Source organism: Aquibium oceanicum (assembly GCF_001889605.1).
In the GTDB taxonomy this organism is placed as follows: Bacteria; Pseudomonadota; Alphaproteobacteria; order Rhizobiales; family Rhizobiaceae; genus Aquibium; species Aquibium oceanicum.
Genome location: NZ_CP018171.1, coordinates 667,749 through 723,850 on the forward strand (window position 1 = coordinate 667,749; position 56,102 = coordinate 723,850).

Genomic DNA, 56,102 nt, shown 5'->3' on the forward strand with positions numbered 1-56,102 from the left:
GTCCGGGTCCGCTCGCGGGCATATCGGCGATCTTCTTCACCGACACGGGCACCTTCGGAAAGCTCTATTCCGAGACGCTCGAAAACATCGACGACAAGCAGCGCGAGGGCGTCCGCTCGGTCGGGGCCGCACCGGCGGTGGTGCAGCGCTACGGCGTCCTGCCGCAGGTGCTTCCGGTGTTTCTCAGCCAGTCCCTGTACTTCTGGGAATCGAACACACGGTCCGCCACCATCATCGGCGCCGTCGGCGCCGGCGGCATCGGCCTGAAGCTGTGGGAGGCGATGCGCACGAACCAAGACTGGGAAAACGTCGCCTACATGGTCGTGTTGATCCTGATCGTGGTCTTCGTCTTCGACAACATCTCGAACTTTTTCCGCCAGCGCCTGATGGAAGGCTCCTCCCGCCATTGATGACTTTTCCGGACCGATTTGCTATCTCGCCGTAGCCGTCGGCGGCTTCGTCATTCTGTCACGAAAATCGCCTATCCCGTCGCCCTCGGCGAGGACAGTTCCCCATGCGCTATGCCATCTATTTCACGCCGCCTCATGACGATCCGCTGACGCGCGCCGCGGCGCGCTGGCTGGCCCGCGATCCCTTCACGGGCACGTCGGTGCCGGCGCCTTCGGTGCCCGGCCTCTCGGCGGAGGAACTCGCCTATCACACGGCGTCGGCGCGGCGCTACGGCTTCCACGCCACGCTCAAGGCGCCGTTCGCGCTCGCGCCCGCCAAGACCGAAGCCTCTCTGCTCGCCGCCTTCGACACGTTTGCGGCAAGCGTCGATCCGGTCTACCTGCCGGCCATGAAGCTGAGGCGGATCAGCGGCTTCTTCGCGCTGACGCCGGCCGAGCGCAGCCCGGCGCTGGACCGGCTGGCGAGCGACATCGTCGTGGCGTTCGATCGCTTCCGCGCGCCCATGACCGACGCCGACATCGCCCGGCGCAATCCCGAATCGCTGCGGCCGGCCGAACTGAAGCACCTCCACCAGTGGGGCTACCCGTACGTCTTCGAATCCTTCTTCTTCCACATGACGCTTTCCGGGCGTATTGCCGAAGCCGATACCCCGCGCTTCACCCAGGCCGTGGAAGCCTTCTTCGGCCCTCTGCTGGGCGAGCCGCTCGACATCGCATCGCTTGCCCTCTTCGTGGAGAGGGAACCCGGGGCGCCCTTCACCGTGCTGGCGCACCGCCCGCTGGGGCAGATGCAGCAACGAAAGTCCGCCTGAATGACCACCGAAACCGTATTGTCCAATGCCAGGATCGTTCTCGCCGACGAGATCGTCGACGGGTCGGTCGTCATCCGCGACGGACTTATCGCGGACGTCTCGCCGGGCAATGCGGCGTCTGGCGAGGATTTTGGTGGCGACTACCTGATCCCCGGGCTGGTCGAACTCCACACCGACCACCTCGAAGGTCATTACGCGCCGCGCCCCAAGGTCCGCTGGAACCCGCTCGCCGCAGTGCTGGCGCATGATGCGCAGGTTGCGACCTCTGGCATCACGACGGTGTTCGACGCCTTGCGCGTCGGTCTCGACGAGGATTCCGACATCACCGCCGGCGACATGCGCCACCTGGCCGATGCGATCGAGGATGGGGTGCGGAAGGACCGCCTGCGCGCCGACCATTTCCTTCACCTGCGCTGCGAGGTTTCTGCCGACGACTGCCTGGAAGGATTCGCGCTGTTCGACGGCGACGAGCGCGTCAGGCTCGTCTCTCTGATGGACCATGCACCGGGCCAGCGCCAGTTCGTGAATCTGGAAAACTATGCGTCCTACTATCAGGGCAAGCTGAAGCTCTCCGACGAGGCGTTCAACAGGTTTTGTGAAAAGCGGATGGGGGAGTCGGCGCGAAACTCCTCGCGCCACCGGGTCGCGCTCTCGCAGGCGTGCCGGTCGCGCGGCATCGTGCTGGCGAGCCACGACGATGCCACGACGGAGCATGTCGACGAGGCGATCGAGCAGGGCATCGTCGTCGCCGAGTTCCCGACGACCCTCGAGGCGGCGAGCGCGTCCAAGCGCGCCGGCATGGGCGTGCTGATGGGCGCGCCCAACGTCGTACGCGGCGGATCGCATTCCGGCAACGTGTCGGCCCGCGAACTCGCCGAGCGCGGCTGTCTGGACATTCTTTCATCGGACTACATTCCCTTCAGCCTGATCCAGTCTGCATTCTTCCTCGGCGAGGTGGTGGACCAGATCTCGCTGCCGCAGGCCGTCGCGATGGTTTCGAAAAACCCCGCCGCGGCGACGGGACTGGACGATCGGGGCGAGATCGCCATCGGCAAGCGGGCCGACCTCGTGCGCGTGCGCGTCGACGAACACATTCCCGTCGTGCGCTCGGTCTGGCGGGAAGGCCGCCGCGTCGCTTGATGGAAGGATCGGTTTCACGCGGCCGGAACGGTCCCGACGCGCGCGAGCGTCAGGGCGCATTCGTCGCCGTGGTCGGACCCAGCGGCGCCGGCAAGGACACGCTGATCGCCTATGCCAAGGTCCGGCTTTCGGAGAAGGGTCTGGACCGGTTTCATTTCGTGCGGCGCGTCATCACCCGGACGGCGGACGGATCGACCGAAGACCACGACACGCTGTCGCCGCTGGCATTCGAACGGGCGGAAGCCGACGGCGCCTTCGCGCTGTCCTGGGAGGCGCACGGCCTGCGCTACGGCCTGCCCGCGGGCGTCGACCGGCACATCTCCGCCGGCGATACGGTGGTTGCCAACCTGTCGCGCAAGGCGATCCCGGCGCTGCGGACGCGCTACCGCAACGTCTCCGTCGTGGCCGTCGTCGCCAGCAAGGCGACGCTTTCCGCCCGCCTGATTGCGCGGGGCCGCGAAAGCGCGGAGGAGGTGGCTGCGCGGCTTTCTCGCAGCACGGAGACGGACCTAGGTATCTCCGGCGCATTCGCCACGATCGCCAATGATGGGACGATCGCGGAGGCGGGCGAGGCGCTGATTTCCGCCATCGAGGCCGCCGCCGAACTCTCGATGGCGCCGCTGGATCTCTGAGATACTTCGGCGCGTCAGCCAATCCGCAGGATGTGGTTGTCCCAGACGTATTCCGGCAGCGTCCGGTCGTCGTCCGACGCGGGGCAGACGACGCGGCCTTCGCCGGTCGTTGCGAGGTAATCAGCGCCGTCCGGCGCAAGTCCGCAGACTTCCGTCATGTCGCGCCGAGCGACGATCTTCCTCGTCGAGGTTTCGATGACGGCCATCTGGTTGCCTTGCGGGGAGGAGACCGCGACGGTGCCACTGTCGCCATTGGCCGCGACCGAACCGATATAGTTGCGGAAGCCGGCGAGCACGTCCGGAGGCATATCGACGAGGTTGAGTTCCTCGCCGGGACGCGCGGTTCCGACCAGCGGCGGCTGGTCGAGCGCCGGCCCCTCGTACTGGCAGCCGAACCAGACCGATCCCGCATTGTCGATCGCCATGTGCCGGATCGACAGCTTGTGCAGGGCGGACGGAAGCTTGTGCTTTTCGAAGAGATCGCCCGTCTCGCGGTCGATGAAGACGAGCGAAGGCTGCATCGTGGCGATTTTCAGCTTGGCGCGGCCGAAATCCGGATGCGTCTCGATGCCGCCATTGGCGATCGCCAGCGTCTTCCCGTCCGGCATGAGAAGCAGTTCGTGGGGGTCCATGCCGTGCGTGGGAAACTCGCCGATGCGGCTGAAGCCGTCGGTCGCGTCGTAGATGCCGATCATTCCTGCCGCGGCGTCGAAATCGTTTTCCGTCGCGTAGAGCAGCCGCCCGTCGGGCGAGAAGACGCCGTGGCCGAAGAAGTGCCTGCCGGCGGCGCTGGCGATCGTCACCGGCTCGCCGCGGCCGGTATGGTCGAACACGACCGCGAAGGTGCCCGGCCTTCGCGCGAAGGCGACGGAGCGGCGGGTGACGGGATCAAAGGTGACGTCGTGCCCGCGGTTCGGAAGGTCTAGGCGGTGCAGTATTTCGCCACGCTCCGAGAGAACCGCGATGCCGTAGCGCTCGTCGCGATCGACGAAGGCGGTGGCGAAGACCGCGTCGGCGGAAAGCGCCGCCATCGCTGCTTCAGGAGCGAGGCTCGCGAGGAACCCGGCACCGGCCGCCTTGAGGAAGAAGCGGCGGTTGATCAGTCCCTGCTTCGGCGCCCGCACGATCAGTCTCCGTCGAGTGAGGAAAAGCCCGCTGTCAGTCCGTATTCGCCGCTCAGCTGGCGGCCCACGAGGTCCGACAGCCCGGAGGTGACGATACGCACGTAGTCGAGCTTCGCCCGCCGGTCCGGGTCGGCGAGGATGTCGGCGATGGGGTCGTCATCGAGCGCGGCAAGCGCGCGGTCGGCATTGGCGAGTTCGAACCGGATGGAGTCAGGGATCCAGCGCTTGTCTTCGGCAAGATGTTCCTCAAGCCCGGCCGCGTCCAGAAGTCCGCCGACGGAGCGGAGGTTCGATCGGATGGCGGGGATCGTCTGCCGGGAGCGCCAGAACAGCGCCTGCTTCGGCTGGTCGTCGCCCGGCACCTCGGCGAGGAAACCGTTGATGCGCACGTCGCGAACCAACTCGAGGCCGTGGATGGCGATGTCGATCAGGTCCGACAGGGACTCCTCGCCGCTGCGGTAGAGCGGATTGTCCGCGCCGGGCTCAGTCCATAGCCGGGAGATACCGTCGTCGTCGGTCCAGCCGGCGCTGAGCTGACTCGCGGTCTCGTCCAGATTGGCGGTCACCGTCCGTGCATAGTCGCAACGGAAGCCGGCCTGATCCGCCAGGTCGTCGCTGCCGGTCCCGAACAGCGAAAACTCCAGCGCGCCGAAACCCTGCACGGCGACGCTCTTCTGCACCAGCGTGTCGAGGCTGGTGGCGGACGCGTCCTCGGTGGCGAGGATGCCCTGCACTTGCTTGAGGCCGATGCTGCGGCGGTCCGGCCAGTAGAAGATCCGTTCGAGCCGGTTGTCCTGCGTCACCGGTCCGAAGCGGACGAGTTCGATACCGGCCCAGGCCTGCACGGCCTCGTCGAAACCGGCGCGGGCCGCTTCTAGCGTTTCCGCGGACGGCTCCTGGCAGAGGGTTTCGACCCGCTCGTGCAACGCGTCCGCCGCTGTCGCGAAGGCCCGGTAGGCGGGCTGGATGTAGCCGTGGAGAGCGCCGGCCACCATTTCAACGGCGCCGTCCGGGGATTGCGCGTACGCGGGCACGGAGAAGACCGGCCCGAAACAGGCCAAGGCAACCAGGAAACGCAGACGCATCAGAGAGACTCCAGAAACCGGATCAATGCCTCGCGGTCCTGTTTCGACAGGGCCTTGAAGCCGTCGCGTGCCGCTTCCGCTTCGCCGCCGTGCCACAGGATGGCCTCGGTGAGGTTTCGTGCCCGCCCGTCGTGCAGGAAGAAGGTGTGGCCGTTCACGGTCTCGGTGAGGCCGATGCCCCAGAGCGGCGGTGTGCGCCATTCGCTGCCGCGCGCGTCTCCCACCGGCTGCCAGTCGGCGAGGCCGACGCCCATGTCGTGCAGCAGGAAGTCGGAATAGGGCCAGATGAGCTGGAACGCCTGCGCCTTGTTCGGGGCGTCGCGCCTGGTGACGAATTTCGGCGTGTGGCAGCCGCCGCAGCCGAGCGAATAGAAGACGTCCTTGCCGTGCAGGACCTGCGGATCGTCGACGTCGCGGCGCGCCGGCACCGCCAGGTTCTGCGAATAGAAGGTCACCAGATCGAGCACCGGATCGGGCGCCTCGGTGTCGCCCAGACGCTCCTGCACGCCGCTCGCCGCTGCGAGGCAATCGGTCTGGGATTCGGTGCATTCACCCCAGGAGTTTGGCACGTCGGGGGTCGAGATGCCGATGTCGCCGGCGAAGGCGTTCGCCGCCTGCTGCCGGATCGAGGCGGTCTGCGCCTTCCAGCCAAAGCGGCCGAGCGTCAGCTGTCCAGCCGCATCGCGTACCACGTTCGGCCGTCCGGAGATGCCGTCGCCGTCGGCATCGTCGGGGTCGGCCAGCGCCAGGATGTCGGCCGGGTGGATCTGCTCGACGAGGCCGAGCCCGATCATCGGCGGCGTGACGCGCGGCGACAGCGTCGTGCTGACGTTCATCGGGCCGTAGGCGAGGTCGGTGACCGAGTATTCCGGCCGCCGCAGCGAAACCACCGTGCCGTCGCCGAGGGTCACCGGAACCTCTTCGTAGGTGACCGCGACCTTGCCTTCCGACTTGAGACCTGGGACCGCCAGGTCCTGCAACTGGCCGCCATAGACCGGGTCCGGCAGGTTGAGGATCTGCTTGTCCCTGAGGAGAGCCTGCTCTTCGGCCGTCCTTGGCGCCCGCGACAGGCGAAGGAACATGGACGACGCGTCGCCCTCGGTCGGCGGATGGCCGCGGCCGTCCTTGAGATGGCAGCTTTGGCAGGCGCGCGCGTTGAACAGCGGCCCCAGCCCGTCGGAGGCCTGGGTCGAGGAGGGCGAGGAGACCCACAGCTTGCGGAACAGGGCGTTGCCGAGCTTGAACGTCTCTTCTTCGGCGAAGGTGAGGTTGGCCGAGAAGTTCGAGAAGGCGTCGGCGTTGACGAGCTTGCGCGAGGTCGCCGCGCCGCCCTGCATGTTCTCGAACTTTTCCGGTGCGGAGAAGTCGTCAGTCGGGCGCGTCACCCTCTCGACGCGGGCGATGTCCTCGGCGGAAAGATCGTCGCGCGTCGAAGGGATCGCGGCGATCTCGGCGGCGAAGGCGCTCGCCGCGACCGCGAAGGCGGTAGCGGCCAGGGTCAGGCCGGTTGCTGCGGGAGAAACCCCGATGCGGCGCGATAAGGAAGGGCGCATGCGGCGCGCGAATGATCTCAGGGGCCGCATGCGCTCACGTCCTAGTCCTCTTCGCCGGCGTTCCCGGCGTTCAGGAGGCCGTACTTTTCCTCGCCGAGCGACTTCATCAGGTCGAGTTGCGTCTCGAGGAAGTCGATGTGGCCTTCCTCGTCCGTCAGCAGTTCCTCGAACAGTTTCATGGTGACGTAGTCGCCGAGTTCCTGGCAGATCTCGCGTGACTTCTTGTAGGACGTGCGGGCGTCGTATTCGCCGGCGAGGTCCGATTCCAGCACTTCCCTGACGTTCTCGCCGATCCTGAGCGGCCCGACCGACTGGAGGTTCGGATGGCCTTCGAGAAAGATGATGCGCGCGACCAGCTTATCGGCGTGATGCATCTCCTCGATCGATTCCTCGCGCTCCTTCTTGGCGAGCTTGATGTAACCCCAGTCTTCCAGCAGACGATAGTGAAGCCAGTATTGGTTGACGGCACCGAGTTCCAGAAACAGGGCCTCGTTAAGCCGCTCTATGATTTGTGGTTCGCCCTTCATGACGCCTGCTCCCGTATTGACCGCGCAATCCGCGTACGCGGTCTAGGTGTGAAACGATTTCCACGGCGTTCGCCTCCGAACGCGTGTGGTAGTCCTCGGTGACCCGGATGATCGTTTCCACCACATTTGGGAAACAGCCGCAACAGCGTCCGCGCTTGGAAAGCGCGTGGTATACCTTCGCAGGCACGATCAGCTGCCACGGATCGGCGTCGAGCAGGCCGACGATGGTCCGTTCGATCTCCTTCTCGGTGATCATGTTGCAGTGACAGACGAGCATGGTGTTCCTATTTGCGGCTCGTGAACTCGAAACTCTTCGTCAACCTCAGTCCGATGATGTCGTAGTCCAGATCGGCCTCGCGCACGTGCGCATAGCCGGCGCTGATGTCGATCCCGTTCTCGAACCCGTAGCCGGCGGAGACCTGGACGAGATGATCTCTCGTCGATCCGGCACCGGCGAAGTCGAGCCTGCGAACGGTTCCGGCGAGTTCGCCGTGCCAGGGACCGTTGGCGACGGAGAGCCCGACGGTGGTGTAGAGCGCATCGTCTCCCGCCAAGCCCGCGGCATCCGAGAAATAGGCGATCTCGCCGTTCAAGCCAAGAACCATGCCGCTCGCGAGCGCCGTCTCCTTGGCGAGGCCGGCCACGAACCCGTCCTCGTCGGCCGTTTCGGTGACGCCGGCCGAGAGGTGGCGGTAGCCGAGATTGTAGGAAAATCCGGGCAGTGCCTCGAGATCCGTGCCGTCGAGCGTGATGGAGAAGTTGTTCAGCTTCTCGGTGTTGCCGATCCCGCCATCGCCGATGCCCACCCTGCCGCGGCGGGTGAAGATCGAATCCGAGAGGAAGGTCGTGTCGACGAAGAAGACGTGACCGCCCAGCGTGTGCTTTCCGGCCGCCCCGGCGTCGAACTCGTAAGTCGCGCCGAAGCCGATTTGTTCGGAAAGCTCGTAGTCCTCGGCAAATTCGGTCCCGTAAACGCCCGGCGTGATGTCCCAGGCGGTGCCGAAGGCCGGGCCGAACTTCCCGGCGAAGAGCGTCGCGGCGCCGAGTTTCGCTTCGAGGTTCAACGTGTCGACGTAGAGACCGATGTCGCCGAAGGCCCGGTCCTTGAATGGCTCCGGATCGAGCACGGATTCGGCAGTCAGTCCGAAGTTGATCGCGAAGATCGGCGTCAGCCCGAGCTTCACCCCGAGTTCGCCGAGGAAATAGAGGTCGTCTACCTCCGCTCCGGGGTCGTCGGCGCGGAACACCCAATCGTTGCCGAGCTCCAGGTCCAGCGTCCCTTCGAGGTACGGATAGGTCTCCGCCACGACCGGGAGCTCCACGGGCTCGGCGAAAGCGCTGCCCGGCAGGAGCGTCCAGGCTGAAGCGAAAGCGGCCAGGAGTGACGTGGTGCGAAGCATGCTCATATCCGAATGGTCCCCGATGAATTCAGTGATACGTAACGTAATAACATTACAGCTCCTGCTCACTGGAATACGGCGTCGGGATTGTCAAGGCTGTCGGACCCTTCGAAGGCAATGCCGTCGAGCTGCAGGGCGGCCACGGCCCGTTCGATGGAGCGGGTCTGGTCGATGAGCGCGTCGATCCCCGCCTGCACGGCGGCATTGCCCGCCTCGTTGCCCTCGCCGATCATCTGGTCGTAGGCCTCGCCGCCTTTCGCGCGCTCCTCCATGGCCTCCATGGCGGCCACGGTGGCGTCGAGCTTGCCGGAGAGTTCCTCGTCGAGCGCCGGGTCTACCTGCTTGACGAGATCGGACACCGAGGGGCCCTCGATCCTGGTGCCGTCGGTGCGCGCGTAGGCGGCGTGATAGACGTTGCGGATACCCACCACATCGTAGAGGTGGGAGATGTGCGTGTTGTCGGAGAAGCAGTCGTGCTCTTCCTCCGGATCGTGCAGCAGCAGGCCGAGCTTCATGCGCTCGCCGGCCAGTTCGCCGTAGGAGAGGGAGCCGAGCCCGGTGAGGATAGCGGCGACGCCCGCCTTGGGATCGCCTTCCAGGAGGTTCTGCCGCGCTTCTCCGCCCTCCTGCCAGTTGCCGACCATCTCCTCCAGGTCGGAAACGAGCAGGTCGGTCGCCGCGTCGAGATACTGCGCGCGGCGATCGCAGTGCCCGCCGGTGCAGTTCGCCGGGTCATAGTCGGTGTAGGGCCGCTCGCCGGCGCCGGCGCCTGTCCCGTTCAGGTCCTGGCCCCAGAGGAGGAATTCGATGGCGTGGTAGCCGGTGGCGACGTTCGCTTCGATATCGCCGGCTTCCTGCAGCGTGCCTGAAAGAAATTCGGGGGTGATCTCGCTGGCGTCCACCGCCGTTCCGCCGATCTCGATCGACGGATTGGCGATCACGTTGGCAGTGTAGAGCGCGTTGTCGTCGGATTCGGTGCCGTAGGCCGCATCCACGTAGTCGATGAGACCTTCGTCGAGCGGCCAGGCGTTCACGCGCCCTTCCCAGTCGTCCACGATCGGGTTGCCGAAGCGGTACGCCTCGGTCTGCTGATAGGGAATGCGGGACGCCTTCCAGGCGGTTCGCGCAGCTTCCAACGTCTCCTTCGACGGATTTGCGATCAGTGCATCGGCCGCTTCGTCCAGGGCCTTCGCGGCTGCGAGCGAATCCTCATACTTGGCCAGCGCGATATCGGAATAGGTCTGCAGCACCGGGCGGAAATCGGTCTGAGCATACGCCGCCGGCGAAAATACGATCGCGGCGACGGCGCAGACCGCCATGCGTCGCGGGGTCCGGGTTGCTGAGCTTGCCATTGTCGCCTCCTCGAATGCCGTCTTGCTGGAACAGAGCGGTCGCGCGGTTGGGAGCGTCGCGCGTCAGCCCTTCGTCGCGACATAAAGACTCTCCGGAGGACGCCTGTCAATTCGCGAAAGGGGGACAAAGTGCTTACAAATCAATAGTTTAGAACTATTCTAAACTGACTTGAGCAGAAAAGTCATGTTATACGGGAGTTGCCGGCGAGAGCAGTCGATCCGTTGAAGCACTGTTCCGCGCTCTTATGCCGCGCCGCCGGTCCGGATGACCATGGCGAGCGCCTCGGCGATCAGAGCGGGTTTTTCCTCACCCTCGATCTCGATCGTGTTGAGCGACTTCATCAGGAACTGACCGACGCCCTTCGGTTCGAACGAAACAAGCTTCGATCGCATGCGCACACGCGAGCCCGCCCGCACGGGAGTCAGGAAGCGGACCTTGTCCAGCCCGTAGTTCAACGTGGCTGCGACGTCTCGAGGACGGGCGTCGATCTCGTAGCTCATGACCGGAATGAGCGAGAGCGTGAGGTACCCGTGCGCGATCGTGGCGCCGAACGGGCTCTCGCGGCGGGCGCGTTCCACGTCGACATGGATCCACTGACGGTCATGCGTTGTTTCGGCGAACCGATCGATCATCTCCTGGTCGACGGTGATCCAGGACGAGATGCCGAGTTCCTGTCCGACCAGACCGGCCATGCTTTCGAACGTCAGGTCCTGTCTCGGCATTCCACATCTCCGCGTCGCGCTGCACCGGATGCGCGCCTTCTAGAATGCGTGCGGTGGGCTGGGAAGGGTTGAGCGCCGGATGGGGTTAATCACTATGGCGTTCACGAAAAAGCTACGATTCGTCAGCACGGAAACGATCCTTACCGGCGCGATTCACCGGACATTCAGAATCGGCTGGTAGGATGAGCCTGTTTCGGAAGGGACTATCCGGACATCGGGACACGGGACAATGACGTTCTTGAGCAGCATCTTCGGTTGCGCCTGCGCAATCCGCGAGTTCGTGATGCCTACCTATCGGCCGGAGCGCTACTACATGCGCGGCCCTGGACCGGCCTGCGCACGTCGCCAGGGTCGCGTCGCCGCCGATTCGCGGGTGCGTTTCTCCTGATCGGATCGATCAGCCGAGACCATCGAAGAGCGCGGTCGACAGGTAGCGCTCGGCGAAGGACGGGATGATGACGACCATGGTCTTGCCGGCGTTCTCGGCGCGGCTTCCCACGATCACCGCCGCCTGAAGCGCCGCGCCCGACGAGATTCCGACCGGCACCCCCTCGATCCTGGCAAGTAGCCGCGCATTGGCGAAGGCGTCTTCGTTGGAGACGGCGATCACCTCGTCGTAGACGGAGGTGTCGAGGATCTTCGGCGCGAACCCTGCACCAATGCCCTGGATCTTATGCGGTCCCGGCTGGCCGCCGGACAGAACCGGAGAGGCCTCCGGCTCGACGGCGACCACCTTCAGCCCCGGTCGGCGCTGCTTCAGCACCTGCCCGACGCCCGTGATAGTGCCGCCCGTCCCGATGCCTGACACGAAGATGTCGACCTCGCCGCCAGTGTCGTTCCAGATCTCCTCGGCGGTGGTCCTGCGGTGGATGTCCGGGTTCGCCGGATTCTCGAACTGCTGCGGTATGACCGAGCCGGGGATGGTCGACTTGAGCTCCTCGGCCTTGGCGATCGCCCCCTTCATGCCTTTCGGGCCTTCGGTCAGCACGAGTTCGGCGCCGAGCAGCGCCAGCATCTTGCGGCGCTCGATGGACATGGTCTCCGGCATCGTCAGGATCAGGCGATAGCCCTTGGCCGCAGCCGCGAAGGCCAGCGCGATGCCGGTGTTGCCGGAGGTCGGCTCGATCAAAGTCGTCTCGCCCGGCTTGATGCGGCCATCTGCTTCCATGGCATCGATCATCGCGACGCCGATGCGATCCTTGACGCTGGCTATGGGGTTGAAGAACTCGAGCTTGGCGAGAAGGTTGGCGACGATGCCTTTTTCCTTCGCGAACTTGTCCAGCCGCACGATGGGCGTGTCGCCGATCGTTTCGGTGATGGAGGAGTAGATCCGCCCCCGTCCCGGCTTGCGTGCATTCTCGTTGGCGTCGCTCATGTCGTTCCTCCATCGACCCGCGGGAGGTCGTTCGACGCTACGAAACCCCAATGGCCGCTTTTCGGCAAGGAATAGTTTTCTACGGATGAGCGTCAAAGCGAAAGCGGCGCCGAGGGAAAACCCCGACGCCGCATCCGCCGCCGCTGGAGTCGATCCGCTACTCCGCGGCGGAACGCTTTTCCGAAGTCCCCTCGACGGCCTCGACGATCGCCTCGACGAAGGCGTCGAGATCGCCGGGGTTGCGCGCGGTGATGAGATTGCCGTCGCGCACGGTTTCGGAATCTTCCCACTTCGCACCGGCATTGATCATGTCGGTCCTGATCGAGTGGTACGAGGTCGCACGCTTGCCCTTCACGAGGTCCGCCTCGATGAGCAGCCATGGCGCGTGGCAGACGGCCGCGACCGGCTTGCCGGCGCGGGCGAAGGCCTTCACGAAATCGATCGCCTTCTTCTCGACGCGCAGCAGATCGGGGTTGATCTGCCCGCCCGGCAGGACGATGGCGTCGTAGTCGGAGGCATTAGCCTGATCCAGGACGCGATCAACGGTCACGGGCTCGCCCCAATCCTTCTTGTCCCACCCCTTGATCTCGCCGCTCTCCAGCGAGACGACGTCGACGGTTGCGCCCGCCTGCCGCAGTTTCGACAGCGGGACCTCGAGCTCGGACTGCTCGAAGCCGTTGGTGGCGAGGATCGCGATCCTCGATTGCGCGATGTCGGGCATGATCTTGCTCCTGCTGAATGGTAACGCAGGAGAACGCCCCAGATGCGCTTTTGTTCGGTGCCCGTCGAGGAACAGTCGTCAGTCGGAAAACAGCGCCTGCAGACGGGCAAAGGAAGTGCCCTTGCGCGAGAAGTCGACTGTGCCCTCGTCCAGCATCTCCCGCGCCGCCGCCTCGACGGCGCCGAAGGCTGCGGTCGTAAGCTTCGAGCCGAGCGAAATACGTTTGGCGCCGGCTTCCGCGAGGTCGCGGACGGAAAATCCCGGAACCGCGAGGATGTTGACCGGCTTCGTGAGCGCCGAACAGACCGCCTTCACCTGATCGATGCTGGTGAGTCCGGGCGCGTAGAGCACGTCCGCTCCGGCCTCTTCGAAGGCTCTCAGGCGGCGGATCGTGTCGTCGAGATCGGACCGGTCGTGCAGGAAGTTCTCCGCTCGCGCCGTAAGCACGAAGTCGCGCCGAAGCGATCGTGCCGCTTCACTCGCCGCTGCCACACGCTCTACCGCATGCTGAAACTCGTAGATCGCGTTCGTTTCGTCGCCGGAAAAATCCTCGATCGAGCAGCCGGCGAGACCGGCGGCTTCGGCTGCGAACACCGTTTCGGCGGCGGAATCCGGCGTGTCGCCCTTTCCGTTCTCCAGATCGGCCGAGACGGGCAGGTCGGTGGCCGCGACGAGTTCCTTGCAATGCGCGATCATCTCGTCGAACGGGATGCCGCCGTCAGGCCGGCCGCGCGCAAAGGCATAGCCGGCGCTGGTGGTGGCCAGTGCCTTGAAGCCGAGCGAGGCGAGGAATTTCGCGGTGCCGACATCCCAGGGATTGGGAATGACGAACGCGTCCGCCGACGTATGCAGCGCGCGGAAGACCGCGCCGATGTCCCTGCTCTTGTCCATGGCCGTCCCTGAATCCGTGAACCCGCGGCCGCGATTTTATCCGCTCGCGCCGTGCCTCGCAAAGCCGGTCGGTTGGTCCAGGCCGATCATTCCTGACACCTGCCGCATGTCGTCGAAAAGGATGCCGCCGGCCTTGGCCAGGCCGTCGCGGTCCGAAAGGGGATCGCCGCAATAGGCGTAGACGCGCATGCCTGCGGCGACACCGGCGATCGTGCCGGCCACCGCGTCCTCGATGACGATGCAATCGGCGGGCGCGAACCCCATCGTGTCGGCGGCGTGCAGGAAGAGGTCCGGACACGGCTTTCCGCGGGCGACCATGGTGGAACTGAACATCGCGTGCTCGAAACGAGGCAGAAGCCCGGTCGCTCCGAGAGTGATGTGCATCTTGGAAACCCGCGCCGAAGATGCCACGCAGTAGGGGATTCCGGCAGCGCGCAAAGTCTCGATGAGCGTTTCCACGTACGGAACGGCCTCGACGCCACTGGCGAAGAGTTCGGGCAGTCCGGCGTTCCAGCGGTCAACGAAATCGACACCCAGGTTGGTGCCGGTACCCTCGATCTCCTCCTGGACGGATCGCATGGACCGCCCGCAGAAGCGGCGGCGGCATTCCTCGTAGGTTACCGGGAAACCGGCCTGCGTCAGCCATTCGGAGAGCTTGCGGTTGGCCAGCGTCTCGGTGTCGACGAGCACGCCGTCGCAGTCGAAGATCACCAGGCCGGGTGGCCTCATCGGGCGCCCGTCGAGCCGAAGCCGCCCGCGCCGCGCGAGGTCTCCTGCGCCAGCGTGCGCTCCTCGATCGTCGCCTGGAGCACCGGCGCGATAACGAGTTGCGCGATACGCATGCCGCGGGTCACCGCGAAATCCGCGTCGCCTAGGTTTACAAGCAGCACCTGCACCTCGCCGCGATAGTCGCTGTCGATGGTGCCGGGGGTGTTAAGGCAGGTGATGCCGTGCTTCAGCGCCAGCCCCGAGCGCGGCCGGACCTGGCCCTCGTGGCCAGCGGGGATCTCGAAGATGAGACCGGTGGGCACGAGCGCACGGCGCCCAGGCAGGATGATGAGATTGCGGTCTTCGGGGATCGCGGCCCTCAGATCCATGCCGGCGGCGCCGGCGGTCTCGTAGGCCGGCAACGGGAGGCCTTGCGAATGCGGCAGGCGGACGATCGGCAGAACGATGGACATGGCGTCATTTGGCCGGGGGTCCTCCGCGCGTCAATAGCTTCGCGATGGATCGGCGTCCGCCATGCATGAAATGCATGTCTTGCCTGTGCCGCCGGCATGGCTCCCCAGTGGTAACTATCTTGAAAGGTAAGCATGCTTATTATATATGGCGCTCATGAAAAACACTGACGGTACGGAAAGGCTCGGGTTCCTGATCCACGACGCGGCGCGCCTGTTGCGCAAGCGCTTCGAGGTGCGGGCGGCCGGCTATGGACTCTCTGCGGCCCAGTGGCGGCTACTGTTTCGTCTCGTCAAGGAAGAGGGCATGGCCCAGGCACGGCTCGCGGAACTGCTCGAGATCGAGCCCATCAGCGTTTCGCGCCTGCTCGACAGGATGGAAGAAGGCGGCTGGATCGAGCGCCGCCCGTCGCCGTCCGACCGCCGCGTGCGCGTGGTCTATCCGACGGGCAAGGCCCGCACGACCTTCGGCGCCGTGAAGGAGGTCGCCGGGACGATCTATCAGGAGGCGCTGGACGGAATGTCTTCGGCCGAAAGGAGCGCGTTGCTGCGCGGGCTGGAGACGATCCTCGCCAACCTGGCCGAGGGAGAGCCGGCGCGGTGCGAACAGGGTCCGGCCGCCAAGGTCGACGAGCGGGTGCCGGAAGCAGTGGAAGGTACGAACGGATGAATGCCAGGACGAAGGCCGACGAGACGGCGGAAGAGATCGCGCTGAAGATGGACGAGGCCACCGCGCCGCAGCCGCCCGAAGCACCCGCTCCGAAGAAGAGGCGGCGCGGACTGCGCCCTCTCCTGATGATCGCTGTGCCCGCCGCGCTCCTGGTGGGCGGCGGATACGTCTGGGTCACCGGCGGCCGCTATGAGGAGACGGAGAACGCCAACCTGCGCCAGGCGCGCATTTCGGTGACGGCCGAGGTGTCCGGCCGCGTCACCGAGGCCGACATTTCGGAGAACGAACACGTCAAGGCCGGCGACGTGCTCTTCGAGATCGATCCCGAACCCTACCGCATCGCGCTGGCGCAGGCGGATGCCGCCCTCGCGGCGGCGCGGCTCGAGGTCGCGCAGTTGCGCGCCGGATACCAGAAGTCGCTCGCCGAGGCGGAGGTGGCCGGCGACGAGGTGGATTACCTGCAAAGCGAATTGCAGCGCCAGGAATCGCTTACCGACAAGGGCATCGGCACGAAGTCGGCACTCGATTCGGCGCGTCACGACCTCGCCAAGGCAAAGGAACAATTTGCCGTCGCCCAGCAGGGGATAGCCAGCGCCAAGGCCGCGCTCGCGGGCAATCCGGACATCGAGACGGACGAGCATCCCGCAGTGATGGCCGCGCTGGCCGCGCGCGAGAACGCACAATGGAAGCTCGGCCTGACCAGGGTGGTCGCGCCCGGCGACGGCGTCATCGCGCAGGCCTCGTCCTTCAAGGTGGGCCAGATGGTTTCGGCCGGGTCGCCGCTTTTCACCTTGGTCGAGACCGGCGACTCCTGGGTCGACGCCAACTTCAAGGAAACCCAGCTGACCCACATGAAGCCGGGCCAGAAGGCAGAGGTCTGGATTGACGCGTACCCGGATCATGCCCTGGAAGCGACCATCGATTCGATCGGCGCAGGCACGGGCGCGGAGTTCTCGCTGCTTCCCGCGCAGAACGCCACCGGCAACTGGGTAAAGGTGACCCAGCGAATCCCTGTCCGCCTCCGCCTCGAAGCGGATGACGATTTGGCCGGTGCGCTTCGCACAGGAATGAGCGCAACCGTGGAGGTCGACACCGGCAAGGCACGCGGCCTGCCGGACTTCGCCTCCCTTTTCGGCAGCGCGATCGCAGCCGAGTAGCGCCGTTTCCCGCCCCGCAAGGGAGGGAACAAGGGCAAGATGGCGATGGAAAACTCCGACACAGCGGTTCCGCATCGCGGGCTGATCACCGTATCGATCATGCTCGCCACGATCATGCAGGTGCTCGACACCACGATCGCCAACGTCGCGCTGCCGACGATGACGGGCGATCTCGGCGCGAGCCAGGACACCATCACCTGGGTGCTGACGTCCTATATCGTGGCCGCCGCGATCATGACGCCGGTGACCGGCTGGCTCTCCGACCGGATCGGCCGGCGTGAACTCTTCCTCGTCTCGATCGTCGGCTTCACCGTCTCCTCCATGGCCTGCGGCCTGGCCTGGAACCTGGAATCGATGGTCCTGTTCCGGGTCACGCAAGGCCTTTTCGGCGCCGCGATCGTGCCGCTCTCGCAGACCTTCCTGCTCGACATCAATCCCAAGGAACGTCACGGATCGGCTATGGCGATGTGGGGCGCCGGCATCATGGTCGGCCCCATCATCGGACCGACGCTTGGCGGCTGGCTGACCGAGACGCTGGACTGGCGCTGGGTCTTCTTCATCAACCTTCCGGTCGGCATCGTCGCCTTCCTCGGCTGTACCGCCTATCTGCCGCGCATCGCCAAGCGCCTTCGCGGGTTCGACTTCTTCGGCTTCGCCATGCTTTCGCTGGGCGTCGGCGCGCTGCAACTCATGCTGGACCGCGGCGGGGAGGTGGACTGGTTCTCGGCCGTCGAGATCTGGATTGAGCTCGGCCTGTCTATCACCGGGTTCTGGATCTTCGCGGTCCATCTGCTGACCGGCAACGAGACCTTCATCGATCCGGCGATCTTCCGCGACCGCAACTTCGTCACGGGCCTCGTCTTCATCTTCATCGTCGGCATCATCCTGCTCGCCAGCCTGGCGCTGCTGCCGCCGATGCTGTCGCGCCTGTTCGGCCATTCGACCATCCGTACGGGTCTGGTCATGGCACCGCGCGGGGTGGGCACGATGATTTCCATGATCCTCGTCGGACGGTTGGTGCGGATGGTGGACGCACGGATGCTGGTGGTCGCCGGCCTGGCGCTGACGGCGTGGTCGCTATACGACATGACGGGCTTCTCGCCGCAGATGGACGACCGGCTCATCATCGTCTCGGGCATCATCCAGGGCCTCGGCCTCGGCCTGGTTTTCGTGCCCCTGTCGACCGTCGCCTTCGCCACGCTCGAGCCGCGATTCCGAACCGATGCCGCGAGCCTGTTCAGCCTCGTGCGCAACATCGGCTCGTCGATCGGCATCTCCATCGTTACCGTCATGCTCACCCGGAACATGCAGGTGAACCACGCGGAGCTGTCGGCCTTCATCAATCCGTTCAATCCGGCGCTGCGCGCGATCTCTCCGGGCGCCGCCAGCGGCGATCCGACTGCGCTGTCGCAGATCGACCAGCTGGTGAACGCCCAGGCGCTGATGATCTCCTACATCAACGATTTCAAGCTGATGATGATCGTCACCCTGTGCGCCATCCCGCTGGCGCTGCTCCTGCGCAAGCCGAGCGCGGCGCCCGCAGCGCCGGCCGCCGCCCACATGGATTGATCCGGCTACTGTAGCGCGCCGGCCGGTTTGCCCTGTGCGAGGAGATCCAGATAGCGGCGGTGCCCAAGGCACTTGGTCGCCGCCTTCTTGTACTCCCGCCCCTGTTCCTCGATCGCCTTGCGGGCGTGCGCGCGCAGCGCCGGCTTGGCCGCCATCTCCGCGTTCGCGGCCTTGCGGCAGAGATGGCCCAAACCATCCAGCACCGGATAGTAAAGCTGTTCCGCCAAGTGCGGGAGGTTGTCGGGCAAGGGCATGAAGTCCGCCCGCTTCGGCATCTCCCTCGACCAGCGCTGCAGCCGTTCGCGCGTCACCTCGTTGAGGCAGTTCTGGTGGACGTGTTTCCAGAATGGCTCCTCGCGTTCGCCGGCGTAGTGGATGTTGATGAAGTCGCGGAAGTCGTTGAGCTGTCGCTCGGCCACGCCGTTGAACATGCCGCGGACACGCTCGTCCGCCGAGGTCGCCCTGGCCATGAAACGGCGCGTGAACAGGAACAGCTGCACGACCGTTCCGTGGATCGACGTGGCCTCAAGCGGCTCGAGGAAGCTCGATGACAGACCCAGGGCAAGGCAGTTCCCGATCCAGTTCCGGTCGAGGCGCCCGCTGTCGAACCGCAGGTCCGCACGCGGCTCGATCTTGCGCCCCAGCGCCCGCTCGATCTCGGCATGCGCTTCCTCCGGCGTCCGGAAATGGTCGGAATAGACGTAGCCGCAGCCGATCCGGTCCTGCGTCGGGATCGACCACAGCCAGCCCGCTTCCTGTGCCCAGGCCAGCGTGAAGGGAGAGATCTCCGCGCCTTCCTCGTGTTCGAGCCAGAAGGGCATGGCGCGGTTCACCGGCAGCGTCGACTGATAGGAAATCCACTGCGCGCCCATCTCGCCGCGGATGAGCTTGCGGCGGAAGCCGGTGCAGTCGATGAAGAAATCGCCGGCAACCTCCCGATCCTCGTCGAGCAGCAGCGCCTCGATGTCACCGGTCTCCGGGTTCTTGCGGGCGCCGAGCACCTCAGCGTCGACCTGAGCAATGCCCTTCGCCTTGTCGCGCAGGAAAGCTCCGACCTTGGCCTGGTCGAAATGGTAGGCATAGAGGAACGGCGACGCCGAGACGAATTCGCCGTCGATCAACCCGTAGGGGCTGCGGCCTCGCCGCATGAGTTCGCCGAAGAGGTGGATGTCGGCAAGCCGGATGTTCTTGGCGACGGCGTACACGTCGAGCGCGCAGAATTGCTCGTCCGGCCGGAAGTCGGGGCGGGCGGCCAGCGCATTCGGATCGTCGATCGGGCCGTCATAGTGGTGGCCCTTGCGCAGCCAGTCCTTGTGCCGGATGCCGAACTTGATCGTGGCGCCGGTGCTGCGGATGAATTCCGCCTCGTCAATTTCGAGCAGATCGAGAAGCTGGCGAAAGACTCCGGTGGTGCCCTCGCCGACGCCGATGGTCGGGATGCGGCTCGATTCGACGACGGTCACGTCGACCGCGAGCCCGGCGTTGTCCGCCTGCCGTTTCAGCATGTGCGCGGCGAGCCATCCGGCCGTTCCGCCGCCCACAACGACGTAATGCGTCCGCGATTTGTTCATGTGTTAGCCCCTCCCGGCTAACAAAAGAGCAGAAGATAGGGGGACTAGCAACCTGTCGTCATAATACCGTTTGGTAACGATAAGGCGGGTTGCGAACGATGGCACGGCCGCGCGCTGCCGGCGCAACGATGCCGCGATGTCGCGGGATCGAAAGCTTCCGGAACCGTACGTTTGGATGTATGGGAAAGACGAGGCGGACGGCGGGACAGCCGCCAGGAGGGGATGGATCGCCATGCCGGGACCGCGTTTACAGGCCTCGACGTCGAGCGGGATGAAAGGGAAGGCCGGCTGGTGCGCCGCCCTTCTGGTGTCGATCGGTTTTCCCTGCACGTCCGCGATTGCCGCGGACTGCAAGAGCTCTCCCGCCCCGCAGGTCGACTGGCAGGACTGTAACAAGAGCAACATCGTGGTGAGAGGGGCAGCCCTCGCGGGCGCGACGCTCGCCGGCGCCGATTTCACCCTGACCGATCTCCGCGACGCGGACCTGCGGAAGGCCGACCTCCAGAAGGCGACGCTGGTGCGTTCCTCGCTCGCCGGAGCCAACGCGGCGGGCGCGAACTTCGGACGGGCGGAAGCCTACCGGACGAGCTTCTCCGGCATGCAGGGCGACGGGGCGTCCTTTGCCAGCGCGGAACTCCAACGCGCCGATTTCTCCGGTGCGAACCTGGCCGGTGCGAATTTCGAGAAGGCGGAACTCGGACGCGCCAGCTTCGAAAAGAGCCGTCTGGAAGGCGCGCGCTTCACGCTGGCCAACCTCTCGCGCGCCAGCTTCGTCGGTGCCGAGATCGGCGGCGCCGTCGATTTCGAGAATGCCTTCCTGTACCTGACCCGCATCGAAGGCGTCGATCTCTCGTCCGCCACCGGCCTGGCACAGGCGCAGGTCGATCTCACCTGCGGCGACAGCGATACGAAGCTTCCAGCCGGACTTTCGCCTTCCGCGTCATGGCCCTGCAAATTCGACTGACCTCCCGGCCGCGCTCCAGCCGACTCGAATGATGCCCCGCCAAATTCGCGTTCGACAGTCCTTTTCCGCCCCGCTATAAGCCCGCGGTTCAAAGGACATCGTGGACATGACGGAAGCCATCGAAAAGGCGGTCGCGCGCCGCCGCACCTTCGCGATCATCTCGCATCCGGACGCGGGCAAGACGACGCTCACGGAAAAGCTGCTGCTGTTCGGCGGCGCGATCCAGCTCGCCGGCGAGGTGAAAGCCAAAAAGGACAAGATCCAGACCCGGTCGGACTGGATGAAGATCGAGCGCGAGCGCGGCATCTCGGTCGTCACCTCTGTGATGACTTTCGAATATGGCGACCATGTCTTCAACCTTCTGGATACGCCCGGCCACGAGGATTTCGCCGACGACACCTACCGCACGCTGACCGCCGTCGATTCGGCGGTCATGGTGATCGACGCCGCCAAGGGCATCGAGCCGCGCACGCTGAAGCTGTTCGAGGTCTGCCGGCTGCGCGATATCCCGATCGTTACCTTCGTCAACAAGATGGACCGCGAGACGCGCGATCCGTTCGAGATCCTGGACGAAGTCGAGGAGAAGCTGGCGCTGGATACCGCGCCGGTGACCTGGCCGATCGGCCGCGGACGGAGCTTCGGCGGCACCTATCATCTCGCCGACAACGCCATTCGCCGCGGCGATGCCGACAAGGAATGGATCAAGGTCAATGGGCCGCAGTCGGAGCAGGTGTCGGGTAGCCTGCCCGCCAACGAGCGCGACGCTTTCGTCGAGGAAATGGAGCTTGCGCGCGAGGCGTGCCGGCCCTTCGATCTTTCCGCCTTCCGCGACGGGCACCTGACGCCGGTGTTCTTCGGCTCGGCGCTGAGGAACTTTGGCGTGCGGGACCTGATCGAGGCGCTCGGCGCCTGGGCTCCGAGCCCGCGCGACCAGGAGGCCGACACCCGCACGATCCATGCGACGGAGGACAAGATGACCTCCTTCGTCTTCAAGATCCAGGCCAACATGGACCCCAACCACCGTGACCGCATCGCCTTCGTACGGGTCTGCTCGGGCAAGCTGGAGCGCGGCATGAAGGCCAAGCTCGTGCGCACGGGCAAGCCGATGAGCCTGTCGGCGCCGCAGTTCTTCTTCGCCCGCACGCGCGTCACAGCGGATGAGGCTTTTGCCGGAGACGTCGTGGGCATCCCCAACCACGGCACGCTGCGGATCGGGGACACGCTGACGGAGGGGGAGGAACTCCTGTTCCGGGGCGTCCCGAACTTTGCGCCCGAAATCCTGCGGCGCGTCCGGCTCGGCGACCCGATGAAGGCCAAGAAGCTGAAGGAGGCGCTGCAGCAGATGGCCGAGGAAGGGGTCGTCCAGCTCTTCACGCCCGAGGACGGCTCGCCGGCGATCGTCGGCGTCGTCGGCGCGCTGCAGCTCGATGTGCTCAAGGAACGGCTCAACGCAGAATATGGCCTGCCGGTCGATTTCGAGACGGCGCGCTTTTCGGTCTGCCGGTGGATCACGGCGGATTCGGCAAACGAGCTCGATCGTTTCGTCGAAGCCCACCGCGGCGATATCGCCCGCGACCTGGACGACGATCCCGTTTTCCTGGCGCCGCACGAGTTTGGGCTGAACTACGAGGCGGAACGCTGGAAGCAGATCCGCTTCGCCGCGATCAAGGATTATCAGGTGCGCGAGGCGGCATAGGCCGGACGCGGCCGGGAGGCTCGGCATGAAGAGCGACGTATCGAGCCCGGTTCTCGGCGTCATCCTCGCCGGGGGGCTCGGGCGCCGCATGGGGGGAGGCGACAAGCCGCTGCGCGTGCTTGCCGACCGCGTCATTCTCGACCGCGTCGTGGAGCGGTTCGCGCCGCAGTGCGATGCGCTTGTGCTCAACGCCAATGGCGACCCGGCCCGCTTCGCATCGTACGGGCTGCCGATAATCGCCGACGGCGTCGAAGGCTTCGCGGGGCCGCTGGCGGGGATTCTAGCGGGGCTGGAGCATGCCGCCGAGCGATTTCCCGGCGCTGAAACGGTCGCGACCGTTCCGGGCGATTGCCCCTTCTTGCCGCGAGATCTCGTCGTGAGGCTCGAGGAGGCGCGGGTGCGCGAATATGCCGACATCGCCATCGCCGCCTCGGGTGGCCGCCATCATCCCGTGGTGGGACTCTGGCCCGCGTCTTTGAAGGCTGATCTGCGCCGTGCGCTTGTCGAAGAGGATGTCCGCAAGGTCGAGCGCTTCGCTTCCCGCTACAGGATCGCGACCGTGGCCTGGCCGGCCGAGCCGCTCGATCCCTTCTTCAACGTGAACACGCCGGACGATCTCATCGAGGCCGAACGCCTGGTTTCGTTGCTGGAAGACTGATCTTCTGTGGAGCGCCGGTCGCGGGGTTCCAGAAAACGAGCGCCGGCTTGGTCAGGACGCGCGACGCCAGCGACAGCTCTCGACGAATTCCACGAGTTCCCTGGACGGCAGCGGACGTGCGAACGCGTAACCCTGCAGCGCGTCGCAGCCGAGCTTGTTCAGGATGCGTGCATGCTCCATCGTTTCCACGCCCTCGGCCAGGACCTGGATGCCGAGCGACTTGCCGATTTCGATGATCGAGCCGACCAGCTGGCACTGCGCCCGGGACTGGGAGATGGGCATCACGAGCTGCCGGTCGATCTTGAGGCGGCTGGGTTTGAGCTTCATCAGGCTGACGATCGAAGCGTAGCCGGTGCCGAAATCGTCGATCTCGATGTCGATCCCCAGTTCCTTGATGAGGTCGACGTTCCAGGCGACCAGTTCGTCCTGCTCGTCCAGGAAGATCGATTCCACCAGCTCGAAGGAAATGCGCCCGGGTTCGATCGACAGCTCGCGCAGGCTGGTGACCAGTTCCTCGTCGTGCAGACGCCGCGCCGAGACGTTGACCGAAGCCTTCGGGATCGCCAGCCCGGTGGCGTCCCATTCCTTCAGGTTGGTAAGCGTCTGTTCGAGGATGATGCGGTCGATGACGTCGACCACGTTGAGTTCCTCGGCGATCTTCATGAACGAAGCGGGCTGGAGAAGACCTTCAATTGGGTGTTCCCATCGCGCCAGCGCCTCGACGCCGATGACTTCCTGGCTTTCGGCATCGAACTGCGGCTGGTAATGGGCGACGAACTGGCCCTGCTCGATCCCCGACAGAATGTCGTCGGCGATGCGCTTGGTGGTGACGATTTCGGTGCGCAGTGCGTCATTGAAGAACTGGTAGCGGTTCCGCCCGCGGCTCTTCGCCCGGTAAAGGGCGATATCGGCATGCACCAGAAGCTGCGTCGGGTTGGCATCCACGTCGGTGTCGCTGGCGATGCCGATGCTGACGCCGAACCGGCATTCGTGGCTCTGGTAGGACACCGGGCGCTGGATTTCGCCAATGATGCGCTCGGCAAGATCGGAGAGATAGGGGGTTCCGGCCTCCTCGTGCGACCAGGCGCGGCGGCAAACGATGACGAACTCGTCGCCGCCGACGCGCGCCACGAAGTCCCCGTCCCGAACGGAGTTTCTCAGCACTCTCGCGGCATGCACGAGCATGGCGTCGCCGGCCGCGTGCCCGAGCGTGTCGTTGATCTGCTTGAAGCGGTCGAGATCGATGTGCAGCAGGCCGGCGGTCTCGCGTCCGGCCTCGAAGAGTTCGGCATGTTCGGCGAGCACGCCGTCCAGGTATCGGCGGTTCGGCAATCCCGTCAGCGCGTCGTGCAGCGCGGTGAACTCGATACGCTCCTTGGCCGCTTCCAGCTCCCGGTTGCGTGCTTCGGTGAGGGTGTTGGCGCGCTTGAGTTCCTCGTTCAGCGCGACGTCGGCCGACACGTCCCAGTTTACCCCGACGATGCGGGCGGGTTCCCCGAAATCCCGGTAGACCGCGCCGATCGCGCGTATGTGATGGACGTCGCCGTTCGGCAGGGCGAGGCGATATTCCGACAGGTATTTCCCGCTGCCCTCGAGTGCAGTACGGAACTCCTCCTGGGCCCGCCCGGCGTCTTCGGGATGCAGTCTTTGGGACCAGGACGCATAGTCGCGGGAACCCGCGTCCGCCGGATAGCCGTAGATTTCGTTCATACGGTCGTCCCAGAAGAGCTCGTTGGACTCGATGTCCAGTTCCCAGACGCCTACGCGCGAAGTGTCCAGCGCCAGCCGCAACCTGCGCGACAGGCGCGCGAGCTGCATTTCGCGGCGGTGAAGTTCGCCGATGTGCAACTGCCGCTCTTCCATGAGGCGACCGCTGGCGAAGATCGGAACGAGGATGAAGGCGCCTCCGATGAACATGACGGCGCGGAGCCACCACACGTTCGGCGGCGAGGATTTCCAGCCGCCTTTCGGGATCGCGGCCATTCGCCACCCGCCAGACGGTAGTTGCACGTCGAGTTCCACCGGATCGTCCTGCGCGACGTCCTCGCGGCCGAAGAACCGCGTTCCGTCGGCGCCGAGAGCATCCGTGCCGGTGATGGCGATGTCGATCCCGAGTCCCGACGCATAGAGGCCGCTGTCGGCGTAGAGCCGCGGGACGTCGATGACGGCCGACACGATGCCCCAGAAATGCCCGTGGTTCGGCTCGTCGACGAAGACCGGGAAGCGGGCGACCAAACCCTTCCCGCCCTGCACGAGATCGAGAGGACCGGCGAGCACGAGTTCGCCCGTGTCGCGGGCGCGGAATGCGGCTTGGCGCTGCGCTTCCGATGTCGTGTAGTCGAGCCCGATCGCCTGCTCGTTGCCTTCGATCGGATACATCATAGAGACGACCAGATCGGGGGCGGCGGCGATGTTGCGCAATTGCGTCCGTTCCGCCATGAGCTTTGCGGCCAGCAGCGAGAATTCCTGCTGGCCGATGTCGGGGTTGGCCGAGATGGTCGCCACGAGCCCGCGCACCAGCTGCACGTTCCCGTTTATGTTGCCCTCGAGCCGGGCGCGAACGAGGCTGGCTTCGTTGTAGACCTTGGCGCGGAGTTCGCGCTCGAACACCTGCTGGTTCTGATATTCCGCCACGATGCCGGCGGCGATGATCACGACGAACGCCGTCGCAGCGGTCGCATTCGCCGGACGGCGGATCAGGGCCGACAATCTCGAAACGAACGCTCGGAACGCTGAAAACAAAACTCGGGAGCCTTCTCCTGTCCAAGTATGCACGTTAGGCACGAGTGCTTAAATTTGCCTTAGGGGATGAGATTCCCGCCGGGGAGCACTATCCGGTGCTCTCGACGTCCGGGCTCTGCTCCATTTCCCGCGGCCGGATGCAGACCACCAGGATGCGGGCGTCTTGCGGTCCCGCCGAGGCGTAGAGGTGGCCACGGCTGGAGTCGAAATAGAGGCTTTCGCCCTTTCCGAGGGTAACCGGAGAGCGGTCTTCCAGATGTACCGTGACGCGCCCCTCCAGCACGATCAGGAATTCCTCGCCGGCGTGGCTGACGAAGCGGTCGAAGCGCATGCGCTCGAAGGGCTGCAGCGTGCCCAGCATCGGCGTCATCGCCTTGCCTCTCAACTCCGGAAACAGCATTTCGTAGGAGTAGTTCTCCGTCACGTGGAGCCGGTATTCGTCCTCGCGCGCGATTGCGACCGCGCCCGGGCGGAACCGGGATCCGTGTTCGGAAAAGAGCTCCATCAGGTCGATACCGAGCCCGTCGGCCAGCTCGCTGAACCGGTCGTAGGTCAGGGCCATCAGCCCGCGCTCGACCTTGGATACGGTCGAGACCGCGAGCCCCGAAAGCCGCGCGACGTCGCTCAGCGTCAGGCCGCGGCTGCGCCGAAGCTGCCGCAACCTTTCACCCATGCGCACGCGCCGGTCCGCAGCATCCGTGCGTCGTGAAACCTGCTGATCCATCCGCTCAAGGTACGGAGGGCGGTATCGTTCGTCCACCTCATTTTCCGATCGGAAAATCTCTGCTAGTGCTCAGTTCTCAACCGGGGAGTTCGGCCATTGGCGGCGGCATCTGTCGAAACATGCGACATTCTCGTCATCGGAGCTGGGATGGCCGGGGCTTCGGTGGCTTCCGAACTGGCCGGGACGTATCGCGTGCTGCTCGCCGAGCGCGAGGGCCAGCCCGGATATCACACGACCGGACGCTCCGCCGCGCTGTTTTCGGAGACCTACGGTCCGCCGCAGATCAGGGCTCTGTCGCGAGCTTCCAGGGCGTTCTTCGACGGTCCGCCGACCGGTTTCGCGGCCGCCCCGATCCTGTCGCCGCGCGGCGTGCTGACGGTCGCTCGCCCCGATCAGATCGAGGCACTGGAACGGGAACTCGCCACCTTTCCGGTCGGCGAAAAGATCCGCCGCGTTTCTCCCGCCGAGGCATCAGCGCTGATGCCCTTGATGCGCGACGGCTACGTCGCCGGGGCGATCCACGACACCAGCGCGCGTGACATCGACGTCCATGCGCTGCACCAGGGTTATCTTCGCCAGTTCCGCGCGGCGGGCGGACGGCTGGAGACCGGCGCGGAAATCCTCGGCATCGAACGGGACGGGGCGACCTGGCGCATCCGGACGTCGAACCTCGAGATACGCGCCGCTATCGTCGTGAACGCCGCGGGCGCCTGGGCCGACGAGATCGGCGTGATGGCAGGCGCCAACAGGATCGGGCTCGTTCCGAAGCGCCGCACCGCCCTCATCATCGCCGCGCCGGATGGCGTCCAGATCGGCCCTTGGCCGATGGTCGTGGATGTGGACGAGGAATTCTATCTCAAGCCGGACGCGGGACGCTTCCTGATATCGCCGGCCGACGAGACGCCGTCTGCGCCATGCGATGCCCAGCCGGAGGAGCTGGACGTGGCGATCTGCATCGACAGGATCGAGAAGGCGTTCGATTTCCCGGTTCAGCGCGTGGAGAACAAGTGGGCGGGCCTACGCAGCTTCGTGGCGGACAAAACGCCGGTGGCGGGATTCGAACCCGGCCTCCCGGGGTTCTTCTGGCTGGCCGGGCAGGGCGGCTACGGGATCCAGACCGCACCGGCCCTGTCGCGATTCGCCGCCGCGCTCGTCGCGGGGAAGAACCCGCCAGCCGACATCATCGACGAGGGGGTAATCCCCACCGCTCTTTCGCCGGCGAGATTCCGGGCCTGAAAACGGCGTTCTGGGCAGTGTGCAATGCAACCAGGGTCGATCAGCCGCGCTTTGCCTTTGAAGCGAAACCGATTATGACATCGCTGACTTGCCTGGCCGGTTCGCGCCAGGCGACAACGGCCGAATTTTTGACGGGGATTTTCCGATGGCGCTGATCGCATCCACGCCGAAGATGGTGACGGTTTTAGGAGGCTCCGGCTTCCTCGGCCGTCACGTGGTGCGGGCGCTGGCCAGGCGAGGATATCTCGTCCGCGTGGCCTGCCGCCGGCCGGATCTCGCGGGACATCTCCAGCCGCTTGGCAATGTCGGCCAGATCCAGCCCATCCAGGCCAATTTGCGCTATCGCTGGTCCATCGAACGCGCGCTCGCCGAATCCGACTACGCCGTCAACTGCGTCGGCATCCTCGCCGAAAGCGGTCGCCAGACCTTCTCCGCGGTCCAGGATTTCGGCGCGCGGGCGATCGCCGAGGTCGCGCGTGCTAACGGGATCGGCATGACACAGGTATCGGCGATCGGGTCGGACCCTGTGTCCGAATCGGGCTACGCGAGGACCAAGGCTGCCGGGGTGGCGGCGGTCATGGAAACGGTGCCGGATGCGGTCGTGCTGAGGCCGTCGATCATGTTCGGGCCGGAGGACAGCTTCTTCAACCGCTTCGCGGACATGGCGCGCTTCTCGCCCGCGCTTCCAATGATCGGCGGCGGACACACCAAATTCCAGCCGGTCTATGTCGGCGACGTGGCCGAGGCCGTGGCGCGCGCGGTGGACGGCAAGATCGCGGGTGGCAAGATATACGACCTCGGCGGGCCGGAGGTGCTCACCTTCCGCGAATGCATGGAACTGATGCTGGAGGTGATCGAGCGCAAGCGCTACCTCCTCACCGTTCCCTGGTGGCTGGCGGACCTGCAGGCGAGCGTGCTCGAGGTGCTGCCCGGCGCGCTGCTGACCAGGGACCAGGTGAAGCAGCTGAAGGTCGACAATGTCGTATCGGAGGAGGCGATCCGGGATGGCCGGACGCTCGAGGGCATCGGCATCAGGCCGCAGTCGCTGGAGGCGATCCTGCCGACCTATCTGTGGCGCTATCGCCGCACCGGCCAGTACGTCACGGGCAGCGTGCAGAACTGACGGGCCGGCCAGTGGGCCGTGATCATCCCCAGATGAGCAGCGCGGCCATCCCGACCAGTCCGACCACGATGCGCCACCAGCCGAAGAGGCCGTAGCCGCGCCGCGAGACGAAGTCGAGCAGCGAGCGAACGACGAAGACGGCGACCACGAAGGACGCGATGAAGCCCACTGCGATGAGCATAGCGTCGTCCGGCGACAGGATGTTGCGGTTCTTGTAGAGGTCGTAGGCGAAGGCGCCCGCCATGGTCGGCATCGCCAAGAAGAAAGAAAACTCGGCCGCCGAGCGCTTGTCGGTTCCCATCAGCAGGGCGCCGACGATCGTCGCGCCGGAGCGCGACGTTCCGGGGATCATCGCGAGGCACTGGAACAGGCCAATTTTCAGGCAGAGCCCGAGCGGATAGTCCATGACGTCGCGATAGACCGGCTCCCGCTGCCAGCTGTCGACCCAAAGGAGCACAACCCCGCCGAGGATCAGCATCACGCAGATCAGCATCGGCGTCTCGAACAATACGGTCTTGATGAAGTCGTGCGCTATGACGCCGATGACGACGGCGGGAAAAAAGGCGACGAGAATCCCGAAAACGAAACGGCGCGTTCGCGGGTCGCGCGGGAAATCCATCAGCAATTTCCACAGGCGCGTGAAGTAGACCGACAGGATCGCCAGGATCGCGCCGAGCTGGATCAGCACCTCGAATGCCTTGCCCGTCGATTCGAAACCGAGGAAGTGCCCGGCAAGCAGGATATGGCCGGTCGAGGACACCGGAATGAATTCGGTGAGACCCTCCAGAAGCCCGAGCAGGAGAGCTTCCACGATGCTTTGCTGTTCCATCCGGGTTTCCCGTTCGCGCCGCCGGCCAGGGGCGCATTGCTTGTCATGATGGCCAAGTGCCCCTATAGGTCTGCACCGCCTTCGTGCCGGGACGACCAGGGTGGCTTCGAGCGCCGCCGCGCTCATAGCGCCGCCGCCGCGAAAAGGCCACAGGGATGACCATTGTCCGGGACCATGCTGACCCTTTTCCACCATCCGCTCCTCGCCTCCTGCCGCTTCGTGCGGCTGTCGTTCGGCGAATTCGGCGAGGAACTGGCGCTGATCGAGGAAAAGCCCTGGATGCGGCGGAAGGAGTTCCTGGCGCTCAATCCGGCCGGAAGCCTGCCGGTTCTGCTGGCCGAAGGGGATACGCCGATCGTCGGAGCGAGCGTCATCGCCGAATACATCGACGAGACGCGGGGGGCGCTGAAACGAGACAAGCGCCTGTTCGCCGAAGACCCGTTCCTGCGCGCAGAGGTGCGCCGGCTGGTCGAGTGGTATCTTGGCAAGACCGATTCGGAGGTGACTCGGCATCTCGTGCGGGAGCGCGCGTTCAAGCCGATGATGTCGTCGATGCAGGGCGGCGGCTCGCCGGATTCGGCTGCAATCCGGGTGGCGCGCGGAAACCTGAAACCGCACCTCAAATACACCAACTGGCTTGCCGGAACCCGCCACTGGCTTGCGGGTTCGAAGTTGAGCTACGCCGATCTCGCGGCCGCGGCGGCCCTGTCTGTCCTCGACTATCTCGGCGAGATCGAGTGGCGCGACTATCCGGAGGCACGCGAATGGTACGTTCGCATCAAGTCTCGTCCGTCGTTCCGCCCGCTTCTGTCGGACCGGACGGCGGGGCTCTCTCCGGTATCGCATTACGCGGACCTGGATTTCTGATGTCTCCCACCGCCGCGCAGGCCGATACCGGCCGGCTGCGGGCCTTCATCGAGGGCGAGGCGGTGAAGGCGGGCTTCGACGTCGTTCGCATCACCCATCCCGCCGCCACGCCGCAAGCGGCCGGGCGCCTGTCGGAGTTCTTGGCGGAAGGCCGGCACGGATCGATGGACTGGCTGGCAGAGACGGCCGAACGGCGGGGCGCACCCGCACGGCTGTGGCCGGACGCCAGGAGCGTCATCATGCTGGGGATGAACTACGGTCCCTCCCACGATCCGCTTTCGGTGCTGTCTGAGCGTTCCGCCGGGGCGGTATCGGTCTATGCGCAGAACCGGGACTATCACGACGTGATGAAGGGCCGACTGAAGCTCGTCGCCTCGAAGCTCGCCGCTCGCACGGGAGCGGACGTGAAGGTTTTCGTCGATACCGCGCCCGTCATGGAAAAGCCGCTGGCGGAAGCGGCGGGTCTCGGCTGGCAGGGCAAGCACACCAACCTCGTGAGCCGCGACCTCGGATCCTGGCTGTTCCTCGGGTCGATCTTCACGACGGCGCAATTGCCGCCGGACGAGCCGGAGAAAGATCACTGCGGATCGTGCCGGGCTTGCCTGGACGTGTGTCCGACGGACGCATTTCCCGCGCCCTACCAGCTCGACGCGCGCCGCTGCATCTCCTACCTGACGATCGAGAACAAGGGACCGATCCCGCACGAGTTTCGCGAGGCGATCGGCAACCGCATCTATGGCTGCGACGACTGCCTTGCCGTCTGCCCCTGGAACAAGTTCGCGCGGACCGCATCGGAGGCGAAGCTGGCGGGAAGGGACGATCGCAGGGCGCCGGCACTTGCCGATCTGCTCGAACTGGACGACGCGGCGTTCCGGCAGACGTTTTCCGGCTCACCCATCAAGCGGATCGGCCGCGACCGGTTCCTGCGCAACGTGCTGATTGCGGCCGGGAATTCCGGCGATGCGAGGCTGGCGGAAAGATGCGCAGAGTTGATGCGCGATGCGTCGGCGCTGGTGCGGGGCGCTGCGATATGGGCCTGCGGACGGCTGCTGGCGCCGGAGGAATTCGAACGACGTCATGTGGATCGCGTGACCGACCCGGAGGATGAGCGGGAATGGGAATGGGCAAGGCGGATGCGGGCGACCCGTCGGAGCGAGAGAGTGGACGCATGAGGGTCTTCATTTTCGGTGCCGGCTACTCCGGAAAGGCCTTCGCTCGCCGGATAAGGCACGAGGCCGAGTGGATCGCGGGAACCACACGGTCGGAGGAGAAGTTCGGCGAACTCTCGGATGCCGGCTTGAAGCCGCTGATCTTCGACGGCGAGAGCCTTTCCGGCGAGGCCGCAGACACGCTCGCCCGCACGACGCATCTGGTCGCATCGGCCGCGCCTGGCCGGCAGGGCGATCCGGTGCTGGCTGCCGCCGGCAGGAAGATCCGCCACGGCATGCCGGAATTGCGCTGGATCGGATACCTTTCGACGGTCGGGGTCTACGGCAATCATGACGGGGCAGTCGTTGGCGAGGAGGCGGAGTGCCGGCCGGGCTCCCAGCGGTCCGAAGCGCGTGTGGCGGCCGAGGCGGACTGGCTGACGCTGGGCGAGGAAACGGGCATTCCCGTCGCCGTGCTGCGCCTTTCCGGCATCTACGGTCCGGGCCGCAACGGGCTGGTGAACCTCTCGAAGGGCACGGCCAGGCGCGTCGTTCGCGAAGGCCAGGTTTTCAACCGCATCCACGTCGAGGACATTGCCGGTGCGCTCGAGCATCTGGCTAAGAAGCGGTCGGGGGGCGTCTTCAACGTGACCGACGACGAGCCCTCGCCGCCCCAGGACGTGGTGACCTTCGCCGCCTCGCTGATGGGCGTGGAACCGCCGCCGGAAGTCACCTTCGAGGAAGCCGAGATGACGCCGATGGCGCGCAGCTTCTGGGGCGACAACAAACGGGTTTCGAACGCGAAGATCAGACGCAGCGGTTTCGATTTCGCCTTTCCCGACTATCGCGTGGCGCTGTCGCGCATGTGGGCGGACGGAAGCTGGAAGGGAACGGACTGAGCGGCGGACATTTCCCCGGCGCGGCTGGCGGGCACCGGCCTTCGCCGATAGTCTCGGCGATCGATTCGATCGCGGTTAACGTTCCGGTAACCAACGGGGACCGATCGTGGAGGTTCTGACCGGAGACAACGAGAAGGACCAGTCATGCGGTCTCTGAGATTTCTTGCAGCGCTGGGCGGGCTGTTGCTGCCGCTGGTCGCCGGCCAGGCCGCGGCGGCGGAGCCGCTCGCAAAGACGCTGTTCGGGTCCAAGACACTGCCCAGCGCGACGGCGCCGCAGTCTTTCGGCTTCTACAGCAAGGGGTGCCTTGCAGGCGGCGTCGCGATCGCGGTCGACGGGCCACATTGGCAGGCCATGCGGGTCTCGCGCAACCGCCGCTGGGGCCATCCGGCGATGATCACGCTCCTGGAAAAGCTTTCGCGCGACGCGGTACAGGACGGCTGGTCCGGCCTGCTGCTCGGCGACATCTCGCAGCCGCGCGGCGGCCCGATGCTGACCGGCCATGCCTCGCACCAGATCGGACTGGACGCGGACATCTGGTTCACGCCCATGCCGAACCGCCGCCTCTCCATGAGCGAGCGGGAAAAAATCGGCGCGCGTTCCCTGATCAAGGACGGGAGCCTCACTGTCGACGATCGCCTGTGGACACCCGCCCATGCCGCTCTCCTGAAGCGGGCAGCTGGCTACAGGGAGGTCGAGCGCATCCTCGTCCATCCCGGCATCAAGAAGAAGCTCTGCGATACGATCAGCGGCGACCGGGCATGGCTGGAAAAGATCAGGCCGTTCTGGGGGCATGATTCCCATTTCCACATCCGCATCGGATGCCAGGCCGGCTCGCCGGGATGCAAGCCGCAGCGCGACACCACGCCCGGCGATGGCTGCGACAAGTCCCTCGCCTGGTGGTTCACGGAAGAGCCTTGGCGCCCGAACAAGAACCCCGATGCGCCCAAGGCGCGTGACATCATGACCTTGGCGAACCTGCCCGCGGCGTGCCGGCAGGTGCTGCAGGCGCCGGCGCCGGTCTCGGAAGCCGCCGTCACGATCGGCGGTCCCGGCGCGACCGCGGCCATGCCGGCGACGGCCAACGCCTTCCTGCCCACTCCTGGCAGCGACATCCCCGTTCCCTGGCCACGCCCCGACAGGTGAGCCGGGGTCGGCCGGCGCTTTCGGACGCGGCGGCGTTGCGGCGCCCGGAGAACCGTCCTAGGAAGACGCAGCGACAGCCTGATCTCCGCCGGGACCGAAGTGTGCCGAACAAATTATGCCTAGCCCTGATTGCGCACGACCAGAAGAAGGACGACATCGTCTCCTTCGTCCGGTCGCATGCGGACTTTCTGGAGGGCTGCACCATCTATGCCACCGGCACCACCGGCGGCCGCATCCAGGAGGCCTGTCCGGCGCTCGACGTGACGCGCATGAAGAGCGGTCCTCTCGGCGGCGACCAGCAGATCGGCGCCCTGATCGCCGAAGGACGTATCGATGCGCTCATCTTCTTCGTCGACCCGCTGACCCCCATGCCGCACGACGTTGACGTGAAGGCACTCATGCGGCTTGCGATCGTTCATGACATTCCCATGGCGCTCAACAGCGCGACGGCGGAGATCGTCGTGGACCGGATGGGCGTTGTTGCGGGGCATGAACGGTATCTGTCGGCGGCGCGGGGCTGAACCGGATGGCACAGACGAGCGACGAGACGATCCTGAAATTCCCGATCCTCATCGGCGACATCGGCGGTACGAACGCGCGCTTCGCGCTGCTGGTCGATTCCTATGCCGAACCGCGCGAGTTTCCGATCGTTCAGACGGCCGACTATCCCAACATCGACGAGGCGATCCAGGCGGCTATCCTCGACCGCACGTCGATCATGCCCAAGTCGGCGGTCCTTGCCGTGGCGGGTCCGATCGACGGCGACGAAATCGACCTGACCAATTGCGACTGGGTCGTTCGCCCGCTCGAGATGGCCAGATCGCTCGGGCTCGAGGACATCGTGCTCCTCAACGATTTCGAGGCACAGGCGCTCGCCGTCGTCGCGCTCGGCGAGGAACACATGGTCAAGATCGGCGAAGGCGAGGCGGAATCCGCCGCGAGCCGGGTCGTGCTCGGCCCCGGTACCGGTCTCGGCGTTGCCGGCCTGATCCATGCCCGCCGCTCGTGGATCCCCGTTCCCGGCGAGGGCGGACACATGGACATGGGGCCGCGCTCGGACCGCGACTTCGAGGTGTTCCCGCATCTGGAACGCATCGAAGGGCGCATATCCGGCGAACAGCTCCTGTGCGGTCGCGGCCTGGTCAACATCTACCGCGCCATCGCCACCACCGACTCCAAACCGGCCCATTTCACCACGCCGGCCGAAATCACAACCGCGGCGCTGGCGAGGTCGGACGATGTTGCGGAGGAGGCGCTGGCGATGTTCGTCACCTGCCTCGGCCGGCTGGCCGGCGACCTGGCCCTCGTTTTCATGAGCCGCGGCGGCGTGTATCTGACTGGCGGCATCGCGCAGAAGATCGTAACCGCCCTGCAGCATCCCCGCTTCCGTAAGGCCTTCGAGGACAAGGCGCCCCACAGCGCGCTGCTGCGCGCCATGCCGGTCTACGTCATCACCCATCCGCTGGCCGCGCTTGCCGGGCTTGCCGCGTACGCCCGCACGCCCATGCGCTTCGGGGTCGAGACGGAAGGCCGTCGCTGGCGCTCGCGCCGAAGCACGGCAACCTGAAACCGCGCAACGAGCGGTACTGTTGCGCTCAGGCCATAGGCATTGCATGCGCGCGGCGCTAAGACACCGCGTGCCTTCGGGCGAAACCGCACTGGAACCGCGCTGCGATCGGACCGGGAATTGAACCCCAGGAATACAGCCAGCCCGACCACCCGACCCGATGAGGTGATCGCACTCATTCGTCGGATGCTGCGCGAGAACGGCCGCGAGTATGTCTGGCACTATGTGTTCGCGATCGTGTGTCTCGTCATGGTCGCCGGGACGACGGCCTTCACGGCCTGGATCATGAACGATGTCATCAACAGTATCTTCTACGAGCAACGCTACGATCTCGTCGCGGTGATCTCCGGAAGCATCGCGGCGGCCTTCGTCATCCGGGGGCTGGCGAGCTACGGGCAGGCGGTGCTTCTGGCCAAGGTCGGCAACAATCTCGTCGCCCGCTACCAGCAGCGCGTGTTCGACCACCTGATGAGGCTCGGCGTCGACTATTTCGCGGACCTGCGCTCGGGCCAACTGGCGGCGCGCATCAACGAGAACATCGCCGGGGTCCGCGATCTCCTCAACATCACGATCACCTCGATCGCTCGCGACGCCATCTCGCTGGTGGCGCTGATCGGCGTCATGGTGTTCCAGGATCCGATGCTGTCCCTGATCGCCTTCGTCATCGGGCCGCCGCTGATCTATACCGTCAACCGTCTCATGCGCAGGCTCAGGCGCGTCACCCGCGAGTCGGTCGAATTCAATTCCCGACTGATCGGCGCTATGCAGGAAGCCACCCAGGGCGTCGCGATCGTCAAGGCGTTCACGATGGAGAGCCAGCTTTCGGCCAAGCTGTCGACGCTGATCGCCAACGCCGAGGTGCGCGCCAACAAGATCGCCCGGGTCTCGGAGCGCACCACGCCGATCGCGGAAATCCTTGCGGGGTTCGCGATCGCCGGCGTCATCGCCTATGCCGGCTATCGCTCAGCCGTTGCGGGCGAGCCTCCGGGAGCTGTCTTCTCCTTCATCGCTGCGATGCTTCTCGCCTACGACCCCGCCCGGCGCCTCGCCAGGGTGCAGGTCGGGCTGGAACGGTCGCTGGTCAACGCCCGTATGATCTACGAGATACTCGACATCGTCCCGGCGCAGCGCGATCCGTCCGATGCGGTGGAACTTTCCGTGCGGGATGGGGAGATACGGTTCGCCGACGTGCGGTTCGGCTACGTGAAGGATCATCCGGTGCTCAACGGCGTCAGCTTCACGGCCGCCGCGGGCAAGACGACAGCGATCGTGGGGACGTCCGGCGCCGGCAAATCGACGATCATCTCCCTCATGCAGCGGTTCTACGACGTCTGGGACGGATCGATCGAGATCGATGGACAGAACATCGCCCGCGTGACGAAGAATTCGCTGCGGCGCTCGATCGCCTACGTTTCGCAGCAGCCCTATCTTTTCGAGGGAACGATCCGCGACAACATCCGCTACGGACGTCCCGATGCGACGGACGCGGAGATCGAGGCGGCGGCGGTGAAGGCGCAGGCTGACGACTTCATTCGTGCACAGCCGATGGGATACGATACACCTGTCGGCGAGAACGGCATGTCGTTCTCCGGCGGGCAGCGGCAGCGACTTTCGATCGCCCGCGCGATCGTGCGGAATGCGCCGATCCTGCTGCTCGATGAAGCCACTTCCGCCCTCGACAACGAGTCCGAGGCGCGCGTTCAGGCCGCGCTCGAAACGGTGATGCAGGGCCGCACAACCATCGTCATCGCACATCGCCTGTCGACGGTCGTCAACGCGGACCACATCATCGTGCTGGAGTCGGGACATCTGATCGAGCAGGGCAGCCACGCGACACTTCTGGCTAACAGGAACGGCATCTATCATCGGTTCTACCAGATGCAGAGCGGGCGAAATCTCGATCTGGTGCACGATGCGGAGCAGGGGCCGGCCAAGCCCGCTCCCGGCAAGGCGCGGAGGAAGGCATGAGCGACATGAACCTCGTCGTGGTGGGCGCCGCCGGGCGGATGGGACTGGCGCTGGTGCGCGCGATCCATCAGACCGAGGGCGCGCGGGTCGCTGCCGCGATCGAGCGCGCCGGCTCGGATGCCATCGGCCGCGACGTCGGGGAACTCGCCGGCATCGGCGAGATCGGCGTTGCGATCGGCGACGATCCGCTGCCGGCCTTCGCCAAGGCCGATGGCGTGCTGGACTTCACCGTGCCGAAGGCGTCGGTGGAGTTCGCGGGCTACGCGGCGCAGGCCCGCATCGCCCATGTCATCGGGACAACGGGCTGCTCGCCCGAGGACGACGCGGCGATCGAGGCCGCGGCGCGCCATGCGGCCATCGTTAAGTCGGGCAACATGAGCCTCGGCGTCAATCTCCTGAGCGCGCTCGTCGCGCAGGCCGCCAAGGCGTTGGATGCCGGCTTCGACATCGAGGTCCTGGAGATGCATCACCGGCACAAGGTGGATGCCCCCTCGGGAACAGCCCTGATGCTGGGCGAGGCGGCGGCACGCGGCCGCGCGATCGATTTGCGCGACAACGCCGTGCGTTCGCGCGACGGCCACACCGGGCCGCGCCCCGAAGGGTCGATCGGGTTCGCCACCTTGCGCGGCGGATCGGTGGTGGGGGAACACCAGGTCATCTTCGCCGGCGAGGGCGAACGGATCGTGCTCGGCCACCTCGCAGAGGACCGGACGATCTTCGCTCGGGGCGCCGTGAAGGCGGCGTTGTGGGCCCATGGACGCAAGCCGGGCCTCTATTCGATGTTCGACGTCCTCGGGATTTCGGCCGCATAGGCCGCGTGTCATCCGGCATTGACGCCCGCGCTCCCCTGTGGTGAACGCTACCCCATGGGGGATACGCGGCTCGACGGGCGACCGCGGCAAGGCTTTTGACCGGGAGAACGCTACAATGACCGACCGCATCGAGATCGACGGCCTTCGGATCGCGCAAGAACTGCACGACTTCGTGGCCGGCGAGGCGCTTCCGGGCACCGGCATCGATGCCGGGGAGTTCTGGTCCGGCTTCTCGGCCATCGTTCATGAGCTTGCGCCGAAGAACCGTGCGCTGCTCGCGAAGCGCGACGACATGCAGGCCAGGATCGACGCATGGCACCGCGATAACGGCGCGCCTTCCGATCTCGGTTCCTACAAGGGCTTCCTTTCCGAGATCGGCTATCTGCTGCCCGAGGGCGAGCCCTTCGCTGTTTCGACCGGCAATGTCGATCCCGAGATCGCGGTCGTGGCCGGCCCGCAGCTCGTGGTGCCGGTGATGAACGCCCGCTATGCGCTGAACGCCGCCAATGCGCGCTGGGGGTCGCTGTACGACGCGCTCTACGGCACCGATGCCATCTCCGAGGAGGAGGGGGCGGAGCGCGCGGGCGGCTACAATCCCCGCCGCGGCGACAAGGTGATCGCCTGGGCACGCACCTTCCTGGACGAAAGCGCGCCGCTGGAAAAGGACAGCTGGGTCGATGCGACCGCGCTCAGGGTGATCGACGGCGAACTCGTCGTCCACACCGAAGGGAGCCGCATCCGGCTGCGGGACCCGCAACAGTTCGCCGGCTATCGCGGAGCCGCCGCCGCGCCGGAGGCGATCCTGCTCGTCCGCAACGGCTTGCATGTCGAGATCGTGGTCGATTCCGACAGCCCGATCGGCAAGACCGATCGCGCGGGCATCGCCGACGTCGTTCTGGAATCGGCGATGACGACGATCATGGACTGCGAGGATTCCGTCGCCGCGGTCGATGCCGAGGACAAGGTGGTGGTCTACCGCAACTGGCTCGGCCTCATGAAGGGCGACCTCACCGAAGAGGTGAAGAAAGGCGGCAAGACCTTCACCCGCAGCCTCAATCCCGACCGGGAGTATACCGCTCCTGACGGCGGCAAGCTGGTGCTGCCCGGCCGCTCGCTGATGCTGGTGCGCAACGTTGGGCATCTGATGACCAACCCCGCGATCCTCGACTGCGACGGCAACGAAGTGCCGGAAGGCATCATGGACGCCATGATGACGGCGGCGATCGCGGTACACGACGTCGGCCGCCCCGGCGGGCCGGAAGGCCGCCGCATGAACAGCCGCGCCGGTTCCATGTACGTCGTGAAGCCGAAGATGCACGGACCCGAGGAGGTCGCCTTCGCCGTCGAGCTGTTCACTCGCGTCGAGGCAGCGCTCGGCATGGCGCCGAACACGATGAAGATGGGCATCATGGACGAGGAGCGCCGCACGACAGTGAACCTCAAGGAGGCGATCCGCGCGGCCAAGGATCGCGTCGTCTTCATCAACACCGGCTTCCTCGACCGTACCGGCGACGAGATCCATACCTCGATGGAAGCAGGCCCGATGATCCGCAAGGGCGACATGAAGCAGGCTGCCTGGATCCAGGCCTACGAGAACTGGAACGTCGACATCGGCCTCGAATGCGGCCTCGCTGGCCACGCGCAGATCGGCAAGGGCATGTGGGCCATGCCCGACCTGATGGCGGCGATGCTGGAACAGAAGATCGGGCATCCGAAAGCCGGCGCCAATACGGCCTGGGTGCCTTCGCCGACGGCCGCGACGCTGCATGCCACGCACTATCACAAGGTCGACGTGGCCGAGGTGCAGTCGGGACTGAAGAAGCGGGGCCGAGCGAAGCTTGACGATATCCTGTCGGTGCCGGTCGCCGTGCGGCCCAACTGGACGCCGGACGAGGTCCAGAAGGAACTCGACAACAACGCCCAGGGCATTCTGGGCTACGTGGTGCGCTGGATCGACCAGGGCGTCGGTTGCTCGAAGGTGCCCGACATCAACGATGTCGGCCTTATGGAGGACCGCGCGACGCTGCGCATCTCCTCGCAGCACATGGCGAACTGGCTCCACCACGGCGTGTGCACGAAGGAACAGGTCACAGAGACGCTGAAGCGCATGGCGGCGGTAGTCGATCGCCAGAACGCCGGCGATCCGCTCTACCGCCCGATGGCGCCGGACTTTGAAAACTCGATCGCCTTCCAGGCCGCCTGCGACCTCGTTTTCAAGGGACGCGAGCAGCCCAACGGCTACACCGAACCGGTTCTGCACGCCCGCAGGCTGGAACTGAAGGCGCGCGACCGGGCAGGCTGACGGCGGAGCCGGCCAGCCGGTCCACTGGGTTCCCATCAATGCGGCGCCGGCTGACGGTTTGACGTGACACGGCCACGCACTTTCTTCCGCTTGTCCGGCGGGCGATCTTTCACTACCGATTTCCGGCGATGAAACTGCTTGCGATCGACACCGCTGCCGAACTGTGCGCCGCATGCGTCTATGACAGCGACGGCGCGCGCGAACTCGGCCGCGAGGTGCTGGACATCGGCAAGGGACATGCGGAAACCCTCATGGGCGTGGTGGAAAAAGCGCTCGCGGCCGCCGGGGCGGGGTATCCCGAGCTGGATGCCGTCGCCGTCTCGGTCGGCCCTGGCTCGTTCACCGGGGTTCGCATAGGGGTTGCCACCGCGAGGGGTCTGGCGCTGGCTCTCGGAGTCCCGGCGATCGGCGTGACGACCCTGGCCGGCCTCGCTCTCGAAGCGCGGCACGCCTTTCCTGGGCGGAGCGTGATGTCCGTTCTCGACGCGAAGCGGGAGGAACTCTACGTCGCGGTGCATGACGCCGATGGCGCGGTCCTCGTCCCGCCCTCGATCCTGCACGTGCAGGAAGCGGTGCAACTGGCACGCGGGCATGGTCTCGTCTTGACAGGCTCCGGCGTGGATCTCGTCCGGCAGGCGGGGAACGCCGACATGGAGATCGCGGGCCGTGCCAGGACCGCGGACATCGCCAGCTATGCCGCGCTTGCAGCGTTGGAAGGGCCGGACGCCGAGAAGCCAAGGCCGGTCTATCTGCGCGGCGCGGATGCGCGCCCGCAGGAAGGTTTCGCCCTGCCGAGAAGGACCGCGTGATGCGGGTGCCCTTCATCAACGGCAGGAAGCGGGAGTTCCTGATCGATCCGCTCGCAACCCGCGACACCGCCGCGATGGCCGTGCTGCACCGGGAGGATTTTTCCAGGCCCTGGACGTCGGTCGAGTTCGCCGGCCTTCTCGCCCAGGAGACGGTGTTCGGCTTCGCGGCGCGCGAGATCGGCCGGCCGGCCGCGCTGCCGGCGGGCTTCGTGCTCGCGCGCCAGGCGGCCGGCGAGGCCGAGATCCTGACGATCACGGTCGCGCGTTCCTTTCGCCGCGGCGGTCTGGGATGGGCCTTGATGGACGCCGTGCTGCGCGAACTCTACCACCAGCGCGCCGAGGCGCTCTTCCTCGAGGTCGACGAGACGAACCACGCCGCCGTGGCGCTCTACCGGCGGATGCGTTTCCGGGAAGTGGCCAAGCGCCCTGCATACTACAGCCAGCCCGGCGTGCCGCCGACGACGGCCCTCGTCATGCGCCGCGATCTTCGCTAGGTCGACACCGGGCCGAGTATTCGCGTCGACCCGGCGGAGGGAAGCGGGCAGGCATGATCGGATGGGCGAGGACGGGGCTGGTTCTGCTCTGCGTGGTCGTCGCGAGCCTGGTCGGGATTCCGCTGCAGATCCTGGCGCTACGGACCGGCATTCCGCATCCTGGAACGATCCCCCGGCTCTTCCATGCGATGGTTCGGCGGCTCTTGGGAATCTCCGTCCGTGTCTCCGGTCGGCCATCCGGAGACCGTCCGTTGCTGCTCGTGGCCAATCACGTCTCGTGGACCGACATCGTCATCCTGAGCTCGCTCGCGCCGATGAGCTTCGTGGCGAAGTCCGACATGGCGACCTGGCCGGTCTTCGGCCTGTTCGCCAAGCTTCAGCGCAGCGTCTTTGTCGAACGTGAGCGCGCCCGGACATCGCACAAGCAGGCGAACGAACTGGGCGAACGGCTCGCCGAGGGCACGGTCATGGTGCTTTTCGCGGAAGGCACGACGTCGGATGGAAACATCGTGCTGCCGTTCAAGAGTACACTCTTCGGGGCAGCACAGGCGGCGCTCGCGAGCGAGACCGGCAGGCGTCTCGACATCCGCACGGTCCACATCCAGCCGGTGACCATCGCCTATACGAGGCTTCAGGGCATGCCGATGGGCAGGTTTCATCGCATGCATGCCGCCTGGATCGGCGACAGCGATCTCGTGCCGCATCTCGGTGCGCTGATCCGCGAGGGCGGGATGGATGTCGAAGTGCACTTCGACGAGCCGATCCCCTTCACGGCCCGCAGCAAGCGAAAGGATGTCGCGCTGGAGATCGAAGCCATTGTCCGCGCTCGAATGGCGGGCGTACTTCGAAACCCCCGGTGAGTTTCCGCAAGTCTGCCGCGACCGCATAATTCTACGTGACGTTGCGTAATTAACTCAAATTTTAGCCGGCGCACGTAGCCATTTCAGGAAGGCTCTTCTTCTGTCCCAATACCGTCCGACCGAACGGCGAGACCAGGGGCGTCCGGAGAAGAGGCCCCAACGGTGATGGGCACTGCGGCAAGGGTGATTGCCGCCGCGACGGGGAATTGGGATAGATGAAGAACCTCAGGATATCGGGCAAGCTGGGATTGGGATTCCTGGCGGTTGTGGCGATCATCGTGGCGATGAGCGCTGCGGCATTGTCGCATCTGGGAAAGATCAACGACGCTGCAGCCGCCGCTGAGCGGTCGAAGCTCATGGCTGGCTCGGCGATGAACGCGCGCATGGCGCTGGCCCGCGTGGAGAATTCCTGGCGCGGCTACCTGCTGTCGCAGGACCCTTACTATCTCGAACGCGCCGATCACCACGAGACTACGCTTCGCGGCAAGATCGCCGAGCTGAAGGAACTCGAGGTGGATTCCCCCGAGATGATCGCCAGTCTCGATACTGTCCTGGCGGGGATCGACACCTACAGGGCCGAGATCATCGAGGAGGGCAAGGAGCTTGCCGCCGACCCGCTCAAGCGGTTGGACGCTATCCGGATGGTCGGTAATGATGGGAAGGCGGACGAACTCATCGCGCCCATCGAGGACGGCATCGACCACGTCATCGCGGAGGAGGTGGAAAAGAATGCCATGGCCGCACAGGCGCTGGCGGCCTCTGTTTCCGATGCTCGCTTCGCCCTGTGGGTCGGGTTGGTCGTATCGGTGCTCATGGCCGGCGGCGTCGGCTTCCTGCTCGCACGCATGATCGCCACTCCGATCCGCGGTCTCACGGGCACCATGGGCCGGTTGGCCGAAGGCGACCTCGAGGTGGAAGTACCCGCGACCAGCCGCGGTGACGAGATCGGCCGCATGGCGCAGGCGGTTCAGGTCTTCAAGGATGCCGCGATCGAGAAGATCCGGGTCGAGGCGCAGTCGGTCGAGATCCGTGAAGGAGCGGAAGCCGAGCGCAACCGCACCGAAGCGGAGAAGGCCCGCGAGGCGCAGGAAGACCATGTCGCGGTGACGGCGCTCGCCGCCGGGCTTGCAAGCTTGGCGAGCGGCGACCTGACCCATCGGATCGAGGTGCAGTTCTCCGCCAAGACCCAGAAGCTGAAGGACGACTTCAACTCGGCTATCGCCCAGCTACAGGATACGATGACTTCCGTCACCGGCGCGGTTTCGGCGCTGCGCACGGGGTCGGGCGAAATCAGCCAGGCGGCCGACGACCTGTCCCGCCGCACCGAACAGCAGGCGGCGAGCCTGGAAGAGACCGCCGCGGCTCTCGACGAAATCACGTCCACAGTCAGGCAGACCGCCGAAGGCGCGCGCCAGGTTTCCAAGGTCTCGAACGAGGCCAAGGCCGGAGCCGAAAAGTCCGGCAACGTGGTGAGGCAGGCCGTCAAGGCGATGTCGCAGATCGAGAAGTCGTCTGAACAGATCGGCCAGATCATCGGCGTGATCGACGAGATCGCCTTCCAGACGAACCTCCTCGCGCTCAATGCGGGCGTCGAGGCGGCGCGCGCGGGTGAGGCGGGCAAGGGCTTTGCGGTCGTGGCCCAGGAAGTCAGGGCACTGGCGCAACGCTCGGCCGAGGCTGCCAAGGAGATCAAGGAACTGATTTCCACGTCGACCGATCAGGTCAACGAAGGCGTCGGCCTCGTCGGCCAGACCGGCGAGGTGCTGGAGCTGATCGCGAACCAGGTCACCGAGATGTCCTCTCTGGTGGAAAAGATTTCCCACTCCACGCAGGAACAGTCGACCGGGCTGGCGCAGGTCAATACCGCGGTCAACCAGATGGACCAGGTGACGCAGCAGAACGCGGCGATGGTCGAGGAGTCCACGGCGGCGAGCCATTCGCTGGCACGGGAAGCCGAGCAGCTCGCCGAACTGGTGGCGCGGTTCAGGGTAGGCGAGGGGCGTGCCACGAGCCGTACCGCCTCGGCCGCGCCGTCCTACCGCGCACCAGCCGCGCCGGTGGCGCAACTGAAGACCGTGGGCGGTCGCGGGCAATCCGCCGCCTCGGCGGCGCCTGCAGCGGATCCGGATGGCTGGGAAGAATTCTAGTTCTCCGCTCCCGATTCACTAGAAGTACGGATGCCGCGCCCCCGCCGGGCGCGGCTTTTCGTTTCGCGGACATGGCCACTGTCCTTCGCGGCCAAAAAACGCTAATAGCGCCGCCATGAACGACACCACCTATTCAGGCGGGCTGGAAACGCTCGCCTCCGAGCGGCCCGGCGAGGTCAAGAAGGTCTTCGTCAAGACCTATGGCTGCCAGATGAACGTCTACGATTCCCAGCGCATGTCCGATGCGCTGGCGGCGGACGGCTACGTCGCCACGGATACGCCGGACGATGCGGATCTCGTGCTTCTCAACACCTGCCACATCCGCGAGAAGGCCGCCGAGAAGGTGTACTCGGAACTGGGGCGCATTCGGCGCATCAAGGCGGATCGTGCGAAGGCTGGGCAAGAAATGGTCATCGGCGTCGCCGGCTGCGTCGCGCAGGCCGAAGGCGAGGAGATTATGCGCCGCGCGCCTGCGGTCGATATCGTGATCGGCCCGCAGACCTATCACCGGCTGCCCGAAGCCGTTCGCCGCGCACGCGCGGGTGATCGCGTCCTCGAGACCGACTACGCGCTCGAAGACAAGTTCGAACACTTGCCGCACCCCCGCGAGGTCTCGGTGCGCGGTCGCGGCGTCACGGCGTTCCTTACCGTGCAGGAGGGCTGCGACAAGTTCTGCACCTTCTGCGTGGTGCCCTATACGCGCGGCTCGGAAGTCTCGCGCCCGGTGGCGCAGATCGTGGCGGAGGCTGAACGGCTGGCGCATGCCGGCGTCCGCGAGATCACCCTGCTCGGCCAGAACGTCAACGCATGGCACGGCGAAGGCCCGGACGGCCGGCAGTGGGGCCTGGGCGAACTGCTCTTCCGGCTCGCAGAGATCCCCGGCATCGCCAGGCTGCGCTACACGACCAGCCATCCGCGCGACATGGATGACGGCCTGATCGCGGCCCATCGCGACCTCGATATCCTGATGCCCTACCTGCACCTGCCGATCCAGGCCGGTTCGGACCGAATCCTGAAGGCGATGAACCGCCGGCACACGGCCGACGACTACATGCGCCTGGTCGACCGCATCCGCGCCGCCCGACCGGACATTGCGCTGTCCGGCGATTTCATCGTCGGATTCCCGGGGGAAACCGACGAGGACTTCGAGGACACCCTGCGCATCGTGCGGGCTGTCACATTCGTGCAGGCTTTTTCCTTCAAATATTCGCCGCGGCCCGGAACACCGGGAGCCGGGATGGAGTTTCACGTCGACGAAGACGTCAAGAACGAAAGGCTCCAGCGATTGCAGGCTCTCCTGACTACCCAGCAACGCGAATTCGCCGCCGAACTGGTGGGAAAGCACACCAATGTGCTCCTGGAGAAGGCCGGACGAGCCGAGGGCCAGTGGGTCGGGAGATCGCCTTGGCTGATGCCGGTGATTCTTGATGAAAAGGCGGGAGAAATCGGCGACATTGTCGACGTGCGAATCATGCGGACGGGTGCAAACAGTCTCTTTGCCCAAGCGATCTGACGCCGGCGAGAGTCAAACCGGGAGAAAAGGTTGAACGCGGCTACAGAACTGAAACTCAGCCCGTCCGGGGCCTCCGACATGGCCCACATCGTTCTGACCTTCGACAACAACAAGCACGCGAGTGCGCTCTACGGCCAGTTCGACGAGAACTTGGCCAGGCTGGAGCAGCAGCTTGGCGTCGACATCCGCTCGAAGGGTAACCAGCTTTCCATCAAGGGAAATCCGATCGCCGCCGAACAGACCCGGCGCGCGCTCGACTATCTCTACGAGCTCGCCCAGAAAGGCGTCGAGCTTACCGGATCCGAGGTCGACGGCGCCGTGCGCATGGCGGTCGCGGCCGACGATCAGCTCACCCTCCCGACACTCGAGAAGAAGGGCCGCATGGCGGCCGCCCAGATTGCCACGCGCAAGCGGACCATCTATGCTCGCACGCCCAATCAGGACGCCTATATGCGCGCGCTGGACCGCGCGGAGCTGGTGTTCGGCATCGGCCCGGCCGGAACGGGCAAGACCTATCTTGCCGTGGCGCATGCCGCCATGTTGCTCGAACGCGGCCTTGTCGAGCGGATCATCCTGTCGCGGCCGGCGGTGGAGGCCGGCGAGCGGCTCGGATTCCTGCCCGGCGACATGAAGGAAAAGGTCGATCCCTATTTGCGGCCGCTCTACGACGCGCTCTACGACATGATCCCCGCCGACAAGGTGGAAAGGGCGCTGACCGCCGGTGTCATCGAGATCGCGCCGCTCGCCTTCATGCGCGGCCGTACGCTCGCCCATTCCGCCGTTATCCTGGACGAGGCGCAGAACACCACGGCCATGCAGATGAAGATGTTCCTCACCCGGCTGGGCGAGAACGCGCGCATGATCGTGACCGGCGACCCGACCCAGATCGATCTGCCGCCGAACACGAAGTCCGGCCTCGTGGAAGCGCTGCGCGTTCTGGAAGGCGTGCCGGGCATCGTCACGGTGCGCTTCGAGGACAAGGACGTCGTCCGCCACCCGCTCGTCGCGGAAATCGTGCGTGCCTACGACCGCTATGGCAGCGGGGGCCGCAACGAAGGGAGGGTGTGACCCCCGCCTGCCCGCGCGAAACGATGAGCCGCATGCCCCCGCCCTTCGAAGTGGAAATCACCGTCTCCGTCGAGGTGGTCGGATGGGGCGGGCCGGATCGGCTGGAAACGCTGGTGGACCGCACGGTCGCCGCCGCGATCGCCGAGCTCGACCTGCGCTCGCCTTCGCCGACGGAACTCGGGGTCACTTTCACCGACGATGCGGCCATCCGCGCGCTCAACGCCGAGTGGCGCGGGAAGGACAAGGCTACAAACGTCCTGTCGTTTCCGGCCTTCGCGGAGGTTCGCGAAGGCGTGGTGCCGCCGATGCTGGGCGATATCGTGATCGCGTTCGAAACGGTGGAGCGGGAGGCTGCCCTGGAAGGCAAGCCCTTCGATCACCATCTCACACACCTGGTGACACACGGCTTCCTGCATCTCCTCGGCTACGATCACGAGAGCGACGGGGAAGCGGAAGAAATGGAACGGGTCGAACGCAGCGTGTTGTCGGCACTTGCCATTCCCGATCCCTATGCGGTAACTGACGAAGGGTAACCAACCGGAAGACGATGAACGAGACCCCCCAGGCCGCAGCGGCGGATTCCGCCAGCGGCGAGGCCGACAAGTCCGCTCCCGCGGACGAAGGCCAAAGTACAGACACGCTGCCCCGCAGCGGCGGACCGTCGCTTTTCAGCAGAATTCTCGGATTGCTCAGGTTCCGGAACGGATCGACCCTGAGGGAAGATCTGGCGGATGCACTCGCCGGTGGCGAAACGGGCGTAGCGACGTTCTCGCCTGGCGAGCGTGCGATGCTGCACAACATCCTGCGGCTGCGCGAAGTCCGCGTGGAGGACGTGATGATCCCGCGCGCCGACATCGAGGCCGTCGAGCTCACCATGACGTTGGGCGACCTTCTGACGCTGTTCGAGGAATCCGGCCACTCCCGCATGCCCGTCTACGGGGAGTCGCTCGACGACCCGCGGGGCATGGTGCACATCCGCGACGTGGTGGCCCACATCACCCGGACCGCCCGGGCACGAAAAGGCCGCGCGACCAAGAAGGTCGCCGAAAAGCCGGTCGGTCTCGATCTCGCCAATGTCGACCTAGGCCGCACCATCGGCGACCTCAACCTCATGCGGTCGGTCCTCTTCGTTCCGCCCTCCATGCTGGCGTCGGACCTGATGAACCGGATGCAGGCGGGCCGGATCCAGATGGCACTCGTCATCGACGAGTATGGCGGCACCGACGGACTGGTGTCGCTGGAGGACATCGTGGAGATGGTCGTCGGCGACATCGAGGACGAGCACGACGAGGAGGAGCCGCTGATCACCAAGACCGGCGACGGTATCTTCATCGTCGATGCCAAGGCCGAAATCGAGGACGTCGCCAAGGTCATCGGCAGCGAATTCACCGCCGGGGAGCACGGCGAGTATGTCGACACGATCGGCGGCATCATCTTCAATGCGCTCGGTCGCGTGCCGGCTCGCGGCGAGGTGGTGCAGGCGATTCCCGGCTTCGAGTTCCACGTGCTTGACGCCGATCCGCGGCGCATCAAGCGCGTGCGCATCGTCCAGGGCCGCGCGCCGGTCAGGCGCGGGCGAGCGACAAAGGACAAGGCGGCCTGACCGGAACAGGGCAGGACCGCAATCGACGCGAGAGAATCGGAGGCGAGGACATGAGCAGGCATCTGCGCGTGCTGTTCACCGGCGGCAGCGGCAAGGCGGGACGCCATGTCGTTCCATACCTGATGGAGCGCGGACACAGGGTCGTCAACGTCGACCTGACGCCGCTCGACCATCCCGGCGTCGACAATCTCACTGCCGACATCACCGATTCCGGACAGATGTTCAACGTCATGTCGTCCTATGCGAACTTCGACGAACTGGAACCGGGCAACGGCGTCCCGCGGTTCGATGCGGTGGTCCATTTCGCAGCCGTCCCGCGCATCCTGATCAGGCCCGACAACGAGACCTTCCGGGTCAACACGATCGGCACCTATAACGTCATCGAAGCGGCGGTGAAGCTCGGCATCCGCAAGATCGTCATCGCCTCGTCCGAGACGACCTACGGCATCTGTTTCGCGGACGGCCGCGAGGATCCCAAGCAGCTGCCTCTCGATGAGAAGTACGACGTCGATCCCATGGACAGCTACGGCCTATCCAAGGTGGTGAACGAGAAGACCGCGCGGGCATTCCAGCGCCGCTCGGCGTATGACATCTACGCCTTGCGAATCGGCAACGTCGTTGAGCCGCACGAGTACCGGGAGCTGTTTCCGCGCTACTTCGCCAATCCCGACATGCGCCGCCGCAACGCCTTCTGCTACATCGACGCGCGCGACCTCGGCCAGATCGTCGACCTCTGCCTCCAAAAGGACGGGCTCGGTTTCCAGGTATTCAATGCCGGCAACGACACCAACGGCATGAACATCCCGACGGCCGAACTGCTGCGCCGCTTCTTCCCCGGCGTCCCTCTCACGCGGGATCTCGCAGAGAACGAAGCGCTCTTTTCCAATCGCAAGATTCGCGAGATGCTGGGCTTTTCCGAAAACCACGACTGGCGCAGCTACGTCGAAGGCTGAGGCGAGGATCGAAAGGCAACGCGGGTTAGCCGCGATACCGTCCTGCCGCAAGCTCCATTTGGCAAGGTCGGACGGCCGCTGCTACACCAATCCCCGCGTGATTCGCGACTGAAGGGCCGAATGGAAAACCTCGCCGCCAGGATCATTCTGTTGTGGGGTTGGCGGCGAGCGATGCTGGCACTGCTTGCCGGCGCCTTCGGTGTGCTCGCGCAGGCCCCCATCGATTTTTTCCCTGCCGGTTTCGTCTCCTTCACCATTCTGGTCTGGCTGCTCGACGGCGCCACCGCCGACGACCGCGACACCTTCTGGCGCCGGCAGCGCGTGAACTTCGCGATCGGATGGTGGTTCGGCTTCGGATACTTCGTGGCCGGGCTCTGGTGGGTGGGACAGGCGCTTCTCGTCGATGCGGAGGAATTCGCCTGGGCTCTCCCGCTCGCGGTCATCGGTCTTCCCGCCGGCCTGGCGATATTTTACGGCCTGGCGAGCACCGTCGCGCGACTGTGCTGGTCGAACGGTATCGGACGGATCGCGGCGCTAGCCTTCGGCTTCGGCATCGCAGAATGGTTGCGCGCGACCGTGCTGACCGGCTTCCCGTGGAACGCGGTCGGATACGCGGCGATGCCGGTTCCCCTGCTCATGCAGTCCGTTCAGGTGACGGGAATGTACGGCATGAACGCGCTGGCGGTCTTCATCTTCGCGCTCCCCGCGCTCCTGGCATCCGACCGGCACCGCCGGACCGGCCTGTTTGCCGGTCTGGTCCTGGCGGCCGCGCATGTCGGCTTCGGCTACTACTCGCTTTCCAGGACCATCCCCGTCGACAAATCCCTGTCCGTGAGGATCGTACAGCCTTCGATTCCGCAGGGCGGCAAGTGGGATCCCGAGTACCGCGACAACATCCTGGCGACCTTGCTGGAGCTTTCCGCGAAGCCGCCGGAGGAAGGAGGACGCCGTCCCGAACTGATCGTGTGGCCGGAGACGGCGCTCCCCTTTCTTTTCACCGATCGCCCCGACGCGCTCGCGGCGGTCGGCGACATGCTCCAGGACGGCCAGAAGCTCTTTCTCGGTGCGGTGCGCTCGGAGGGCGCCGGCGCAGCGGTCCGATACTACAATTCCGTCATCGCTATCGACGACGCGGGCGAGATCGTCGATGCGGTGGACAAGGTCCATCTCGTTCCCTTCGGCGAGTACCTTCCGTTGCAGGTTGTATTCGACAGGCTCGGAATGCGTGCAATCGCCGACAATGTCGGCGGGTTTTCGGCCGGTGCCGAGCGTGGGTCGATCGCGGTAACCGACGCCATCAGCGCAGTCCCCTTCATCTGCTACGAGGTCATCTTTCCCGGAGAAGTGGTAGCCGACGATGCCGACCTGATCGTCAACCTGACGAACGACGCGTGGTTCGGCGATACCCCCGGCCCATACCAGCATTTCCGGCAGGCCCAGCTTCGCGCGGTAGAGACGGCAAGACCGATGGTTCGCGCGGCAAACAACGGAATATCGGCGGTGATCGACAGTCGAGGACGCGTGGTCGACGCCTTCGCGCAGGACGCCGTGGGGGCGCTGGACGTGAACATTCAATTTTCAGCAGATTCTAATCGAATATTAGTGATGTCATATCTTAATGGCATTTTGATAATATTGTTCTTTGCAATCGTCGCGTGTGGTACGAACGCGTTCGCGAGGATACGCTCGGGCTGAGATAGCAGATACCCGAATCCTGCCTGGAGTCGTGGAAGGAAGCTTCTCCCTGTTGCCGTGATTATTGGGGCCACGGCGGCGGGCGAACTGCATTGGAGCAGATAACCACAACTCGTGCACAACGGCGAGGAACTATGTCAGAGAATAAGAAGAAGCCGAATCCGGTCGACATCCACGTCGGCAGCCGGATCCGGCTGCGACGCAACATGCTTGGAATGAGCCAAGAGAAGCTCGGTGAAAACCTTGGTATCACGTTTCAGCAAATACAGAAATACGAAAAAGGCACAAATCGTGTCGGAGCCAGCAGGCTTCAGGCAATAGCCACTATTCTGGGAGTGCCGGTATCGTTCTTCTTCGAGGACGCACCGGACGTTCCCGACCACGCGAGCGCCGGCTTCCGCGAGGACAATTCGACTAGCTACGTCGTCGATTTTCTCAACAGCGCGGAAGGGCTCCAACTCAATCGGGCGTTCGTGAAGATTTCCGATCCAAAAGTCCGCCGCAAGCTTGTCGATCTGGTGAAGGCGCTGGGCGACGAGGAGGCCTGATCCGCGTTTGTGCGGGTGAGGTTTCGTCGTCTGCTGCGCGGTTCTTCGGGCGGTTCCGGTATGCGGGGCCTGGGCGAGGCGGGCGTGTGCATGCTTGACGCATGGTGACGGGCTCGGCTAACAGACGCGCGCGCGAAACGGCATCCCGCCGTTTCGCGCCTTTCTTGAGGGGACACCCGTGGCGCGCTCGAACTACCTCTTCACCAGCGAATCCGTATCCGAAGGCCATCCCGACAAGGTCTGCGACCGCATCTCCGACGAGATCGTCGATCTGGTCTACCGGGAGGCGAAGAAGGCGGGCATGGACCCCTGGGACGTGCGCGTCGCCTGCGAGACGCTGGCCACCACCAACCGCGTGGTGATCGCCGGCGAGGTGCGGGTGCCGAAGTCGCTGCTCAAGCAGGACAAGGACGGCAACGTCCTGGAGGACGCCAAGGAGTTCCCCATCATCAACCCGTCGAAGTTCAAGTCGGCGGCGCGCAAGGCGATCCGCGCCATCGGCTACGAGCAGGACGGCTTCCACTGGAAGAAGGCGCGCATCGACGTGCTCCTGCACGGCCAGTCGGCCGACATCGCGCAGGGTGTCGACAACGCGTCGGACCGGCAGGGCGAGGAAGGCGCGGGCGACCAGGGCATCATGTTCGGCTATGCCTGCCGCGAGACGCCGGACCTGATGCCGGCGCCGATCTACTACAGCCACAAGATCCTGGAGCTCCTGGCCGCCGCCCGCCACAAGGGCGAGGGCGAGGCCTCCCGGCTGGGGCCCGACGCCAAGAGCCAGGTGACGGTGCGCTACGCCGACGGGAAGCCGGCCGAGGTGACGCAGATCGTCCTGTCGACGCAGCATCTCGAGGCGGGCTGGGACTCCAAGAAGGTGCGCCAGGTGGTCGAGCCCTACATCCGCGAGGCGCTGGGCGACCTGCCGATCGCCAAGGACTGCAACTGGTACGTCAACCCGACCGGCAAGTTCGTCATCGGCGGGCCTGACGGCGACGCGGGCCTGACGGGCCGCAAGATCATCGTCGACACCTATGGCGGGGCGGCGCCGCATGGCGGCGGCGCGTTCTCGGGCAAGGACACGACCAAGGTCGACCGCTCGGCCGCCTACGCGGCGCGTTATCTGGCCAAGAACGTGGTGGCGGCCAAGCTCGCCGAGCGCTGCACCATCCAGCTGTCATACGCCATCGGCGTGGCCCAGCCGCTGTCGATCTACGTCGACCTGCACGGCACGGGCACGGTGGAGGAGGCGGCGGTCGAGGCCGCGCTGCGCAAGGTGATGGACCTGTCGCCGTCGGGCATCCGCCGCCATCTCGATCTCAACCGCCCGATCTACGCCCGCACAGCCGCCTACGGCCATTTCGGCCGCAAACCCGGCCGCGACGGCGCCTTCTCCTGGGAAAAGACCGACCTCGTCAAAGCCATCAAGGACGCCGTCGCCAGCTGAAGAACGACGGCCGCGTCGAGCGGACGGAACATGCCCGACAACGAGGGATCACGCGCCGCTGGGGCGTTTTTCGGCCGCAGGCAGGGCAAACCGCTGCGGCCGCGCCAGGCCTCGGCCATGGACGAGGTGCTGCCCGCTCTCTCGCTCGATCTCGACCGCCCCGCACCGGCCACCCTCGCCGATCTCTTCGATGTGCCCGTCGATGCGGTGCGCCTTGAAATAGGCTTCGGCGGCGGCGAGCATCTCCTTCACGAGACCGAGCGGTTTCCACGTACCGGCTCCATCGGGGTCGAGCCGTTCGTCGGCGGCATGGCGAAGTTCATCGTCGCCGCGAGCGAGGCGGGGCGGAAGAACGTCCGTCTCCACGACGACGATGCCACGCGACTCCTGGACTGGCTGCCCGAGGCGGGACTGTCGGGCATAGACCTGTTCTATCCCGATCCCTGGCCGAAGAAACGCCACTGGAAACGTCGCTTCGTCAACGACGACAACCTGGACCGCTTTGCCCGCGTCATGCGTCCCGGCGCGCGCTTCCGCTTCGCATCGGACATCGGACACTACGTCGACTGGACGCTCTTGCACATCCGTCGCCATCCGGAATTCGAATGGATCGCAGCATCGGCCGACGACTGGCGCCGGCCCTACGAGGGCTGGCCGGGAACGCGCTACGAAGCCAAGGCTAAGCGGGAAGGCCGCATGCCGGCCTACCTGACCTTCGTCAGGCGGTGATCCGCGGATCTGCAGATCAACGCATTTCCAGCAGCCGTTCGAGATAGTCCTTTTCGAGCTCGGGGCTCAGCGCGTTTCCGAGCCGCTCCCGGATCGCTTCCAGGATCCTTCTGGCCCGCTGCACGTCGATCTCGTCGGGAACTTTGACCGTCTCACCGAAGTCGGGACCGGTCGTCGCTCGCGGGCGGCCGAGCGGATCGCGATCGGAACTCTGCTGGCGTCCGCCCTCGCCCGATCCGCCCTGATCGCCCTGCATGGCCTGCTGCATCTGCTGCATCATGTCCTGCGCGCCGCGCCGGAGGGCTTCGAGCGCGCGGCCCTGCTCGCCGACTGCGCGTTCTCCCTGTCCTTCACCAAGCGCGTCGCCGGCCTCTCCCATGGCGTCGCCGGCCTCGCCGAAACCCTCCCCGGGCTGGATGCCCATGCCCTGAAGGTCCTCCATCAGCTGGCCGAGTTCGCCCTGAAGCTGCCCCTGGCTTTCCTGGAGCTGTCGCAGGGCTTCCGCCAGTTCTTCCGGCGACATTCCCTGCCCCTGACCCTCGCCGGGTTGCTGGCCGTCCTGCTGGCCCGGATCCTCGCCCCGCGGCCCCCGCTGCTCGGCGCGGTTCTGGCCGCGCTGTCGCTGGCCGCGCTGCATCTGCTCGAGCCGGTGGGTCTCGTTCATCATCTCCTGCTGGCGGCGCATGATCTCGCCCAGCTTGTCCATCTGCTGGCGCATCTCGCCCTGCTGGCCGCCTTGCTGCTGTTGCTGCTGGCGGCCCGCCTGGAGGTTGTTCATCATGTTCTGGAGCTGCGAGAGCAGTTCCTGCGCCTGGTCGCGGGCGCCGGACTTCGCCAGTTCCTCGATCTGGTCCATCATCCGCTCGAGATCGCTCTGCCGAAGCTCCTGGCCGTTCTGCGGCATCTGCTGCATGGACATGTTGGGATCGCGCGCCGCCCGCTCGGCGAACTCGCGCAGGAACTCCTGCATCGCTTCGCGCAACTCGGCCATGAGCTGATCGATCTCCTCGTCGGATGCACCGTTCTCCAGCGCATTCTTGAGCGCCTCCTGCGCGGCACGGAGCCGCTTTTCGGCCGCCGAAAGGTCGCCATCCTCGATACCGAGCGCGATCTCCCAGAGATAGTCCACCACCTCCCGCAACTGATCGTCGTTATAGGCGCCCGCCAGACGACTGCGCGCGCTGCGAATGGCGAGGAAGTGGGACATGTTGTCGATCGTATCCTCCGGGCGAAGGGTGATCGCATCCATGAGGTCGAGTACCCGCGGTCTGCGGTTGGTGTCGAGCGCCAAGATCCGGCGCTGCTCGATGAGCGCGCGTGCCAGCGGGTTGGAAAACGGCCGTTCCGGCAGCTTCAGCTGCCTGGGTTCGCTGAAGGCTTCCTGCCCGGCATCGTCTGTCGCGGCCAAGGTCAGTGTCACGTCGACGCCCGCCCACGGGTGCTCGGTCAGGTCCTTCGAGGTCTTTGCCGCATTGTCCCGGCCGCCGCGGCGCGGCACCGTGAGTGGCATTTCCGGCGCATCGTAGAGAGGTCGCGCTTCGGGAGCGGCTTCATCGCGCGGATCGATGACCGTGCGCGCGGACGCGGCGCCGTAATCGTCCTCGATCGTATAGGCAAGTTCCAGCGTCCCGTTCACTGCCCGCTTCGGCTCCCCGGCAAAAGCGATGA

52 protein-coding genes (2 of these 52 cut by a window edge) are annotated in these 56,102 nt (G+C 65.6%); 34 read left to right on the forward strand and 18 right to left on the reverse strand.

The annotated features are described in order from the left end of the window. From phnE to phnN, 4 genes are all read left to right on the forward strand, one after another. A protein-coding gene (gene phnE / locus BSQ44_RS03360; protein WP_072601941.1) for a phosphonate ABC transporter, permease protein PhnE crosses the window boundary here: on the forward strand, window positions 1-410 show its final stretch. The gene continues 1,123 nt to the left of window position 1, outside the view; 410 of the gene's 1,533 nt are visible here — the last part of the coding sequence; its start codon lies beyond the left edge, outside the window; the stop codon is at window positions 408-410. Window positions 411-514: 104 nt separating this feature from the next. Then, window positions 515-1,222 carry a DUF1045 domain-containing protein gene (locus BSQ44_RS03365; RefSeq protein WP_072601942.1) on the forward strand — a complete coding sequence of 236 codons (708 nt, stop codon included), beginning with the start codon at window positions 515-517 and terminating at the stop codon, window positions 1,220-1,222. Beyond that, complete coding sequence (locus BSQ44_RS03370) at window positions 1,223-2,362, forward strand: alpha-D-ribose 1-methylphosphonate 5-triphosphate diphosphatase (protein WP_072601943.1); 1,140 nt, start codon at window positions 1,223-1,225, stop codon at window positions 2,360-2,362. Next, window positions 2,362-2,994, forward strand: coding sequence for a phosphonate metabolism protein/1,5-bisphosphokinase (PRPP-forming) PhnN (gene phnN, locus BSQ44_RS03375; RefSeq protein WP_072601944.1), 633 nt, complete (start codon window positions 2,362-2,364; stop codon window positions 2,992-2,994). Before BSQ44_RS03370 ends, phnN begins: the two co-directional genes overlap by 1 nt. Before the next feature lie 14 nt (window positions 2,995-3,008). Here phnN and BSQ44_RS03380 read toward each other — a convergent pair whose 3' ends face one another. From BSQ44_RS03380 to dut, 13 genes are all read right to left on the reverse strand, one after another. Next, window positions 3,009-4,118 (reverse strand): DUF1513 domain-containing protein, encoded by a 1,110-nt coding sequence (locus BSQ44_RS03380; protein ID WP_072601945.1) that lies wholly within the window; start codon window positions 4,116-4,118, stop codon window positions 3,009-3,011. A 2-nt stretch (window positions 4,119-4,120) separates the two neighbouring features. After that, window positions 4,121-5,203, reverse strand: a complete 1,083-nt coding sequence (locus tag BSQ44_RS03385; protein WP_072601946.1) for an imelysin family protein — start codon at window positions 5,201-5,203, stop codon at window positions 4,121-4,123. Further along, window positions 5,203-6,786 carry a di-heme oxidoreductase family protein gene (locus BSQ44_RS03390; protein ID WP_083534416.1) on the reverse strand — a complete coding sequence of 528 codons (1,584 nt, stop codon included), beginning with the start codon at window positions 6,784-6,786 and terminating at the stop codon, window positions 5,203-5,205. The genes BSQ44_RS03385 and BSQ44_RS03390 overlap by 1 nt, the downstream gene beginning before the upstream one ends. Window positions 6,787-6,797: 11 nt before the next feature. After that, window positions 6,798-7,283 (reverse strand): bacterioferritin, encoded by a 486-nt coding sequence (bfr, locus tag BSQ44_RS03395; RefSeq protein ID WP_072601947.1) that lies wholly within the window; start codon window positions 7,281-7,283, stop codon window positions 6,798-6,800. Further along, window positions 7,249-7,560, reverse strand: coding sequence for a (2Fe-2S)-binding protein (locus BSQ44_RS03400; protein ID WP_072601948.1), 312 nt, complete (start codon window positions 7,558-7,560; stop codon window positions 7,249-7,251). The genes bfr and BSQ44_RS03400 overlap by 35 nt, the downstream gene beginning before the upstream one ends. Window positions 7,561-7,567: 7 nt before the next feature. Next, window positions 7,568-8,683 (reverse strand): hypothetical protein, encoded by a 1,116-nt coding sequence (locus BSQ44_RS03405; RefSeq protein WP_083534418.1) that lies wholly within the window; start codon window positions 8,681-8,683, stop codon window positions 7,568-7,570. Between the two features lie 65 nt (window positions 8,684-8,748). Then, window positions 8,749-10,035 carry an imelysin family protein gene (locus tag BSQ44_RS03410; RefSeq protein WP_072601949.1) on the reverse strand — a complete coding sequence of 429 codons (1,287 nt, stop codon included), beginning with the start codon at window positions 10,033-10,035 and terminating at the stop codon, window positions 8,749-8,751. A gap of 243 nt (window positions 10,036-10,278) precedes the next feature. Then, window positions 10,279-10,758, reverse strand: coding sequence for a MaoC family dehydratase (locus tag BSQ44_RS03415; RefSeq protein WP_072601950.1), 480 nt, complete (start codon window positions 10,756-10,758; stop codon window positions 10,279-10,281). A gap of 397 nt (window positions 10,759-11,155) precedes the next feature. Further along, the gene (cysK, locus tag BSQ44_RS03420; protein WP_072601951.1) at window positions 11,156-12,133 is read right to left on the reverse strand and encodes a cysteine synthase A; all 978 of its coding nucleotides are present in this window, start codon (window positions 12,131-12,133) and stop codon (window positions 11,156-11,158) included. A gap of 157 nt (window positions 12,134-12,290) precedes the next feature. Then, on the reverse strand, window positions 12,291-12,854 hold the full coding sequence (locus BSQ44_RS03425) for a type 1 glutamine amidotransferase domain-containing protein (protein WP_072601952.1): 564 nt from the start codon (window positions 12,852-12,854) through the stop codon (window positions 12,291-12,293). A gap of 78 nt (window positions 12,855-12,932) precedes the next feature. Next, a complete protein-coding gene (locus BSQ44_RS03430; RefSeq protein ID WP_072601953.1) occupies window positions 12,933-13,745 on the reverse strand; it encodes an isocitrate lyase/PEP mutase family protein in 813 nt (270 codons plus the stop codon). A 36-nt stretch (window positions 13,746-13,781) separates the two neighbouring features. Continuing rightward, window positions 13,782-14,474, reverse strand: coding sequence for an HAD family hydrolase (locus BSQ44_RS03435; RefSeq protein WP_072601954.1), 693 nt, complete (start codon window positions 14,472-14,474; stop codon window positions 13,782-13,784). Next, window positions 14,471-14,926 (reverse strand): dUTP diphosphatase, encoded by a 456-nt coding sequence (gene dut, locus BSQ44_RS03440; protein WP_072601955.1) that lies wholly within the window; start codon window positions 14,924-14,926, stop codon window positions 14,471-14,473. The genes BSQ44_RS03435 and dut overlap by 4 nt, the downstream gene beginning before the upstream one ends. Window positions 14,927-15,071: 145 nt before the next feature. Between dut and BSQ44_RS03445 the strand changes: the two genes are divergently transcribed. The 3 genes from BSQ44_RS03445 to BSQ44_RS03455 are packed head-to-tail and all read left to right on the forward strand — an operon-like array spanning window position 15,072 to window position 18,319. Further along, the gene (locus BSQ44_RS03445) at window positions 15,072-15,593 is read left to right on the forward strand and encodes a MarR family winged helix-turn-helix transcriptional regulator (protein WP_083534421.1); all 522 of its coding nucleotides are present in this window, start codon (window positions 15,072-15,074) and stop codon (window positions 15,591-15,593) included. Further along, entirely contained in the window at window positions 15,590-16,750 is a 1,161-nt protein-coding gene (locus BSQ44_RS03450; protein ID WP_072601956.1) for an HlyD family secretion protein, read from the forward strand. Before BSQ44_RS03445 ends, BSQ44_RS03450 begins: the two co-directional genes overlap by 4 nt. A gap of 39 nt (window positions 16,751-16,789) precedes the next feature. Continuing rightward, window positions 16,790-18,319, forward strand: a complete 1,530-nt coding sequence (locus BSQ44_RS03455) for a DHA2 family efflux MFS transporter permease subunit (RefSeq protein ID WP_072601957.1) — start codon at window positions 16,790-16,792, stop codon at window positions 18,317-18,319. Between the two features lie 5 nt (window positions 18,320-18,324). On the opposite strand, the gene BSQ44_RS03460 is transcribed toward BSQ44_RS03455, so the two are convergent. Then, window positions 18,325-19,890, reverse strand: a complete 1,566-nt coding sequence (locus tag BSQ44_RS03460) for a tryptophan halogenase family protein (RefSeq protein ID WP_072601958.1) — start codon at window positions 19,888-19,890, stop codon at window positions 18,325-18,327. Between the two features lie 271 nt (window positions 19,891-20,161). Between BSQ44_RS03460 and BSQ44_RS03465 the strand changes: the two genes are divergently transcribed. From BSQ44_RS03465 to mobA, 3 genes are all read left to right on the forward strand, one after another. Further along, window positions 20,162-20,854, forward strand: a complete 693-nt coding sequence (locus BSQ44_RS03465; protein ID WP_072601959.1) for a pentapeptide repeat-containing protein — start codon at window positions 20,162-20,164, stop codon at window positions 20,852-20,854. A gap of 106 nt (window positions 20,855-20,960) precedes the next feature. After that, a complete protein-coding gene (locus BSQ44_RS03470) occupies window positions 20,961-22,550 on the forward strand; it encodes a peptide chain release factor 3 (protein WP_072601960.1) in 1,590 nt (529 codons plus the stop codon). Between the two features lie 25 nt (window positions 22,551-22,575). Next, the gene (gene mobA, locus BSQ44_RS03475; protein ID WP_072601961.1) at window positions 22,576-23,208 is read left to right on the forward strand and encodes a molybdenum cofactor guanylyltransferase MobA; all 633 of its coding nucleotides are present in this window, start codon (window positions 22,576-22,578) and stop codon (window positions 23,206-23,208) included. Between the two features lie 51 nt (window positions 23,209-23,259). On the opposite strand, the gene BSQ44_RS03480 is transcribed toward mobA, so the two are convergent. Further along, window positions 23,260-25,917: a bifunctional diguanylate cyclase/phosphodiesterase gene (locus BSQ44_RS03480; RefSeq protein ID WP_235633332.1), complete on the reverse strand. Its 2,658-nt coding sequence runs from the start codon at window positions 25,915-25,917 to the stop codon at window positions 23,260-23,262. 121 nt (window positions 25,918-26,038) lie between these two features. Further along, window positions 26,039-26,623 carry a helix-turn-helix domain-containing protein gene (locus BSQ44_RS03485; RefSeq protein WP_235633333.1) on the reverse strand — a complete coding sequence of 195 codons (585 nt, stop codon included), beginning with the start codon at window positions 26,621-26,623 and terminating at the stop codon, window positions 26,039-26,041. A 198-nt stretch (window positions 26,624-26,821) separates the two neighbouring features. Here BSQ44_RS03485 and BSQ44_RS03490 point away from each other — a divergent pair, with 198 nt between their 5' ends. Then, window positions 26,822-27,910: an NAD(P)/FAD-dependent oxidoreductase gene (locus tag BSQ44_RS03490; RefSeq protein WP_072601963.1), complete on the forward strand. Its 1,089-nt coding sequence runs from the start codon at window positions 26,822-26,824 to the stop codon at window positions 27,908-27,910. 145 nt (window positions 27,911-28,055) lie between these two features. After that, window positions 28,056-29,033, forward strand: a complete 978-nt coding sequence (locus BSQ44_RS03495; RefSeq protein WP_072601964.1) for a complex I NDUFA9 subunit family protein — start codon at window positions 28,056-28,058, stop codon at window positions 29,031-29,033. A 22-nt stretch (window positions 29,034-29,055) separates the two neighbouring features. Here BSQ44_RS03495 and BSQ44_RS03500 read toward each other — a convergent pair whose 3' ends face one another. Continuing rightward, the gene (locus BSQ44_RS03500) at window positions 29,056-29,862 is read right to left on the reverse strand and encodes an undecaprenyl-diphosphate phosphatase (protein WP_072601965.1); all 807 of its coding nucleotides are present in this window, start codon (window positions 29,860-29,862) and stop codon (window positions 29,056-29,058) included. A 174-nt stretch (window positions 29,863-30,036) separates the two neighbouring features. Between BSQ44_RS03500 and BSQ44_RS03505 the strand changes: the two genes are divergently transcribed. The 22 genes from BSQ44_RS03505 to trmB all read left to right on the forward strand — a co-directional run bounded on the left by BSQ44_RS03505 (window position 30,037) and on the right by trmB (window position 54,434). Further along, window positions 30,037-30,729 carry a glutathione S-transferase family protein gene (locus BSQ44_RS03505; protein ID WP_072601966.1) on the forward strand — a complete coding sequence of 231 codons (693 nt, stop codon included), beginning with the start codon at window positions 30,037-30,039 and terminating at the stop codon, window positions 30,727-30,729. Next, window positions 30,729-31,901 (forward strand): tRNA epoxyqueuosine(34) reductase QueG, encoded by a 1,173-nt coding sequence (queG, locus tag BSQ44_RS03510; RefSeq protein WP_072601967.1) that lies wholly within the window; start codon window positions 30,729-30,731, stop codon window positions 31,899-31,901. The genes BSQ44_RS03505 and queG overlap by 1 nt, the downstream gene beginning before the upstream one ends. After that, window positions 31,898-32,776: an SDR family oxidoreductase gene (locus tag BSQ44_RS03515; protein ID WP_072601968.1), complete on the forward strand. Its 879-nt coding sequence runs from the start codon at window positions 31,898-31,900 to the stop codon at window positions 32,774-32,776. The genes queG and BSQ44_RS03515 overlap by 4 nt, the downstream gene beginning before the upstream one ends. Before the next feature lie 144 nt (window positions 32,777-32,920). Then, window positions 32,921-33,922, forward strand: coding sequence for a penicillin-insensitive murein endopeptidase (gene mepA, locus BSQ44_RS03520; RefSeq protein WP_072601969.1), 1,002 nt, complete (start codon window positions 32,921-32,923; stop codon window positions 33,920-33,922). A 101-nt stretch (window positions 33,923-34,023) separates the two neighbouring features. After that, window positions 34,024-34,443, forward strand: coding sequence for a methylglyoxal synthase (locus tag BSQ44_RS03525; protein ID WP_072601970.1), 420 nt, complete (start codon window positions 34,024-34,026; stop codon window positions 34,441-34,443). Window positions 34,444-34,448: 5 nt separating this feature from the next. Beyond that, window positions 34,449-35,489 (forward strand): glucokinase, encoded by a 1,041-nt coding sequence (locus tag BSQ44_RS03530; protein ID WP_072601971.1) that lies wholly within the window; start codon window positions 34,449-34,451, stop codon window positions 35,487-35,489. A 186-nt stretch (window positions 35,490-35,675) separates the two neighbouring features. Then, window positions 35,676-37,457, forward strand: a complete 1,782-nt coding sequence (locus BSQ44_RS03535) for an ABC transporter ATP-binding protein (RefSeq protein WP_083534424.1) — start codon at window positions 35,676-35,678, stop codon at window positions 37,455-37,457. Next, entirely contained in the window at window positions 37,454-38,269 is an 816-nt protein-coding gene (dapB, locus tag BSQ44_RS03540) for a 4-hydroxy-tetrahydrodipicolinate reductase (RefSeq protein ID WP_072601972.1), read from the forward strand. Before BSQ44_RS03535 ends, dapB begins: the two co-directional genes overlap by 4 nt. A gap of 115 nt (window positions 38,270-38,384) precedes the next feature. Beyond that, a complete protein-coding gene (locus BSQ44_RS03545) occupies window positions 38,385-40,571 on the forward strand; it encodes a malate synthase G (protein WP_072601973.1) in 2,187 nt (728 codons plus the stop codon). Window positions 40,572-40,699: 128 nt separating this feature from the next. Next, window positions 40,700-41,380, forward strand: a complete 681-nt coding sequence (tsaB, locus tag BSQ44_RS03550; RefSeq protein ID WP_072601974.1) for a tRNA (adenosine(37)-N6)-threonylcarbamoyltransferase complex dimerization subunit type 1 TsaB — start codon at window positions 40,700-40,702, stop codon at window positions 41,378-41,380. After that, complete coding sequence (locus BSQ44_RS03555) at window positions 41,380-41,874, forward strand: GNAT family N-acetyltransferase (RefSeq protein WP_072601975.1); 495 nt, start codon at window positions 41,380-41,382, stop codon at window positions 41,872-41,874. The genes tsaB and BSQ44_RS03555 overlap by 1 nt, the downstream gene beginning before the upstream one ends. A gap of 53 nt (window positions 41,875-41,927) precedes the next feature. Beyond that, window positions 41,928-42,734: a lyso-ornithine lipid O-acyltransferase gene (gene olsA / locus BSQ44_RS03560; protein WP_072601976.1), complete on the forward strand. Its 807-nt coding sequence runs from the start codon at window positions 41,928-41,930 to the stop codon at window positions 42,732-42,734. Between the two features lie 215 nt (window positions 42,735-42,949). Then, window positions 42,950-44,881 (forward strand): methyl-accepting chemotaxis protein, encoded by a 1,932-nt coding sequence (locus BSQ44_RS03565; protein WP_072601977.1) that lies wholly within the window; start codon window positions 42,950-42,952, stop codon window positions 44,879-44,881. 115 nt (window positions 44,882-44,996) lie between these two features. Then, window positions 44,997-46,394, forward strand: a complete 1,398-nt coding sequence (miaB, locus tag BSQ44_RS03570) for a tRNA (N6-isopentenyl adenosine(37)-C2)-methylthiotransferase MiaB (RefSeq protein ID WP_083534427.1) — start codon at window positions 44,997-44,999, stop codon at window positions 46,392-46,394. Window positions 46,395-46,472: 78 nt separating this feature from the next. Further along, window positions 46,473-47,462 carry a PhoH family protein gene (locus BSQ44_RS03575; RefSeq protein WP_072607834.1) on the forward strand — a complete coding sequence of 330 codons (990 nt, stop codon included), beginning with the start codon at window positions 46,473-46,475 and terminating at the stop codon, window positions 47,460-47,462. A gap of 32 nt (window positions 47,463-47,494) precedes the next feature. After that, complete coding sequence (gene ybeY, locus BSQ44_RS03580; protein WP_083534944.1) at window positions 47,495-47,995, forward strand: rRNA maturation RNase YbeY; 501 nt, start codon at window positions 47,495-47,497, stop codon at window positions 47,993-47,995. Between the two features lie 14 nt (window positions 47,996-48,009). Then, the gene (locus BSQ44_RS03585) at window positions 48,010-49,065 is read left to right on the forward strand and encodes a hemolysin family protein (protein WP_072601979.1); all 1,056 of its coding nucleotides are present in this window, start codon (window positions 48,010-48,012) and stop codon (window positions 49,063-49,065) included. A gap of 50 nt (window positions 49,066-49,115) precedes the next feature. Next, entirely contained in the window at window positions 49,116-50,018 is a 903-nt protein-coding gene (locus BSQ44_RS03590) for an NAD-dependent epimerase/dehydratase family protein (RefSeq protein ID WP_210187913.1), read from the forward strand. Window positions 50,019-50,138: 120 nt separating this feature from the next. Further along, on the forward strand, window positions 50,139-51,713 hold the full coding sequence (gene lnt / locus BSQ44_RS03595; protein ID WP_072601980.1) for an apolipoprotein N-acyltransferase: 1,575 nt from the start codon (window positions 50,139-50,141) through the stop codon (window positions 51,711-51,713). 134 nt (window positions 51,714-51,847) lie between these two features. Next, window positions 51,848-52,261, forward strand: a complete 414-nt coding sequence (locus BSQ44_RS03600; RefSeq protein WP_072601981.1) for a helix-turn-helix domain-containing protein — start codon at window positions 51,848-51,850, stop codon at window positions 52,259-52,261. A gap of 178 nt (window positions 52,262-52,439) precedes the next feature. After that, window positions 52,440-53,705 (forward strand): methionine adenosyltransferase, encoded by a 1,266-nt coding sequence (gene metK, locus BSQ44_RS03605; protein ID WP_072601982.1) that lies wholly within the window; start codon window positions 52,440-52,442, stop codon window positions 53,703-53,705. A 30-nt stretch (window positions 53,706-53,735) separates the two neighbouring features. Continuing rightward, window positions 53,736-54,434, forward strand: coding sequence for a tRNA (guanine(46)-N(7))-methyltransferase TrmB (gene trmB / locus BSQ44_RS03610; RefSeq protein ID WP_072601983.1), 699 nt, complete (start codon window positions 53,736-53,738; stop codon window positions 54,432-54,434). A gap of 16 nt (window positions 54,435-54,450) precedes the next feature. Here trmB and BSQ44_RS03615 read toward each other — a convergent pair whose 3' ends face one another. Further along, a protein-coding gene (locus tag BSQ44_RS03615) for a TIGR02302 family protein (protein ID WP_072601984.1) crosses the window boundary here: on the reverse strand, window positions 54,451-56,102 show its 3' portion. The gene runs 937 nt beyond the window's last position; only the last 1,652 of its 2,589 coding nucleotides appear in the window; its start codon lies off the right edge, out of view — the gene reads right to left on this strand; its stop codon occupies window positions 54,451-54,453.

What these genes read in the sequence shown, in the direction of transcription:
- BSQ44_RS03555 (WP_072601975.1), top strand. Translation starts at nt 41,380, where the DNA reads ATGCGGGTGCCCTTCATCAACGGCAGGAAGCGGGAGTTCCTGATCGAT.
- BSQ44_RS03465 (WP_072601959.1), top strand. Translation starts at nt 20,162, where the DNA reads ATGAAAGGGAAGGCCGGCTGGTGCGCCGCCCTTCTGGTGTCGATCGGT.
- BSQ44_RS03400 (WP_072601948.1), bottom strand. Translation starts at nt 7,560, where the DNA reads ATGCTCGTCTGTCACTGCAACATGATCACCGAGAAGGAGATCGAACGG.
- tsaB (WP_072601974.1), top strand. Translation starts at nt 40,700, where the DNA reads ATGAAACTGCTTGCGATCGACACCGCTGCCGAACTGTGCGCCGCATGC.
- BSQ44_RS03505 (WP_072601966.1), top strand. Translation starts at nt 30,037, where the DNA reads ATGCTGACCCTTTTCCACCATCCGCTCCTCGCCTCCTGCCGCTTCGTG.
- mobA (WP_072601961.1), top strand. Translation starts at nt 22,576, where the DNA reads ATGAAGAGCGACGTATCGAGCCCGGTTCTCGGCGTCATCCTCGCCGGG.
- BSQ44_RS03600 (WP_072601981.1), top strand. Translation starts at nt 51,848, where the DNA reads ATGTCAGAGAATAAGAAGAAGCCGAATCCGGTCGACATCCACGTCGGC.
- BSQ44_RS03535 (WP_083534424.1), top strand. Translation starts at nt 35,676, where the DNA reads ATGCTGCGCGAGAACGGCCGCGAGTATGTCTGGCACTATGTGTTCGCG.
- phnN (WP_072601944.1), top strand. Translation starts at nt 2,362, where the DNA reads ATGGAAGGATCGGTTTCACGCGGCCGGAACGGTCCCGACGCGCGCGAG.
- BSQ44_RS03450 (WP_072601956.1), top strand. Translation starts at nt 15,590, where the DNA reads ATGAATGCCAGGACGAAGGCCGACGAGACGGCGGAAGAGATCGCGCTG.
- miaB (WP_083534427.1), top strand. Translation starts at nt 44,997, where the DNA reads ATGAACGACACCACCTATTCAGGCGGGCTGGAAACGCTCGCCTCCGAG.
- trmB (WP_072601983.1), top strand. Translation starts at nt 53,736, where the DNA reads ATGCCCGACAACGAGGGATCACGCGCCGCTGGGGCGTTTTTCGGCCGC.
- BSQ44_RS03530 (WP_072601971.1), top strand. Translation starts at nt 34,449, where the DNA reads ATGGCACAGACGAGCGACGAGACGATCCTGAAATTCCCGATCCTCATC.
- BSQ44_RS03435 (WP_072601954.1), bottom strand. Translation starts at nt 14,474, where the DNA reads ATGAGGCCACCCGGCCTGGTGATCTTCGACTGCGACGGCGTGCTCGTC.
- lnt (WP_072601980.1), top strand. Translation starts at nt 50,139, where the DNA reads ATGGAAAACCTCGCCGCCAGGATCATTCTGTTGTGGGGTTGGCGGCGA.
- BSQ44_RS03515 (WP_072601968.1), top strand. Translation starts at nt 31,898, where the DNA reads ATGAGGGTCTTCATTTTCGGTGCCGGCTACTCCGGAAAGGCCTTCGCT.
- dut (WP_072601955.1), bottom strand. Translation starts at nt 14,926, where the DNA reads ATGTCCATCGTTCTGCCGATCGTCCGCCTGCCGCATTCGCAAGGCCTC.
- BSQ44_RS03575 (WP_072607834.1), top strand. Translation starts at nt 46,473, where the DNA reads ATGGCCCACATCGTTCTGACCTTCGACAACAACAAGCACGCGAGTGCG.
- BSQ44_RS03545 (WP_072601973.1), top strand. Translation starts at nt 38,385, where the DNA reads ATGACCGACCGCATCGAGATCGACGGCCTTCGGATCGCGCAAGAACTG.
- BSQ44_RS03370 (WP_072601943.1), top strand. Translation starts at nt 1,223, where the DNA reads ATGACCACCGAAACCGTATTGTCCAATGCCAGGATCGTTCTCGCCGAC.
- BSQ44_RS03485 (WP_235633333.1), bottom strand. Translation starts at nt 26,623, where the DNA reads ATGGGTGAAAGGTTGCGGCAGCTTCGGCGCAGCCGCGGCCTGACGCTG.
- BSQ44_RS03585 (WP_072601979.1), top strand. Translation starts at nt 48,010, where the DNA reads ATGAACGAGACCCCCCAGGCCGCAGCGGCGGATTCCGCCAGCGGCGAG.
- BSQ44_RS03405 (WP_083534418.1), bottom strand. Translation starts at nt 8,683, where the DNA reads ATGCTTCGCACCACGTCACTCCTGGCCGCTTTCGCTTCAGCCTGGACG.
- BSQ44_RS03590 (WP_210187913.1), top strand. Translation starts at nt 49,116, where the DNA reads ATGAGCAGGCATCTGCGCGTGCTGTTCACCGGCGGCAGCGGCAAGGCG.
- BSQ44_RS03490 (WP_072601963.1), top strand. Translation starts at nt 26,822, where the DNA reads ATGGCCGGGGCTTCGGTGGCTTCCGAACTGGCCGGGACGTATCGCGTG.
- olsA (WP_072601976.1), top strand. Translation starts at nt 41,928, where the DNA reads ATGATCGGATGGGCGAGGACGGGGCTGGTTCTGCTCTGCGTGGTCGTC.
- bfr (WP_072601947.1), bottom strand. Translation starts at nt 7,283, where the DNA reads ATGAAGGGCGAACCACAAATCATAGAGCGGCTTAACGAGGCCCTGTTT.
- BSQ44_RS03385 (WP_072601946.1), bottom strand. Translation starts at nt 5,203, where the DNA reads ATGCGTCTGCGTTTCCTGGTTGCCTTGGCCTGTTTCGGGCCGGTCTTC.
- BSQ44_RS03410 (WP_072601949.1), bottom strand. Translation starts at nt 10,035, where the DNA reads ATGGCAAGCTCAGCAACCCGGACCCCGCGACGCATGGCGGTCTGCGCC.
- BSQ44_RS03445 (WP_083534421.1), top strand. Translation starts at nt 15,072, where the DNA reads ATGGCGCTCATGAAAAACACTGACGGTACGGAAAGGCTCGGGTTCCTG.
- BSQ44_RS03455 (WP_072601957.1), top strand. Translation starts at nt 16,790, where the DNA reads ATGGCGATGGAAAACTCCGACACAGCGGTTCCGCATCGCGGGCTGATC.
- BSQ44_RS03415 (WP_072601950.1), bottom strand. Translation starts at nt 10,758, where the DNA reads ATGCCGAGACAGGACCTGACGTTCGAAAGCATGGCCGGTCTGGTCGGA.
- BSQ44_RS03430 (WP_072601953.1), bottom strand. Translation starts at nt 13,745, where the DNA reads ATGGACAAGAGCAGGGACATCGGCGCGGTCTTCCGCGCGCTGCATACG.
- mepA (WP_072601969.1), top strand. Translation starts at nt 32,921, where the DNA reads ATGCGGTCTCTGAGATTTCTTGCAGCGCTGGGCGGGCTGTTGCTGCCG.
- BSQ44_RS03500 (WP_072601965.1), bottom strand. Translation starts at nt 29,862, where the DNA reads ATGGAACAGCAAAGCATCGTGGAAGCTCTCCTGCTCGGGCTTCTGGAG.
- BSQ44_RS03470 (WP_072601960.1), top strand. Translation starts at nt 20,961, where the DNA reads ATGACGGAAGCCATCGAAAAGGCGGTCGCGCGCCGCCGCACCTTCGCG.
- dapB (WP_072601972.1), top strand. Translation starts at nt 37,454, where the DNA reads ATGAGCGACATGAACCTCGTCGTGGTGGGCGCCGCCGGGCGGATGGGA.
- BSQ44_RS03460 (WP_072601958.1), bottom strand. Translation starts at nt 19,890, where the DNA reads ATGAACAAATCGCGGACGCATTACGTCGTTGTGGGCGGCGGAACGGCC.
- BSQ44_RS03565 (WP_072601977.1), top strand. Translation starts at nt 42,950, where the DNA reads ATGAAGAACCTCAGGATATCGGGCAAGCTGGGATTGGGATTCCTGGCG.
- queG (WP_072601967.1), top strand. Translation starts at nt 30,729, where the DNA reads ATGTCTCCCACCGCCGCGCAGGCCGATACCGGCCGGCTGCGGGCCTTC.
- BSQ44_RS03390 (WP_083534416.1), bottom strand. Translation starts at nt 6,786, where the DNA reads ATGCGGCCCCTGAGATCATTCGCGCGCCGCATGCGCCCTTCCTTATCG.
- BSQ44_RS03495 (WP_072601964.1), top strand. Translation starts at nt 28,056, where the DNA reads ATGGCGCTGATCGCATCCACGCCGAAGATGGTGACGGTTTTAGGAGGC.
- BSQ44_RS03365 (WP_072601942.1), top strand. Translation starts at nt 515, where the DNA reads ATGCGCTATGCCATCTATTTCACGCCGCCTCATGACGATCCGCTGACG.
- cysK (WP_072601951.1), bottom strand. Translation starts at nt 12,133, where the DNA reads ATGAGCGACGCCAACGAGAATGCACGCAAGCCGGGACGGGGGCGGATC.
- ybeY (WP_083534944.1), top strand. Translation starts at nt 47,495, where the DNA reads ATGCCCCCGCCCTTCGAAGTGGAAATCACCGTCTCCGTCGAGGTGGTC.
- BSQ44_RS03425 (WP_072601952.1), bottom strand. Translation starts at nt 12,854, where the DNA reads ATGCCCGACATCGCGCAATCGAGGATCGCGATCCTCGCCACCAACGGC.